The organism is Blastococcus sp. SYSU D00695 (assembly GCF_054050555.1).
The window spans coordinates 1-57,671 of sequence record NZ_JBJGZP010000019.1; the positions used below are offsets into that span (position 1 = coordinate 1).

The window sequence follows — 57,671 nt, forward strand, 5'->3', positions numbered from 1 at the left end:
CCCCCCCCCCCCCCCCCCCCCCCCCCCCCCCCCCCCCCCCCCCCCCCCCCCCCCCCCCCCCCCCCCCCCCCCCCCCCCCCCCCCCCCCCCCCCCGCGGCAGGTGTCACTCCTTGACGCGGATGAGCTTGCGGTTGAGGAACTCGGTCATGCCGTAGCGGCCGAGCTCACGACCGAAGCCGGAGGCCTTGACGCCGCCGAAGGGCAGCTCGGGGCTCTCGAGGTGCACGCCGTTGACGAAGACCATCCCGGCGTCGAGCCGGTCGGCCACGCGCAGCGCCTGCTCCCGGTCGGTGGAGAAGACGTAGGCCCCCAGCCCGAACGGGGTGTCGTTGGCCAGCTCCACGGCCTCGTCCTCCGAGCCGGCCCGGTAGACCAGGGCCACCGGCCCGAAGAACTCCTCGTGGTGCGCCCGGTTGGCCGGGGTCACGTCGGTGAGGACGGTCGGCGAGAAGAACGCGCCGTCGGGGGCGCCCCCGACGACGAGCCGGGCGCCGTCGGCGACCGCACCCTCGACCTGCTCGTAGAGGTCGCTGGCGGCGCGGGCGGACGACAGCGGGCCCAGGCCGGCGTCCGGGTCCGCGGGCGGCATCGGCTTGGTGACGGCGAAGATCTCGCTCATCTTGGTGAGGAAGTCCTCGTAGTACTCGTCGGCGACGATGAAGCGCTTGGCCGCGTTGCAGGCCTGCCCGCTGTTGGACAGCCGGGCCGAGGCGGCCGCCGCGACGGTGGCGTCCAGGTCGTCGGTGGACAGGACGACGAACGGGTCGGACCCGCCGAGCTCCAGCACGACCTTCTTCAGGTGCTGGCCGGCCAGGGCGCCCACGGTGCGGCCGGCGCCCTCGGACCCGGTGAGGGAGACGCCCTGCACGCGCGGGTCGGCGATGATCTGCGCCACCTGGTCGGTGCTGGCGTACAGGTTGCGGTAGACCCCGGCCGGGGCGCCGGCGTCGAGGAAGATCTGCTCGATCGCCGCGGCGGAGGTCGGGCACTGCGAGGCGTGCTTGAGCAGCACCGTGTTGCCCGCGACCACGTTCGGCCCCGCGAAGCGGGCGACCTGGTAGTAGGGGAAGTTCCACGGCATGATCCCGAGCAGCGGGCCCAGCGAGCTCTGCCGGACCAGGGCGGTGCCCGTCGACCACGACGGCAGCGTGATCGGCTCGTCGGCGAGGAACTGCGCGGCGTTCTCCGCGTAGTACCCGTAGATCATCGCGCTGAAGTCGACCTCGCCGAGGGCCTGGGCGAGGGGCTTGCCCATCTCCTTCACGATCAGCCCGGCGAGCTCCTCGCGGCGCTCGGAGTGCAGCTCGGCCACCCGGGCGAGGACGGCGACGCGCTCCTCCAGCGGTGTGGTCGACCACTGGTCGTGGGCGCGGTCCGCCGCGTCGATGGCGGCCGTGACCTCCTCGTCGGTGCACCGGGGGTAGGTCGCGATCTGCTCGCCGGTCGCCGGGTCGGTCACCGCGTAGACGGATGCCATCTCTCTCTCCTCTGTCCGGGGATGCGGGGCTCGGTGCGCGTGCTCGGTGCTCGTGGTGCTCGGTCGTGCTCGGTCGTGCTCGGTGGTGCTCGGTGCTCGGTGCTCGGTGCCCGGGGCGCGGTGCCGCCGGGCCACCCGGCCCGGGCGCCGGCCCCGGCACGTCGACGTGCTCGCGGTCCTGCGGCCCGTCCCGGCACCCTGCGGAGCCGGCTGCGGGCCCCCCGCGCGTCCGCCCGATGGTCGCGCCCGGTCCCGGTGCCGCATAGGTGATCAGCGCCAGGTGTTTGGCACCGCGTGCACTGTGACCTGGGGAACACGGGCGCCGCCTGCATCCCCCCGGAGGGTGGGACCGGGGCCCCGGTGGCTCTCCCGGCCCCATCGCGCGGCACGGGACGCCAATGCCGGCGGGCCCCGGCGGGGGAGTGTTGTGCCCGATGGAGGCGACCCCTCGCACGCCGGGAGGGTCGCCGCGACGGCCGGGAGAGGGGTGACCGCATGCGCGCGTGGCGGGCACGAGAGACGAACCCGAGGGCGCAGGAGGACCGCTGGGACGTCAGCGGCCTCGTGGTCCGGGGCGAGCAGCGCGGGCGGCTGCTGGGCTACCCGACCGCCAACCTCCAGCTGGTCCCTCCGGTGACGCTGCCCGGCGACGGCGTCTACGCCGGCGTCGCGGAGGCCCTCGACGGCCCGGTCCTCCGCCGTGTCGCCGCCATCTCGGTCGGCACCAACCCCACCTTCGACGGGCCCGAGCGCACTCTCGAGGCGCACCTGCTCGACTTCGAGGGCGACCTCTACGGCCGGCGCCTGCGGGTCCGGTCGGTGCGGCGGCTGCGCGGCATGGTGCGGTTCCCCGACGTCGAGGCGCTGGTGGCCGCGATCGAGCGGGACGTGCTCGACACCCGCGCCGTGTTCGGCGACGTGGCGCCCCTCGCCGGCGGGGCCCGCCCCGGGCCGGCCCTCACCACGGGCGTCGACCTGCCCTGAGCGCCGGCGTCCCCGGGCCCGCGGTCCGCGCTCGGTAGGCTGCGCCCCGGTCCTGCGCGTACCGGGGTCCCCCCGGAGGGGGCCGGCCGCGCCGGCGGAAGCGCCGGTCCGGCCCGGCGGGCGGCCGCGTCGCCCGGTCCCGAGACGGAGTCTGTGCCCCGATGGTCCCCCTGCTGCTGGCGGCGACGGTGGCCGTCGTCCTCCGCTCGCTGACGGTGCGGCTGCTGCAGCGGTGGAACATCGGCGCGCCGCTGGCCATGGTCGTCGCGGGCGCCGCGGTCGGCCTGACGGTCGAGGGCTCGGTCGCGGCGGTCCTCAACACCACCGCCGCCCAGCGGGCGGCCGAGCTGATCCTCGCGATCCTCCTGTTCGTGGACGCCACCGAGGTCCGCGGGGGCCGGCTGTGGGGCCGCTCGCCCGGCCTGGCCGCCCGGCTGCTGCTGGTCGCCCTGCCGCTGAGCCTGGTGGCCGCGGTCGGGGCGGGGGTCCTGCTGCTGCCGCAGCTGTCCCTGCCGGTCCTGCTGGTGCTCGCCTGCGTGGTGATGCCGATCGACTTCGCCACCAGCGAGTCGGTGGTGCGGGACTCGCGGCTGCCGGTGCGGCTGCGCATGGCCCTCAACGTCGAGGGCGGCTACAACGACGGGATCGTCTCGCCGCTGTTCGTGTTCGCGCTGGCGCTGGCCGGTGGCAGCCACGGGGAGGGGGAGACGGGCGCGTTCTCCGCGCTGGCGGCCGCGCTGCCCCAGGCCCTCATCGCGATCGTCGTCGGCCTGCTCGCCGGTGCCCTGCTCAGCGCGGCCATCGACATCGCCGAGGAGCGGAACTGGACCTCCGAGCAGGCCCACCGGATCGTCGTGGTCCTCGCCCCGCTGGTGTCCTACACCGCCGCGCTGGCCCTCGGTGGCAACGGCTTCGTCGCCACCTTCGTGTGCGGCATCGCCTTCCGCTTCGTGCACGGGGTGCTCGCCGCCGGTCGGCGCCGGCGGGGAGGTCCGGACGGGGCTCCCGCCGTCCCCGAGCCCCACCGGGACTACGCGCTGCTGGAGGACGTCACCTCCCTGCTGACGACGGCGATGTGGTTCGTCCTCGGCATCGCCGGGGTCTACCTCGTGACCTTCATCGACCTGCGGGTCGCGGTCTTCTGCGTCCTCGCCCTCACCGTGCTGCGCCAGGTGCCGGTGCAGCTGGCGCTGATCGGGTCGCGGCTGCGGCCCCGCGAACGGGTGCTGGCCGGGCTGCTCGGGCCCCGCGGGACCACCACGATCGTCTTCGGTCTGCTGGCCTTCAACGGCCTGCCCGACGGCGTCCCCTCCGAGACGATCCTCGTCACCACCGTGCTGTGCGTCCTGGGCAGCGTGCTGCTGCACGGGCTGGGGTCGGGGCCGCTGATCGCCCGGCTCGCCCCGGTCCGGTCCGCGGCGGAGCGGCCCGCCGCCGACGGGGGACCGGCCGCGGCCTGAGCGGCGGTCTCAGACCTGCCGCGCGGGCCGGCCCACCCGGGGCGGCGCGGCGGCCCGCCACGCCCGCGACCGGGACAGCACCACCAGCAGGGCGACGACGTTCAGCACGGCCGCGACGACGAAGGCGCTGCGGTGGGTGCCGGTCAGCGCGACCACCCCGCCCAGCAGGAGCGGCCCGAGCCCGCTGGAGGCGTCGAAGCCCATCGTCACGGTCGCGACCGCGCTGCCGTGCTCGGCGACCGGGGCCCGGTGCATCGCGAAGGTGAACAGCGCCGGGTAGAGCAGGGCCACGCCCAGCGACATCAGGCCGATCCCGCCGTAGACGCCGAGCGCGGTCGGCAGGGCCGCCACGACCCCCCAGCCGGCGGCCTGGATCACCAGGGACAGCGAGGCGCTGAGCACGGGGCCGAGCCGGTCCGGCAGCCGGCCGAACAGGATGCGGACGACGAGCACGATGGTCGCGCTCTCGGCGAGCGCGACGCCCGGCGCCACGTCCAGCAGGGACCGCACGTACAGCGGGACCGACGTCGCGAACGCGGCGTAGCCCGACAGCGACAGGAACAGCACCAGCGCGGGTCCGACCGACTCGCGCTGGAGGACCGTCCGCCGGCGCGGGGGATCCTCCTCGGCCGCCGTCCCGACCGCCGGGGGCGGGTCCTCCAGGAACAGGCCGACGAGGAGGGCGACCAGCCCCGTCGCGCCGGCCAGCAGCCAGGTCAGCCCGTAGCCGGCCCCGTCGACCAGCCGGTCGCCGACGACCGGGCCGACGGCGAACCCGCCGTACAGGGCGACGGAGAAGTAGGACGTCGCCTGCGTCTTGCGGTCGGCCGGTGCCAGGTCGTAGGCCAGCCGGGCCAGCGCCAGGTAGGCGGCGGCCTGGCCGACGCCGGTCAGCATGCGCAGCACCACGAGCACCGGCACGGAGTCGGTGAGGCCGTAGCCGATCCACGACGCGCTGACCAGCAGCAGCCCGCCCAGGGCGACCACCTTGCTGCCGTGTGCGGTGGTGAGCCGGCCCGCCGCCGGGCGCAGGAAGATGGCGGTGATCGTGACGGCGCCGACGACGAGCCCGACCGCGAAGGCGCTGCCGTGCAGCTCGTCGGTGACGTAGAGCGGCAGCGCGAGGCTGAGCACGCCCGAGGCCGTGAAGTACAGCAGGGCGGTCAGCAGGAGGACGAGGAAGGACCGCGAACCGAGCAGCCCGGGGGAGGTGCCGCCCCGCCGTCCGGTGGGGCCGGACGGGCCGTCCCCGGCGGGCGGCGGGGTGCCGGTCGGCGGCCGGGGGACCTCGCGCGCCGGGTCCGGACCCGGCCTCGCTCCGCTCGACATCCCGGCCATCGTCGACGACGCCGGAGCGGGACGCATTGCCCCTGGGTGCCGGGTGATGGCCTGCCAGCGTCGGATCCGGCGTCGCCGCGCGCCGCGTCGGCGACCATGACCAGCGTGCGCGGCCGGCCGGCCCCGCCCGTGGCGCGACCGCGGGTGGTCCCGGCCCTCGGCGAACGGGTCCGGACGGGGCCGTACCCTCCGGGGGCGCGTCCTCGCCGTCGAGTCCGTCGTCGACGCCACCGGGCCCGCGGCCGTCCCCTGAGCCGCAGCCCCCGACGAGAGGAGAGTGCGGTGCACTCGGTCACCGACCTGCACGACCGGACCGACGCCGGAGAGCTGCGCCGGGTCTTCGGCTGCTTCCCCAGCGGCATCGCCGCGATCTGCAGCCTGGACGCCGACGGGCGGCCCAACGGCATGGCCGTCAGCTCGTTCACCTCGGTCTCCATGGACCCGCCGCTGGTCTCCATCTGCGTGCAGGACACGTCCACGACGTGGCCCGTGCTGAGCCAGGCCCCGCGGCTGGGCGTCAGCGTGCTCGCCGAGGGGCAGGAGGCCGCCGCCCGCGCGCTCGCCGCCAAGGGCGTCGACCGCTTCGCCGACCTGGCCTGGACGGCGACCGACGAGGGCGCCGTGCTGCTCGACGAGGCGGCCGCCTGGCTGGACTGCGACATCGACGCGCAGCACCAGGCCGGCGACCACGTCCTGGTGCTGCTCCGCGTGCGCGCCATGGTCGGCGACCCCGGGCACCCGCCGCTGGTCTTCCACGCCAGCCGCTTCCGCGGGCTGTCGGTCGAGCCGGGAGAGCTCGAGCAGACGCGCTGAGAACACGGCTCCCAGGCGGGACTCGCTGGCGCGCCACGCCAATGGGACCCGCGGGGGAGGGGCGGATGGTGGGAGGACGCCTACCGGTGAGGAGCCCCTCCCATGAGCAACCTCCACGGACCCGCTGACCCGGTCCACCCGGACGAGCGGACCGTCGCCGCCCTGCCCTCGACGGCGGCCGTCCAGCGGGCCGTCGCCGCCCTGGCCGCCGGCCGGATGGTCGTGGTGGTCGACGACGCCGACCGCGAGGACGAGGGCGACCTCGTCCTCGGGGCGGCGACGGCGACCCCGGAGCAGGTGGCCTTCGTGGTCCGGCACAGCACCGGCATCCTCTGCGCCCCGATGACCGCCGACCGGGTCGAGCGGCTGCGGTTGCCGCAGATGGTCGCCGACAACACCGACGCCCACGGCACCGCCTTCACGGTGACGGTCGACGCCGCCGGCTGCGGCACGGGCGTGTCGGCCGCGGACCGGGCGCGGACATTCCGCGCACTCGCCGACCCGGCGACGCGCCCGGAGTCCCTGCGCCGTCCCGGGCACGTGTTCCCCCTCCGCGCCCGGGACGGCGGCGTCCTGGTCCGGGCGGGCCACACGGAGGCGGCGGTGGACCTGCTGGTGCTGGCCGGGCAGGAGCCGGTCGGTCTCATCGGGGAGATCGTGGGCGAGGACGGCGCGATGATGCGGGGCGAGGCCCTGCACCGCTTCGCGGCCGAGCACGACCTGCCCGTCCTGGCGATCGCCGACCTCGTCCGCTACCGGCGCGGCACCGAGCGGCTGGTGGAACTGGCCGCGACCTCGGCCATGCCCACGGCGTTCGGCGAGTTCCGCGCCGTGGCCTTCCGGTCGACCCTGGACGGCACCGAGCACCTGGCCCTGGTCATGGGTGACGTGGCCGCCGCGGGCGCCTCGGCGGAGGGTGCGCTCGTGCGCGTGCACAGCGAGTGCCTCACCGGCGACATCCTCGGGTCGCTGCGCTGCGACTGCGGGGCCCAGCTGGAGCAGGCGCTGCGCACGGTCGCCGAGGAGGGCTGCGGCGCCGTCGTCTACCTGCGCGGGCACGAGGGCCGGGGGATCGGCCTGGCGCACAAGATCCGCGCGTACGCCCTGCAGGAGGAGGGTCTGGACACCCTCGACGCGAACACCGCGCAGGGGCTGCCCGTGGACTCCCGCCACTACGGGGTGGGCGCGCAGATCCTCGGCGAGCTCGGCATCCGGCGGCTGCGCCTGATCACCAACAACCCGGCGAAGTACGGCGGGCTGGACGGCTACGGGCTGGAGGTCGTCGGCCGCGTGGCCTCCCCGGTGGCGGTGACCCGGCACAACTGGCGGTACCTGCAGACCAAGCGCGACCGCATGGGCCACGACCTGTCCGTCGTGGTCTGACCGCAGGCGCTCGGACGGGGGCCGTTGTCCGCGGCCGGGCCGGCATGGTCTGATCGCGGTGGTGAGGATCTCGCGCCCCGGCCCGGGCACGGGACCGACCCCGGCGCGGCTGGCGCCTGATCCCAAGCGTCTGGCACCCCGCCTCGATGCAGCGTGCCCGCAGTCTGCTTGGCTGGGGGACGACGCGGCACGGCCCGCCGGCGGCACACCAGCTGTCCCACCCCTCTCCGAGTTCCTGGAGGTCCGATGGATATCGGTCTGTTCTACGCCCACCAGCTGCCTGACACCCCGCCCGCCGAGGGCTTCGAGTGGGACCTCCAGGTCGCGCGCTGGGCCGAGGAGTACGGCCTCAGCGAGGCCTGGTTCTCCGAGCACTTCACCGAGGGCTACGAGCGCTGGAACTCGCCCGAGCTGCACATCGCCGCCGTCTCCCGTGAGACCAAGCGCCTCAAGCTCGGCACGGCCGCGAACCTGCTGCCCTACCACAACCCGGTGGCGCTGGCCTACCGCCTCATGGCGCTGGACCACATCACCCGCGGTCGCCTGATGGTCGGCTTCGGCGCCGGTGCCTACCCGACCGACGCCCAGCTGTTCCGCACCGAGCTGCCGGCGCAGAACCACGAGATGCTGGAGGAGGCGTCGGACCTCATCCGTCGCATCTGGGCCAACACCGGCGAGGCCGAGGTCATCGAGGGCAAGTACTTCGGTGCCGACATCCCCTCGGTGGACAACCCGCTGCTGCTGGGCAACCACTGGCGTCCCTACCAGGAGGGCGGGCCGCGCGTGGCGATGGCCGCGTTCTCCCCGCGTTCGTCGACGGTGAAGAAGGCCGGCACCCGCGGTGACATCCCGCTGAGCATCGCCTTCAACGACGAGTACCTGGCCGGTCACTGGGAGGTCTACGAGGAGGGCGCCGCGAGCACCGGCGTCACCCCCGACCGCCGCGACTGGCGCGTGGTGCGCGACGTGATCGTCGCCGACACCGACGAGGAGGCCATGGAGCTGGCCCTCTCCACCCCGCTGCGCCGCCAGCAGGACGAGTGGGTCATCCCGCAGAACCTCAAGGCCATCGCCGCCAGCCTGCCCGAGGGCATCGAGGCCTCGGACATCAACGGCGAGTTCATGGCCCGCTACAGCTGGATCGTCGGGTCGGTCGACACCGTCGTCGAGCGGCTCGCGGGCGAGTACGAGCGGGCCGGCGGCTTCGGCACGCTGCTCGTCTACAACTACGACTTCCACTCCGAGCCCGACGGTTTCCGCCGGCACCTGGAGCTGCTCGGCACCGAGGTCGCTCCGCGCCTCACCGAGCGCGTGGGAGAGCTCAAGCCCGGCTCCTGATCCAGGAGAGTCGGTCGATCGACGCCGCTGCGGTGCCGGGTCCCTGGGGCCCGGCACCGCAGCGGCGTCTGTGTGGAGGGAGCAGCGTGACGTCGACGTCCGTCGATGAGTTCGTCCTGCCGTGGCGGGCCCGGTACTACGAGGTGGACCAGCAGGGCGTGGTCTTCAACGCCTGGTACCTCGCCTGGTTCGACGAGGCCATGTCGGCCTTCCTCGCCGACCGCGGCCTGGACGCCGCGGCCATGGCCGCCACCGGCATCGAGTTCCAGCTGGTCCACGCCGAGCTCGACTGGAAGTCGGGCGCCCGCTGGGGTGAGGACGTCGAGCTCGTCGTCCGTCCGGGCCGGATCGGGAACACCAGCTTCGAGGTGACCTACGCCGCGCGTCGCGCCGGCGTGGAGATCGTGACCGCGCGGATCGTCTACGTCGCGATCGGCCGCGACGGGTCCGGGAAGACGCCGGTGCCCGCCCTCATGCGGGCCGTCCTGGGGCAGCCCGTGGCCGACGACGCCCTGGAGCGCGCCACCTCCCCGGCGGGCTGACCGCCGGCGCGCGGGACGCGGCGGGGAACCGTCGGCGTGCCCGCTGCCCAGATCCCGGACCGCGGGAGGCCTGCGGCGCCGTCCGGTGGCCGTCGCGCCGGGCGGACGCCGCCGGGCCGCCGGCCGTGCGTCCGTCGAGCCCACGTCGAGAGGGACCAGCATGCGACTCCTGCTCATCCGGCACGGCCTCCCGTTGCGGGTCACCAGCAGCGACGGCCCCGCCGATCCCGACCTGGACCCGCGCGGGTGGGCCCAGGCGGAGGTGCTGGCCGAGTACCTGCGCCAGGAGCCGATCACGGCGATCTACGCCAGCTCGATGCGCCGGGCCCAGCAGACGGCCGAGCCGCTGGCCACGCTGCTCGGGCTGGCGCCGGTGATCGAGCCCGCGGTGGCCGAGAGCGACGTGCGGGCCAGCCACTACGTGCCCGCCGAGGAGCTCAAGGCGGCCGGCGACCCCGGCTGGCACATGGGGTCCTCGGCCAGCACGTGGCCCGACTACTACGAGCCGTTCGAGCAGTTCCACGAGCGCGTGATCACCGGGATCGACGGGATCATCGCGCGCCACCCGGGGGACGACGAGGTCGTGGCGGTCTTCTGCCACGGCGGGGTCATCGGGCGTTACACCGCCACCAAGCTCGGTCTGCCCTGGGAGCAGGTGTACTTCTTCTACCCCCTGTACACCTCGATCACCCGGCTGGTCGGCTGGCCGACCGGCACCATGATCGAGACCCTCAACGAGACGCCCCACCTGCGGGGGACCGGGCTGCCGACCGGCGCCATCCTCTGACCCGGCGCGGCGGGACGCCCCTGCCGCACGACCGCCCCGGCGGCACGTCCGGGCACCGGTCGAGCGATGCCGGGCGGCCGGCCGCCCGGGGCGCCGTCCCACCGCCCGCACGCGGCCGTCGCCGTCTCACCGGGCGGCTTCGCGGTCGGACCGACGGCTGCGGGCCGCGTGCCGCGTGCCGCTCATCCGTCACGCGCTGACCCTGCCGGCCACCAGCAGCGAGGGTCTCGTCGGGCCCGACCGGGCCCCTGCGGGTGGGACCAGGCGGAGGCCCTCGGGGAGCGGTGGCGCCCGGCGTGCCGATCACGACGACCCACGCCAGCGCGATGCGGCGGGCCCACCGGACGGCCGAGCCGACCGTCGCGCTGCTCGGGCTGGCGCCCGTGGTCGAGCGGCTGTGACGGATCGACGCGCGGGCGGGACACGACGCACCCGCCGAGGCCTTCGAGGGGGCCGGCGAGCCCGCCGGCGCGACGGGTCCTCGGCCGGCACGCACGACCGACCGCCACGAGCCGCTGGAGGCGGTCCTCGGGCGCGTGGTCTGTCGCATCGACGGGATCGTCCAGCGTCACCCGGGGCTCGGCCTGGCCCCTGGCGGGGATCGACCGGGCCCTCCGGGTCGACGGCCCCCCTGCCGTGCGCCGTCCGTCACCGGGCCGCCGGCAGCTCGGGGCACGCGCGACGGCGCCATCGGTCCTGGCCGGTGCCGCAAAAGTGATACGCCTGATCCAGTCACATGACCAAGTTGGCACGGTGACCCAATGCACAGGCCGGCTCGGGACGGCACCCTGTATCGACTTCGATCCCAGCACCTCCCGAGCGGAAGGCGGTCCCCGTGAAGCACAGCCGGTCGTCCCATCTCGCCACGCGACCGGGACCCCGGCCGTGACCCGCCCCGAGGGGTCCGTGCGGCCCGACGAGCTGATCGGTCTGCCCGCGCTCGACGAGGTGGAGGCGGTCGTCCGCCGGGCCATCGACGAGCGTCGCAACGACCTCGTGGACGTGGTCGGCAACGGCGAGTTCAGCCTCGCGATGCGGTGGGCGGTCCCTGGCGGACAGATCGTCGTGAAGCGGATCCCGCCCTTCTTCACCGTGGAGGGCGCCGAGCAGTACCGCCGGGTCACCCGCGAGTACATCGCCGTCATCGAGGCCTCCGGGGTCGCGTGCCTGAAGACCGAGGTCGTGCAGTACGAGCGTCCCGAGGGCGGCGCGGTGGTCTACCACTGCCAGCCGCTGCTGTCGCCGGACCAGCTGGTGAGCAACGTGCTGCGGTCGGCCACGCCGTCGGCCGACCACCCCGTGGTGACCGCCGTCGTGGAGGCCGTCGGCAAGGTCGTCCGTCCCCATGTCGCGTTCGACGCGCAGGTCTCGAACTGGGCGTGGCACGAGGGGCAGGTCTGGTACCTGGACCTGTCGACGCCGTTCCTCCTCGACGAGTCCGACGACCTGCAGTTCCCCTTCGACGGCTTCGAGCTGGAGTACCCCTGGTTCGTGCGGCCGGTGCTGGCGCGGGAGACGAAGAAGTGGCTGCCGCACTACACCGAGCTCGAGTTCGTCCTGTACGACCTGGTCGCCCTGCTCCACCGGGAGGGGCTGCAGGCCTGGTGCCGGCCCTTCGCCGAGGTGATCGCACGACTGCACGGCATCGACATCGACCTGGAGCGGGCCGCGAAGAACTTCGCCAGCGACGCCCGGTTCTACCCGGTCACCCACGCCCTCCGTAAGCTGCAGCGGTTCTGGCTGCAGCGGACCGGCCGCCGCTACGAATCCCTCCTGACCCCGACGTCGAGCTACGCGGCCGACCGGCGGTCGTGAGGGTCGAGGAAGAGGACACATGGAACTGCTCCTGATCCGTCACGCCATGCCCCTGGCGGTCACCGTGACCGAGGGGTTCGCCGACCCGGACCTCGACCCGCGGGGGGTGGCCCAGGCGGAGGCCGTGGGCGCGTACCTGCGCTCGGAGCCGATCACGGCCATCTACGCCAGCTCGATGCGCCGCGCCCAGCAGACCGCGGAGCCGCTCGCGAAGGCGCTCGGCATCGAGCCGGTCATCGAGCCGGCGGTCACCGAGAACGACACGCGCGCGCGGCACTACGTCCCGGCGGAGGAGCTCAAGGCCGCCGGCGACCCGCGGTGGCGGGACGGCCTGTCCTCGACGGACTGGCCGGACTACTACGAGCCGCTGGACACGTTCCACGAGCGCGTGGTCACCGGCATCGACGGGATCATCCAACGCCATCAGGGCGACGAGGTCGTCGCCGTCTTCTGCCACAGCGGCGTCATCGCCCGGTACACCGCCGCGGTGCTGCGGCTGCCCTGGGAGCAGACGGGCTTCTTCTACCCGCTGTACACCTCGATCAGCCGCATCCAGGGCTGGCAGGCCGGTCCGAAGACGCACCGCATGATCGTCACCGTCAACGAGACGCCCCACCTGCGGGGGACCGGGCTCCCGACGGGGGCGCTCTTCTGAGAGACCCGACCGGCGCTGTCCGGTCGCAGCCAGGGGCCCGTCCCCGGTCGGCACCGCCTCGTGGTGCCGACCGGGGACGGGCCCCTCGTCGTCCGGCCGGCGAACGGACGAGACCCGGGTCGCGCGTCGCGGGGATCACGACGCGCAACCCGGGTCTCGACGGGTGTGCCGGTGCCGGCCGGGATCAGACCTCCGACCGGGCCCGGCGGCGGGCGGCGAGGGCGAAGCTGACCGCGATGACCGCGATGGCGATCGGGATGAGCCAGCTCATCTGGTCCGCCGGCGTCGCCGGCGGGGAGATCCACCCGTTCACGTACAGGAACGCCATCCCCGAGAAGCCGACGACCGAGCCCACGAGGGGCACGATCCGCAGCTCGCGGTTGCGCACCATCAGGACGACGGCGCCGACGGTGACGAGCATGTACATCGGCGCCCAGCAGATGACGACGGCGCTGACCAGGGCCGTGTAGGCGCTCGTCAGGTCACCGGAGTAGTAGATCATCCCGACCATGAACGAGTAGGCCAGCACGAGCAGCGCCACGATCGCCACGACCGGGGTGTTGCGTCGCCGGTGGACGGACGTGATCGGCCTGGGCAGCAGGGACAACTCCCCGAGCGTCACCAGGTAGCGGGACCCGAAGTTGACGAACCCGAGCAGGCTGGCGAAGACGGTGAGGCCGATCAGCAGGTCGCCGATGCTGCCCGCCCACTCGGGCAGGCCGGCGACCCCGGCGAGCGCCGCAACCGGTGACGCCCCCTCGGCGAGCTCCGACATCGAGCTCGCGAGCCCGGGCACCTGGAGCACGGTCGTGACCAGGTAGATGAGCCCGATGACGACGGGGACCGACATGATGGCCAGCGGCACGGTCCGCTTCGGCGCGCTCGTCTCCGAGGCCAGGGCGCTGCAGCTCTCGAAGGCGACCAGGAACGAGACGCCCCCGGCCATGCCCTGGAAGACGGCGTCCGGGCTGAAACCGGTCAGGTCGAACTGCTCGGACAGGTGCAGGCCGGTCTCCACGGCGCTGCCGATGCTGACGTACAGCATGACGGGCACGGTCACCAGCGCGCTGACGACGATGACCCGCCACGAGGTGTCCAGCCCGCGCGAGGCGATGATGCCGACGACGCCCATGGCCACGGCCATGACGACGGCCTGGACCTCGAGGTCGAGGGCGTTGTCCACGCCGGACTCGATCAGGACGCTGCCGACGTAGATCCCGACGAGGTTGCCCATGGCGCCGAGCTGCATCACGAAGCCCAGGAGCAGCGCGGCCGCGGTGATGTGCCGCGCCCACGGCCCGAAGACCTCGGAGATGTAGGAGAACAGCGAGCCGGTCACCACGAACCGGCGGGCGAAGACGATCACCGACAGGCCCACGGAGATCGTGATGATCATGGCCAGCAGGGCCGAGGTCCAGGCCTGCGCCCCGGCGGACTGGAAGAACAGCAGGGGCGCGAACGACATCCCGACGGCCGGGACGAACGACGCGACGGCCAGCGACACGAGCTGAGGCGCCGTGAGGTGCCCTGGCTCGAGGCCGAGTTCCTCCGCGACCGACTGCTCGTCCGGCTCCAGCTCCACTGCTCTCTGGACGTTCTCCAACGCTGACCTCTCTCTGGCAGCACGGTCGCTGCGACTCGGTGTTGCTGTGGTTCTGGTCGGCGCGCGTCGTCCGCGCGCCGCCCCCCGGGTGTGGGAACCGGACCGGGGGAGTGGGGGTCACCGGCACGGCAGCCGGGGACCCGCTGGGGCGACTCAGCCGCCGGCGTCGACGTGGGGCCATCTCACGGGCCCGGCGGTCGTGGGTGCCGCGCAGCCGTCGGCAGGCGCGGACCCGGGATGCCGGGCACGCACGCGTGGCTCCGGCGGCCGCACGGGCCCGGGGTACCGCGGTCTGCCCGGGGGCGCCCCACGGCCCTCGGCGGGGGACCCGCTCCCGACGGGCGGACGCCGTGGGCGGCCGGTGTCCCGCGGCCAGTGGGTGCGCAGCACGGTCACGGAGGGAGAACCCGAGCGGGAACTCCCCCCGTGACCGGTGGGCGGCTGCGAGGTCAGCCGATGGTGCCGAGCTTGACGTGCCCCTTGAGCAGGTTGCGCGCGATCGTGCGGCGCTGGATCTCGTCGGTGCCCTCGTAGATGCGCAGCAGGCGCAGCTCGCGGTACCACCGCTCGATCGGCAGCTCCTTGGTGTAGCCCATGCCGCCGTGGATCTGCAGCACCCGGTCGACGACCTGGTTGGCCATGACGGCGCCGGAGAGCTTGGCCAGCGACGAGCTGTGCCGGTTGTCCCGGCCCTGCTCCGCCTGCCAGGCAGCGCGCAGCGTCAGCAGCTTCACCGACTCGATCTCCAGGTGGGAGTCGGCGATCTGCCACTGGATCGCCTGGTAGTCGGCGATCGGGTGGCCCATGGACACCCGCGACTTGGCGTGCTCGATGGCCATCCCCAGCAGACGCTCGGCCGCGCCGATCGCGCCGGCGGGGATGAGGTAGCGGCCGCTGCCGATCCACTGCATGGCCAGGGCGAAGCCGTGGCCCTCCTCGCCGAGGATGTTGCGGTGCGGGACGCGGACGTTCTCGAACACCAGCGACGCCGGCGCCCACTGGCCCATCGTCGGGATGGGCTGGGACTTCCAGCCCATGTCCCGGTCGACCAGGAAGCAGGTGACGCCGCCGTCGGCGCCCTTCTCCGGGTCGGTCACCGCGAAGACCATCACGAAGTCGGCCTCGTTGCCGCCGGTGATGAAGATCTTCTCGCCGTTGATGACCCAGTCGTCGCCGTCGCGGACGGCGCGGGTGCGGATGTTGCGGGCGTCGGAGCCCGCACCCGGCTCGGTGATGGCGAAGCAGCTCCGGCGGTCCCCGTTGATGGTGGGGACGAGGTACTCCTGCTTCTGGGCGTCGTTGCCCGCGTACAGGATGTTGTCGGCGCTGCCGCCGAAGCGGAACGGGACGAAGGTCCGCCCGGACTCGATCTCGGTGATCACCGCCATGATCGGGCCCAGGGCGGCGCCGCCGTACTCCTCGGGGGTGTCGATGCCCCACAGGCCGGACGCCTTGGCCTTGGCCTGGAGCTCCGCGTGCGTGGCCGGGTCCAGGCCGGGGAGGCCGGCACGCTCGTTGCGCAGCACCTCCTCCTCGAGCGGGATGACCTCGCGCTCGATGAAGCTGCGGACGGTGTCCCGGATGGCGATCTGGTCGTCGGAGAGCGAGAAGTCGATCATGATGTGTTCCTCTGTCGGTGCTGGTTGTGCGGACCGGCTCAGGCGTTCGGTCCGCCGGAGACGTAGACGATCTGGCCGGTGACGTAGGACGTGTCGTCGCTGCAGAGGACGGACACGAGCCCGGCGACGTCCTCGGGGCGGCCGACGCGGCGCAGCGGGATCTCCTTCTCCGAGGCCGCGATCATGGCGTCGAAGTCGACGCCGATGCGCTCGGCGGTGGCCCGGGTCATGTCCGTGGCGATGAACCCCGGGGCGATCGCGTTGACGTTGATGTTGAACGGGCCCAGCTCGATGGCGAGGGTCTTCGTCAGGCCCTGCAGGCCGGCCTTGGCCGCCGAGTAGTTGGCCTGGCCGCGGCTGCCCAGGGCCGAGGTGCTGGAGAGGTTGACGATCTTGCCCCAGCGGCGCTCGACCATCGACGTCTGCGCGGCGCGGGCCCACAGGAAGCTGCCCCGCAGGTGGACGCCCATGACGGTGTCCCAGTCCGACAGCGACATCTTGAACAGCAGGTTGTCCCGCAGCACGCCGGCGTTGTTGACCAGCACGTCGATCGAGCCGGCCTCGGAGACGACCTGCTGCGCCGCGGCCGTCACGGCGGCCTCGTCGGCGACGTCGCACGCGACGGCGAGGGCCTTCCCGCCGGCGGCGGTGATGGCGTCGACGGTCTCCTGGATCTGGGCGCGGTCCAGGTCGACCACGGCGACGGTCGCGCCGTCCGCCGCCAGACGGTGTGCCGTGGCGGCGCCGATCCCGCGGGCGGCGCCGGTGACGACGGCGACCCTGCCGGTCAGGTCGGTCATGTTTCCTCCGTTCACGGGCCCTCCCGTGAGGGCGGGCACAGCGGGGTGTCGACGGCCGCGGGTGCGGTCCGGCGGGGGAGCCGATGCCGTGGGCGGCAGCGTGGGGACCGAGGGCGCAGTGGGAGGAGAGTCCACGGGGCGACCGATCCGCGGGGACGGTGGCCGTCCCGCGAGCCGGGTGCTCCCCGTGAGCCCACACGGCCGCGCCGGCGGACCACCGGCTGGACGCACGGCAATGACCGGAATCGTTCTAGAACGAGTTCCAAGATGGAAGCCGGGAACCCCTGTGACCCTCGTCACGGGGGATGTCGCTGCCTAGCTGGCGAGCTTGTGCAGGAACCCCAGGGTCGCCTCGATGATCTCCGTCGCGTCCTCGGCCGTGTCGGCTCGCGCGACCTCCCACGCCCCGTCGGCCACGACGGAGGACAGCACGGACACGAACACGCGCCCGGCCGGCTGGTCCGGCGCACGCAGCAGCTGGCTGTTCTGCCGGATCCAGGTGTGCGCTCGCCTGCGGCGGACCGAGTCGAACCCGGGCGGGTTGTCGCCGGCCGAGAACAGCCGGGCCATCTCGTGGCTCCGCCACACCTGCTCCAGGTAGGCCCGTGCGCCGACGAGGAACAGCGGTCCCGAGCCGTCCTCGCCTCCGGCGCGCGCCGCCTGCACCGCGTGCCGGGCCGCGCTGCGCAGCCCGGAGTCGTGCTCGTCCCAGAGGGCGATGTAGAGCTCCGCCTTGCCGCCGAAGTGGTGGTAGATGCTGCCGGTGCTGGACCCGGACAGGGCGACGACGTCGGCCATGTTCGCGTCCGTGTAGCCGTGCTCCAGGAACACCGCCCGGGCGGCGTCGAGGATCGCGGCCCGCGTGTGCGTCGTCCGCGACCAGCGGCGGACCGGGCGGGCCGGCAGGTCGTGGGGACTGTCCTGCGTCGCCATGCGGGCCCTCCGGATCTGCGGCCGCCGCGGCTCGCCGGTCGCCCAGCCTACGTCCGGGCCCCGGGGACGGGCCCCCGCGTCGTCGGCGGGAGGCGGGACCCCGCGTCCGCACCGCCGTTGACACCCGTGGGCGGCGGTGCGACCGTCGCCCGGTCGGATGACCAGGACGCCTGGTCCACACGGGGCGGACCGGCGCGTCAGCGAGTGCTGGAGGAGTGCGTCATGGCGTGGGAGTTCTCGACCGAGCCGGAGTTCCAGGCGAAGCTGGACTGGGTCCGGGAGTTCTGCGAGAACGAGATCGCGCCGTTCGACGCCGTCTTCCCGTACGCGGTCTGGTCCAAGGAGCCCGCCGTCCGGGCCGAGGTGGCGAAGCTCCAGTCGCAGATCAAGGCGCAGGGCCTGTGGGCGGTGTTCCTCGACGAGGAGCTCGGCGGCCCCGGGTACGGCCAGCTGAAGCTGGCCCTGCTCAACGAGATCCTCGGCCGCTACCCCAGCGCGCCGGCGTTCTTCGGCTGCCAGGCGCCCGACACCGGCAACATGGAACTGCTGGCCGCCTACGGGACGCCCGACCAGAAGCAGCGCTGGCTCGAGCCGATGCTGGCCCAGGAGCTGTTCTCCGGGTTCTCGATGACGGAGCCGGCGGGCGGCTCGGACCCGGACCAGTTCACGACGTCGGCGGTCCGCGACGGCGACGAGTGGGTCATCAACGGTGAGAAGTGGTTCACCAGCGCGGGGCGCTCGGCCGACCTGCTGTTCGTCATGTGCACCAACGGCATCTTCGTGGTCCCGACCGACACCCCGGGGATCTCGTTCCTGGAGACGGGCCCGGCCGACCACCCGCACATCCGCTACACCGACGTCCGGGTGCCGCTGGACCACCTGCTCGGGCCCGAGAACAGCGGGAAGGTGCTGGCGCAGCGGCGCCTCGGCGGCGGCCGCATCCACCACGCGATGCGGGCGATCGCCGAGTGCCAGCTGGCCTTCGACATGATGTGCGAGCGCGCGCTGTCGCGGCAGTCGCACGGGAAGGTCATCGCCCGGCACCAGATGGTGCAGGAGGCGATCGCCGACTCCTACGCCGAGATCCAGATGCTGCGGCTGCTGGTGCTGTGGACCGCGTGGTCGATCGACAACTCCTCCACGCAGGAGACCCGCACCCAGATCTCGGCCTGCAAGTTCACCTGCGCACGGGTGCTCCGCGACGTCACCTACCGCGCGCTGCACGTCTTCGGCTCGCTCGGCATGACCGACCTGACGCCGCTGCTGGACCAGTGGACGAACGCCCCGGCGATGTCGGTCATGGACGGCGTGGACGAGGTCCACAAGATGGTGGTCACCCGCGGGGTGCTCAAGGACTACGAGCCCCACGAGGGCCTCTGGCCGACCGAGTTCCTGCCGCACAAGCGGGCGGCCGCGCGTGAGCGGTTCGCGCCGCTGCTGGCCGCCGAGCCCGCCCTCGCCCGGTACGCCGACGAGATGGAGCGACGCTGGGCGGCCTCGCGGCACTGAGGGGGGCGCCGGTGGCGTCCGCCTCGGGGGGACGCCACCGGGTCGTGCTGCACCGGGTCGCCACCGCGCACGGGAACGCCGGGAACGGCACGACGACGCCGGCCCGGCAGCTGCCGGGCCGGCGTCGTCGTGCCGGTGGTGGGGCCGGTCAGCCGCCGACGGTGACCCCGTCGCCCGGCTGCGCCGGCGTCGCGGACCCGCCGGCCATCTCCTCGCGGAGGTTGCGCTTCAGGAACTTGCCCGAGGCGCTGCGGGGGAGGGGCTCGCTGCGGACCTGCAGGTGCGAGGGGACCTTGAACGCGGCGAGTCGCTCCTTGAGGAAGGACTGCAGCTCCTCCGACGTGAGGGCGTGCCCCTCGCGGAGGACGACGACGGCGGCCACCTCCTCGCCCAGCCGCTCGTGCGGCACGCCGAAGACGGCGGCCTCGTGCACGCTCGGGTGCTCGTAGATCGCGGCCTCGACCTCGGCGCAGTACACGTTCTCGCCGCCCCGCAGCACCATGTCCTTCAGCCGGTCGTCGACGTAGATGTAGCCGTCCTCGTCGACGTGGCCGATGTCCCCGGTCCGCAGCCAGCCGTCGACGAACGTCGCCGCCGTCGCCGACTCGTCGCCCCAGTAGCCGCGGACGAGGCTCGGCCCCCGCACCCAGATCTCACCGCGGGCGCCGGTCGGGCACTCCTGCAGGCTCGACGGGTCGTGGATCTCGACCTGCATGCCCGGGGGGACGCGCCCGATCGACTTCGGCCGGCCGAGCACGTCCGGTCCCGAGATGCTCGGGCCGACCGCGTTCGTCTCGGTCATCCCGTAGGTGAAGCCCGGGGCGGCCGACGCGAACTCCGAGTCGATCTGCTTGATCAGGGTCGGCGGCGGCGCGGCACCGCCCCCGCCGACGCTGGCGAGGCTGGAGGTGTCGTACTTGCCGAAGTCCGGGTGCTGCAGCAGGTCGTAGCTCTGGCTGGGCACACCGACGAACGCGACGATCCGCTCCCGCTCGATCAGCTGCAGCGCGACCTCCGGGTCCCACTTCTGCATGATCACGATGCGGTAGCCGCCGATCATGCAGGACAGCAGGACGCCGATGCAGCCGGTGACGTGGAACAGCGGGACGACCAGCAGCACGGCCGGGTCCGGCGCCTGATCCGGGTCGGCCGGCTCCACCGGCTCGCGGGTCAGGGTCTTGACGCGGTCGATGGCGCTGAAGGCGATGAGCGCGTTGGTGACGGCCCGGTGGGTCGACACCGCGCCCTTGGCCCGGCCGGTCGTCCCGGAGGTGTAGAGGATCGTGGCGTCGTCGTCGGGCTCGATCGGCACGTCGGGACGCGGCGTGCCCGGGACGACGAGGTCCTCCCAGCGCGTGGCGCCCTCCACCGGCCCGCTCGCGCGGACGACGATCGTCCGGCAACCGAGGCGCTCGGCGGCCTCGCGCGCCCGGGCGAACCGCTCCACGTCGGCGACGAGCACCGTCGCGCCGGAGTTCTCCAGCGCGTAGGCGGTCTCCTGCTCCTGCCACCAGGCGTTCATCGACACGCTGATCGCCCCGATGGAGGTGATGGCGATGAACGCCACGACCCACTCCGGGTAGTTGCGCATCGCGATCGCGACCCGGTCGCCGCGGCGGACCCCGAGCTCGACGAGGGCCGCCGCGAAGGCGTCGGCCTCGGCCAGCGTCTCGGCGTAGGTGCGACGCTCGTCCTGGTAGACGAGGAAGGTCCGGTCGCCGTAGGCACGGGTGGCGTCGAACAGGTCCCGCAGGGTGGCGGGTGCGTGTCGGAACACGGTGTAGGTGGCGCCGTCGCTGCGGGTCCAGGGGACCAGTTCCAGGTCCTGCCCGGGCGCGGTGATCTCCGCGACGGCGTCCTCGTACGTCATCGGCATGATGCGGCCACCATCAGGATCGTGTACTCCTCGTGATCGTCGGTGCGGGGCGAGGTCGCCGGTGACGGTGACGACCCTGCTTCCAGGGGAGTGGATCACACCCAGCTCCCGGTGTCGCCCCCTGTGGGTCAGGCGACCTGATCGAACGTCCGGAGGACCCACCGGAGAGCGCCCACGTCGTCCCCGCCGGCGGCGGCGGGGACGACGTGGGCGCGGGGTCCCACGCGGGTCAGGTCAGGCGAACCCGACCGGGGTGAAGTCGAAGAACGACAGCGGGTAGGACGACTCGTCCTCGACGATGCCGGCGACGTTGGACGCGGCCGCGTCGATGTTCTCGTTGAACGCCCAGATGATGTGGGTGCCGTCCTCGTGGAACATCCGCTGGATCTCGGCCATCTTCTCGTCGCGGCTGGCCTTGTCGAGGTCGGTCTTCGCCGACTCCCACAGCGGGAGGAAGTCCGGGTTGTCCCAGTTGCCCTCCGGGTAGAACCCGCCCGGCGCGATCGCGTACGCGATCTGCGTGGCCAGGTCGGTGTTCGGCCACAGCGTGACGTAGAACGGGTCCTGGCCGTAGTGCTGGCTGAAGAAGGTCGTCGGGTCGGTCGTCTTGACGTTGATGGTGACGCCGGCGGCCCGGGCCTGCTGCGCGAAGGCCACCTCGAGGTTGGGCACCGCGCCGGAGGCGTACATGTCGAACGTCAGCCCCTCCTTGCCGGCGGCCTTGAGCAGCGACTTGGCCTGGTCGATGTCCTGCTCCCGCTGGGGCAGGTCCCCGCCGACGTAGGCATCGTCGTAGGGGGAGAACACGTCGTTGCCCACGCGGCCGGCACCACCGAGGACCTGCTCGATCAGCGCCTCGCGGTCCACCATGAGCCGGAAGGCCTGGCGGACCCGGGGGTCGCGGAAGATCTCGGACTGCGCGTCCATGACAAGACCCGGGAAGCCGCCGGTCTCGGCGCGGTAGACGCTGAACCCGCTGCCCAGGGTCGGGGCGAGGGTGGGGGAGATCTTGCCGACGATGTCGATGGCGCCCGAGCGGAGGGCGTTGAGCTTGGCGGTGTCGTCGGCGAAGTTCTGCATGACCAGCTCGTCGGCGAGGGGAGGGTTCGGGAAGCCGTCGAAGCGCGTGAACTCCACGGCCTGTCCGGGCTGGAAGCTCTTCACCCGCCACGGACCGGACCCGTTGTTCTGGTCGTACTGGCCGCCCGGGTAGACCGCCGCGAGGTTGCTGGTGAACCCGTCCACGAGGAACGCGTTGGGAGCGCTGAGCGCGAAGCGCACCGTGCGTGCGTCGACGACCGCGCTGTTGGCGATGTCGATCTCGCGCAGCGAGGCGGCCGGGGCACCCGGGTTGTTGGGGTCCAGGAAGCGCGCGAAGCTGGCCAGGACGTCCTCGGCGGTGATGGGCTGGCCCGAGTGGAAGGTGAGGTCGGGCTTGAGCCGGACCACCAGGGACGTCAGGCCCTCGGCCTCGATCGACTCCGCGAGGGCGGCGGGGGAGTCGTCCGTCGTGACGGTGCCCTCGGTCTTCGCGCCCCCGGTCAGGAGGGAGGCGGAGATCTGCACGCTGGTGGCGACCGCGAAGTCGGTCACGGCGTAGGCCGCGTCGAGGGTGTCGGACGACGTCCCGCCGTAGTACCCGAAGCGGATGGTGCCGCCGCTCTGCGGCGTCGCCGTGGAGCTGGCCGAGCTGCTCGCGGACGAGCCGCCGTTCCCCGTGCAGGCCGCCAGGGTTGCGAGCCCGACGGCGGCGCCACCGCCGAGGACGAACTGACGACGGGAGACGCCCGGGAACCGGTTCAGTCGTGACATGGAAGGCCTTTCCTGTGAGCGGTACTGCGATGGTGCGGGGGCTGGGGTGTCGGTGGGTCCGGCCCCGTGAGACACGGGACCGGCCCACCGTGGGGCTGGCCTGGCGCGGCCGGTCCGCCGGGCCGGCCGCGCGAGGGGGTCAGCGGACAGGCGTCACGCGAAGCCGACCTTCGTGAAGTCGAAGAACGACAGCGGGTAGGACGACTCGTCCTCGACGACGCCGGCGACGTTGGCGGCGGCCGCGTCGTTGAGCTCGCTGAACGCCCAGATGATGTGGGTGCCGTCCTCGTGGAACATCCGCTGGAGCTCGGACAGCTTGTCGTTCCGGCTGTCCTGGTCCTGGTCGGCCTGGGCCGACTCCCACAGCGGGAGGAAGTCCGGGTTGTCCCAGTGCCCCTCGGGATAGAAGGCGCCCGGCGCGATCGACAGGCCGAGCTGCGAGGCGATCGGCGCGTTCGGCCACTGCGAGACGAAGAACGGGTCCTGGCCGTAGTGCTGGCTGAAGAAGGTCGTCGGGTCGACCGTCTGGACGTTGATGGTGACGCCGGCGGCCCGGGCCTGCTGGGCGAAGGCCACCTCGAGGTTGGGCACCGCGCCGGAGGCGTACATGTCGAACGTCAGCCCCTCCATGCCGGCGGCCTTGAGCAGCGACTTGGCCTGGTCGATGTCCTGCTCCCGCTGCGGGAGGTCGTCGCCGACGTAGGCGACGTCGTAGGGGGAGAACACGTCGTTGCCCACGCGGCCGGCACCACCGAGGACCTGCTCGATCAGTGCCTCGCGGTCCACCATGAGCCGGAAGGCCTGGCGCACCCGGGGGTCGCGGAAGATCTCGGACTGCGCGTCCATGACCAGACCGGGGTAGCCGCCGGTGTCGGCGCGGTACACGTTGAAGCCGCTGCCCAGGGTCGGGGCGAGGGTGGGGGAGATCTTGCCGGCGAAGTCGATGGCGCCCGAGCGGAGGGCGTTGAGCTTGGCGGTGTCGTCGGCGAAGTTCTGCATGACCAGCTCGTCGCAGAGCGGGGCGTTCAGGAAGTCGTCGAAGCGGGTGAACTCCGCCGCCTGTCCGGGCTGGAAGTTCTTGAGCTTCCACGGGCCGGACCCGTTGGTGGGGTCGAACTGCCCACCGGGGTAGATGGCGGCCAGGTTGCTGGCGAAGCCGTCGACGGTGAACGCGTTCGGCGCGTAGAGGGCGAACCGCACGGTGCGCGGGTCGACCACCGCGCTGTTGGCGATGTCGATGTTGATCAGCTGCGCCGAGGCGGCACCCGGGTTGTTCGGGTCCAGCATCCGCGCGAGGCTGGCCAGGACGTCGTCGGCGGTGATCGGGGCGCCCTTGTGGAAGGTGATGCCCTCCTTCAGCCGGACGACCAGCGAGGTGGGGCTCTCGGCCTCGATCGTCTCCGCCAGCGCAGCAGGCGAGTCGTCGGTGGTGACGTTGCCCTCGGACTTGGCCGAGCCGGTCAGCAGGGGAGCCCACAGCTGCACGCTCGTGGCGACGGCGAAGTCGGTCACCGCGTACTGCGCGTCGAGGCTGTCGGACGAGGACCCGCCGTAGTACCCGAAACGGAACGTGCCCCCGCTCTGCGGCGTCGCCGTGGGGCTGGACGAGCCGCTCGACGACGAACCGCCGTCCCCCGTGCAGGCCGCCAGTGTCGCGAGCCCGACAGCTGCGCCGCCGCCGAGGACGAACTGGCGACGTGTGACACCCGGGAACCTGTGCAGACGCGACATGGAGGGCCTCTCGTGTGGTCTCGGACGGGGGACGTGCGGGTGTGGCGGTACTGCCGCGGGCCGCAGGCGGGTGCAGAGCCGCCGACCTGACCCGACGGGTCGGTCGGACGGTCCGCACGCAGGCGTCCTCGTGTCGCCGGCGCGCCCCTCGGGGACTGGCTCCGGCGGGCACGAGACGGCGGCTCGCGCCGGGAGCCCGGGGCGAGCCGCCGCCTGCGAGAGGCGATCGGGCGGAGGGGTCAGACGAAGCCGACCTGCGTGAAGTTGAAGAACGACAGCGGGTAGGACGACTCGTCCTCGACGACGCCGGCCACGTTGGTCGCAGTCGCGTCGACGTTCTCGTTGAAGCCCCAGATGATGTACGTGCCCTCCTCGTAGAAGAGCCGCTGGATCTCGCCGAGCTTGTCGTTGCGGCTGTCCTCGTCCTGGTCGGCCAGCGCGGCCTCCCACAGCGAGAGGAACTCGGGGTTGTCCCAGCCGCCCTCGGGGTAGTAGGCGCCCGGTGCGATGGAGAGCGCCAGCTGCGTGGCCAGCGTGGTGTTCGGCCACAGCGAGACGTAGAACGGGTCGACGCCGTAGTGCTGGCTGAAGAACGTCGTCGAGTCCACCTGCTGGACGTTGATCGTCACGCCGGCGGCCCGCGCCTGCTGGGCGAAGGCGACCTCGAGGTTGGGAACCAGCCCGGAGGTGGCCATGTCGAAGGTCAGGCCCTCGGCGCCGGCCGCTCGGAGCAGCGACCTGGCCTGGTCGATGTCCTGCTCGCGCTGCGGGAAGGTGTCGCCGATGTAGGCCGGGTCGAAGGGCGCGAAGACGTCGTTGCCGACCTTGCCCGTACCACCCTGCACCTGTTCGATCAGCGCGGGGCGGTCCACCATCAGCCGGAACGCCTGGCGCACCCGCGGGTCACGGAAGATGTCCGACTGCGAGTCCATGACGAACGCGCCGAAGCCGCCGGTGTCCTCGCGGTAGACGTTGAACCCGCTGCCCAGCGTCGGAGCGAGGGTGGGCGAGATCTTGCCGGCGAAGTCGATCGCACCGCTGCGCAGCGCGTTGAGCTTCGAGGTGTCATCGGTGAAGTTCTGGATGACCAGACCCTCGATCAGCGCGGGCGAGTGGTAGTTGTCGAAGCGGGCGAACTCGGCCGAGTTGCCCGGCCGGAAGGCCTGCGACGTGAAGGGCCCCGAGCCGTTGCTGGGATCGAACTGCCCACCCGGGTAGATGGCGGCCAGGTTGCTGCTGAGGCCGCCGACGATGAACGAGTTCGGGGAGGACAGCGCGAACCGCACCGTGCGCGGGTCGAGGACCTGGCTCGAGGCGATGTCGATCTGCGAGAGCGAGGGGGCGGGCGCGCCCGGGTTGTTGGGGTCCAGGAACCGGGCGTAGCTGGCCAGGACGTCGTCCGCGGTGATGGGCTGCCCCTGGTGGAAGGTGAGACCCTCCTTCAGCCGGACCACCACCGACGTCGGGCTCTCCACCTCGACGGACTCGGCCAGCGCGGTCGTCGCGTCATCGGTGGTGACGTTACCGTCGGTGGTGGCCGAGCCGGTCATGAGCGAGGACCACAGCTGGACCCCGGCGGCGTTGGCGAAGTCGGAGACCGCGTAGTGCACGTCCAGGCTGTCGGTGCCCGAGCCGCCGTAGTACCCGAAACGCATGGTGCCACCGGCCTGCGGCGTCGCCGTCGGGCTCGGGTTGCTGCCCGAGGACGAGTCACCGTTCCCCGTACACGCTGCGAGCGCCGCCAGCCCGAAGGCGGCTCCGCCGCCGAGGACGAACTGACGCCGCGTGACACCCGGGTACCTACTCAGACGCGACATGGAATGCCTCTCGTGTGGTCTCGGATCGGGGGGAAGCGGGGACGGGGGTGCTGACTCGGAGCGGTCCGGCGTGGCCCGGCACGGCGGACAGGAGCTGCTGGGTGTACTCGGTCCGCGGGGCGTGCAGGACCTGCTCCGTCGGGCCCTCCTCCACGATCCGGCCGTACTGCATGACGACGACGCGGTCGGCGAGTGCCGACACGAGCGGGAGGTTGTGCGTCACGAAGACGATCCCGATCCCGGTCTCCTGCTGGAGGTCCTGGAGCAGGTTGATCACCGACGCCTGGATGGAGACGTCCAAGGCGGAGGTGATCTCGTCGCAGACCAGGAAGTCCGGTTCGGTCATGAGGGCACGGGCGATCGCGACCCGCTGACGCTCACCGCCGGACAGCTGGCGCGGCCGCTGCCGCAGCACGTGCGACCCGAGCCGGACGCGCTCCAGCCACTTGGTCGGGTCGGTGTCGCGGAGGCGGAAGGCACGGGCGGGCTGCTCCAGCAGGGCCCGGATCGTCTTGCGCGGGTTCAGCGAGCCGTGCGGGTTCTGGAAGACGTACTGGATCGCCCGGCGGTCGGCGGCCGAGCGGTCGCGCGCCCGGCCGGCGAGCTCGCGGCCGTCGAAGGTGATCGAGCCACCGCTGGGCGCGTGCAGCCCACTCATGACCTGCGAGAGCGTGGTCTTGCCGCTGCCGGACTCGCCGACGATCGCGAGGCACTCGCCGCGCTGCACCTCGAGGTCGATGCCGTGCAGGACGGTGTTGCTGCCGTAGGCGGCCCGCACGCCCCGGGCGGCGAGGCTCGACGTCGACGTCGACGAGGTCACCCGGGCATGCGGCTCCTCGATGCGCAGCGTGGGCTGCTCCAGCACGGGGTGGTGGCACAGCACCGTGTGCGTCGGCGACACCGCGGTCGGCGCGGGCATGGTGTCGCACGCGGCCGTCGCGTGGGCGCAGCGCGGGGAGAAGCGGCAGCCGCTGGTCCGGTCGCTCAGGCGCGGGGCCTGACCGGGGATGCCGACGAGCCGGCGCCGTTCCTCCAGCGCCGGCGCGGACGCCAGGAGGGCCGCCGTGTAGCGGTGCCGGGGGTGGGCGAACAGCTCCTGGCTGCGCCCGTGCTCGGCCACGCGTCCGCCGTAGAGCACCAGCATCTGCGAGGCGAGGTCGGCCACGACGTCGAGGTCGTGGGAGATGTAGACCGCCGCCGACTTCCGGTGGTGACACATCTCGCGCACCGTCTCGAGCACGCGGGCCTGCGTCGTCACGTCCAGACCCGTGGTCGGCTCGTCGAGGACGACGACCCGCGGGTCCCGGAGGAAGGCCAGGGCGAGCAGCACGCGCTGCTGCTGACCACCGGAGAGCTCGTGCGGGTAGCGCTTGAGGAAGTCCGGGTTCGTCGGCAGGTGGACCTCGTCCATCGCCGAGGCGATCCGCTGCGGGATCGAGTCGACGCGCTCGGCCTTGAGCTCGAGCACCTCGCGGAGCTGGGCCCCGATGCGTCGCGCGGGGTTGAGCGAGGACCCCGGGTCCTGCGGCATGTACGAGACCATGTCGCCGCGGAGCCGGCGGAGGTCCTCCGCCTTGCTGTGCACGATCGAGCGGTCGTTGATCCGGATGTCGCCCCCGGTGATCACGGCGCCGTCGCGGCCGTATCCGAGGACCGCGAGGCCGAGAGTGGTCTTGCCGCTCCCGGACTCGCCGACCACGCCGAGGATCTCACCCGCTTCGACGGTGAAGCTGACGTCCTCGACGATCGCTGGTCCGTCCTGTCCGGCGCGGACGGTGAGGTTCTCGACGACGAGTGCCGACGTCACAGTGCGTTCCCTCCAGTTGCAGAAGCTTCCGCCACGCCCTCGGTCACCAGGTTGGTCCCGACGGTGAGGATGGCGATGCAGATGACCGGAGCCAGCGCGGCGAACGGCGCCAGCGGCAGCCCGACCTGGTTCTCGGCGATCATGAGTCCCCAGTCGGGCGTCGGGGCCTGGGCGCCGAACCCGAGGAAGCTCAGCCCGGCGACCAACGAGATCGACCAGGTGAGGCGGAGACCGAACTCGACGCTCAGCGGCGCCGTGACGTTGCCGAGGATGTCGTCGTTGAGGATCCGCCAGCGGCCCGCACCCAGGGAGCGGGAGTAGCGGACGAAGTCCTGGCTGGTGATGCCGAGGGCGGCGCCCCGCATCACCTTGGCCACGGGCGTGACCCAGACGAGGGCCACCAGCAGGATCGTCAGCCACGTGCTGGAGCCGACCATCGAGACGACGACGAGGAACATCACGTACTGCGGGAAGGCGAGCAGCACGTCGAGGATGCGCATGATCGTCTCGTCGCCCCACGACTTGGCCAGCGCGGCGAGGAACCCGAGCACGCTGCCCACCAGGACCCCCAGCACCGTGGCGGCCAGGGCGGTCAGCAGTGCCGTCTGTCCACCGGCGAGCAGCCGGCTCAGGACGTCGCGGCCGAGGACGTCGGTGCCGAGCAGGTGCCCGTCACCCGAGGGGGTGAAGGGGGCGCCGACCGGCTCCAGCGGGTCCTCCGGCGCCAGCCACGGCCCGATCAGCACGAGGAGGACGACGGGGACGAGGATCGACAGGCCGATGATCGTGCGCTTGTTGCGCAGCGAGTTGCGCAGCAGCTCGCGACCCGAGCTCGGGGAGGGAGCGGCCGTGGGCGTGGCCGCACCCTCCGAGCCGGGGGAGGCGAGGTCGTCGACGGTGGTGATGGTCATCGGCGGCTGCTCCTCAGTCGGGGGGTGAGCGCGATGGTCAGCAGGTCCGCCACCGTCGTCAGCACGAGGTAGAAGGCGGCGATGAGCAGGGCCAGCGACTGGATGATCGGCAGGTCGCGCCCACGCACGGCTTCCACGAGCTGGAGGCCGATGCCCGGGAAGGCGAAGACGGTCTCGACGATGACCGAGCCGCCGAGCAGGTAGACGAGCACCAGCACGGTGGCCTGCACGGTGGGGGGCGCCGCGTTCGGCAGCACGTGACGCCACAGCAGTCGACGTCCCCCGACACCGCGGAGGCGGGCGGCGCGGATGTACTCCGCGTCGTACACCTCGCCGGCCGACGCGCGAGCGAGGCGGACGAGGTAGGGCATGACGAGGATCGCCAGCGTGACCGCCGGCAGGACGAGCACCTCCGGCGAGGACAGTGCCGACCCGCCGCCGCTGACGATCGACACCGCGGGGAACCAGTTGAAGACGCTGGTGGCGAAGAGCGCGATGAGGGCGATCGCCACGACGAACTCGGGCAGGGCGGCGACGACGAGCGACAGACCGTCCACCGCCCGGTCGAACGCACCACCGCGACGGGCGGCGGCGACCAGGGCGATGAGCACCGACAGGGGGACGGCGATGAGCGCGGCCGTTCCGAGCAGCGCGAAGCTGTTGAGGATCCGCGGTTCGATGAGGGACCACACGGATGCGCCGTTGACCGCGGTACCGAAGTCGCCGTGCAGCACGCCGCTCAGCCAGGAGAAGTACTGGTCGGAGAGCGGCTCGTTGAGGCCCAGCTGCTCGCGCAGTGCGGCGAGCCGCTGGCCGTTGCCCGCCCGGCCGACGATCGCCTCGGCCGGGTCACCCGGCAGGGCGTGCGTGGCGAGGAAGATCAGGACGGAGATCCCCCACAGCGTGACGACCAGCCAGAAGAGGCGTTGCAGGACGAGCTTGCCCGTCCCGTTCCCACCCCGACGGCGACGGGGTGGGGAATCCACCTCGGGTGCCTGGGCTGGCGCCTTCTGATCCGGGATTTCTTGTGTTGCATCCACCAGCGGCCCTCCGGCGACTGTGCAGGTTCTGAGGCCACGAACCGTCATGTGTTTCGGCGCGGCGTGAGGTTCAAGTGACTCAGTCGCTTGACCTGACGGCGGCCAGTGAAGCGTGTCGCAGGACACGGTGTCAAAGGTTCGTGTGAATCGCGTCAAGTCCGTGACCGGCGTAACACGAACGTAACCAGCGGCTCTTCCCCCTGACCACGTCGCCCGTCCGACAGTGGGCCGGATCACGTCGCGCCTCGCCCATCGGAGGGACGCCGACGACGAGCCGGCGCGGACGTGGGACTCGGGGAGATCACGGAACCTGGCGTCCGTGCCCGCGAGTGCCTAGTCTCGCTGTGGGGCGCGGCTGCTCCGGGATGCACGACTGCTCGGCAGACCGCGCTGGAGCCGCCGCACACACCCCGGGCACGGAGACCCGCTCCCGTGCCGTCCGGAGAGCGGCGTGTCAGAGCGCCGAGAGGTGAGTGCCGTGCCGCGTATGCCAGCCGAGGAGCGGCGAGCCGACTTCATCGCGGCCGCCGCCCGTGCCATCGCGCGACACGGCGTGGCCGGTGCGACGACGCGGGTGATCGCGGCGGAGGCCGATGCGCCGCTCGCGGCGCTGCACTACTGCTTCCGGTCCAAGGAGGAGCTCTTCATGGAGCTCGTGGACCACGCCTCCACGAGCATGATGCAGATGTCGGTCGTCGAGCCGGGTCTCGGCCTGGGTCCGACCGCGGCCGCCGTCCTGGAGCAGCACGCTCAGTGGCTGCTCCGTGAGCCGGAGCTGGGTCTGTCGACCTACGACCTGTACCTGTGGGCGCTGCCCCGCAGCAGGGAGCTCGCCGACCGCGCCGTGGAGCGGACCCACACCCGGCTCGTGACGACGCTGCAGCGCGGACTGCTCCCGGTGGATGACCCGTCCCTGGTCCGTCCCCTGGCGCGGATGACCGTCGTCCTCATGGACGGGCTCGCGCTGCAGTGGTTCCTGCATCGGGACGAGGAGCGGCTCGCGGCGGAACTCGACGACGCGTCGCGCGCGCTCGACCTCCTGGCGATGTCGCGGATGCCGTCGGCGACGGTGGACTCCCAGCCCGCGTGAGTCGGCGCCTGCGCGTCGCGCGCAGGCCCCGGACGCGGCCGGCCCGTCTCCGGGCCGGCCGCGTGACGGTGGGTCAGGACCCCGAGGACGTCCCGGCGGCGACGGCGGCGGGCTCGGCGAGCCGCAGGGTGACGCCGAGCCGCGCGGCGGCCGCGTCGATCGCGGCGCGCTCGGCGGGGGAGAAGGGGGTCCGCGTCCGCGCGAACTCCAGGTGGCGCAGGGACCCGGCGGGGTGTCCCGTGCCCGTACCGGTGCTCGCGACGAGGCGGATGCGCCCCTGGTCCGGCCAGGTCACCACGACCGAGTCCGGCCGGTCGTCGGCGGCCGGGTCGATCCGGCCACGCAGCGGACCGGTGAACAGCCGCAGCGCGCCGTCGAGGTCGGCGACGTGGTGCTCCACGTCGGTGACGTGGGCCAGGTCGGCTTCGAGCGCCTCCTCAGACGCGGCGTGCACGTGGCGCTCGGCGTGCTGGACGATCTGGATGACGACGCCATGGGCGTCCCCGGGGCGCAGGAACGCCTCCTTGTAGTGGTCCTCCTCGAGGCGGACCTGGACCGGCGTGATGCCCATCGCCTCGACCTCCGCCAGGGTCGCGGCCAGGTCGGGGACGTCGAAGTTGTAGTGGTGGAACCCCGGTCCGGTCCGGTCGAGGAAGCGCTCGAGGAATGCCCCGTTGACCGGGTCGGTCGGCGTCAGCACCTCCACCCGCGGGCCGCTGGGGAAGAAGGTCTGCCGCCAGTAGAAGCCCAGCGAGTCGCCGCCCTGGGAGACGAGGCCCTGGAGGAGGCCGCCGAAGAGCGCTCGGCCGTCGTCGAGGCGCCGCGTCGCGATCGCCACGTGGTCGAGCAGCACGGGGCGCTGGTCGGGCTGCACGTCGGTTGTCGTCACTGGGGAACTCCTGATTCCACGTCGTTGCTGCTCACACGTACGTGCCGGCGGGCGTACGCCCAGCTCGCGCCGGCGGCGAGGGTCCCGAGCACCGCGAGCACGGACAGCAGGGTGAGTGCCGAGTCGTAGGCGCCGTACAGGCGGGGGAGGGCGTCCTCGCCGAGCTCGGACACCTCGCCCGCGAAGAAGCCGCCCCTCAGGGAGGGGTCCAGCGAGCCCGTGATGAGGGCTAGGCAGACGGCGGTGCACAACAGGCCGCCCACGCTCTGCAGCGTCAGCCGGACCGCGTTGGTCACCCCGACGCGGTCGCTCGGGACGTCGGTCATCACGACGTTGGCGTTGGCCGGCAGGAAGATGCCCACGCCCGCACCCGTGAGGACGAGTGCGATGGCGGTGAGCGTGTAGGACTCCTGGATGCCGAACCGCAGCAGGACGATGCCCGCGGCCGCGACGGCGGACCCGACGAGCGCGAGGCTGCGCGGCTTGCCGAAGCGCGCCAGCATCCCGGCGGCCAGCGCGATGAGCCCGTCGATCGCGGACAGCGGCGTGATCTTCAGGCCGGCCAGGAAGGCGGAGTCGCCCAGGGCCGCCTGGAAGAACAGGGCCACGATCAGCGGCACGGTGTAGAGCGCCATCGCGTTGACGAAGGCCGAGAACATCGCGAGGGCGAAGGGCCGGTCGCCGAACAACGAGAAGTCGATGATGGGGTCGGCCGCCCGGCGCTCGGCGACCACGAAGACCACCAGGACCAGCACGACGCCGGCCACGCCCGCGAGCACGCCGGGGCTGCGCCAGTCCCACTGACCCGACTGGGTCAGGATGAAGACCAGGCCCAGGAGTGCGACCGGCACGAGGACCAGTCCGGGGACGTCCAGCCGTCCGGAGCGGGCGCCGGCGTCGCGCGGGAGTGCGCGGGAGCCCCAGAGGAGGCAGGCCACGCCGACGGGCACGCCGAACCAGAACAGCCACTGCCAGCCGATGGTGTCCGCGACCAGACCCCCGGCGGCCGGTCCGAGGAGCGCCGCCAGCGAGAAGGACGCGACGTAGACACCGAGGGCGTGGTTGAGCCGCGCGGCCGGGAAGGTGTCCACCAGGATGGCGGCACCGTTGGCCACGATCGCGCCGCACGCCATGGCCACCAGCACCTGGGAGCCGACGAGGAACCACGCGTCGGTGGCGAGCGCGCACAGCACGCTGGCGACCGTGAAGACGGCGACGCCCCAGAGGAACAGGGTCCGCCTGCCGAAGATGTCCGCGAGCCGGCCGAAACTGATCATGAAGGCCGTCGCGGCGAGTTGGGGCGCGAGGACGAGCCACGTCGCCGCGGTCGACGTGGCGTCGAGGTCGCGGACCACGACGGGTACCGCCACGGCGAGGCCTGCCCAGCCGATCTCCGAGAAGAAACAGGCCAGGCAGACGAAGGCGAGGGTGCGCCAGGCTCCTGGCGCACCCCCGCCCTCGCCGGACGGTCCCGCACGGCGGGCGTCGTCCGTCGACGCGGTCGAGGTCTCCCGACCGGTCGTCATGGGAACTCCGTCCGTGGGACTCAGTTGTTGAGCAGCGGGTCCCGCGGCATGCCCAGGATGCGCTCGGCGATCTGGTTCCGCTTGATCTCCGAGGTGCCGCCGTAGATCGACATGGCCCGGCTCATCAGGACGACCGGCGCGGTCCACGCGCCGGGCCCGTCGGCGTACACCGCAGAGGGACCGCCCAGGTCCACGAGGAGCTCGGCGGCCTCGTGCATCAGCTCCGACAGGACGAGCTTGGTCACGTTGCCCTCGGGGCCGGGGCCCGTGCCGGCGACCGCGCGGTGGGCGCTGCGCAGGTTGAGGGTGCTCGACGCGTGCTGCACCGCCACGTACCGGCCGATGCGCTCCGCTCCGCCGCCCAGACGCTCCGGGTGGGCGTCGTAGGCGTCGATGATGCGCTCCACCGGCAGGACCATCGCTCCGGTGCCGTCACCGATGCTGACGCTCTCGTTGCCGAGCGTGGCGCGGGCGACGGTCCAGCCGGAGTTGATCGGCCCGACGACGTCCTCGTCGGGCACGAACACGTCGTCGAAGAAGACCTCGTTGAACTCGGCGCTCCCGGTGGTCTGGCGCAGCGGCCGGACCTCGACGCCCTTGGCCGACATGTCGACGGCCATGGTGGTGATCCCCTGGTGCTTGGGCGCGTCCGGGTCGGTGCGCACCGTCGCGAAGCCCATCTTCGACTCGTGCGCGTCGCTGGTCCAGATCTTCTGACCGTTGAGCAGCCAGCCACCCTCGACGCGGGTCGCGCGGGTCTTGACCGCGGCCGCGTCGGAGCCGGCCTCGGGCTCGCTGAACAGCTGGCACCAGATGAGGTCCTGGCGCAGGGCCGGCGGCACCCAGCGCTGGACCTGGTCCTCGTTGCCGTGCTGGACCAGGGTCAGCAGGATCCACGCGGTGATGCCGTAGGACGGCCGCTTGAGGCCGGCCGCCGCGAACTCCTGCTCGATGACGAGCTGCTCGACGGCGCCCGCGTCGCGGCCCCAGGGCTTCGGCCAGTGCGGCATGGCGTAGCCGGCCGCGACCATCTCGGTGCGCTGCTGGTCGCGGTCGAGCCCCGCGACGCGCTGGGCGAACTCGCGGACCTCGCCGCGCATGGCCTCCGCCTCGGGCGGCAGCTCGATCGTGCGGGAGGGCCGCACCCCGCGCCGGTAGAGGGCGGTGGCGTCGGCGGCCGCCGCGTCCGGGGTCAGCAGCGTGCGCAGAGCGGTCGCCCGGCGCAGGTACAGGTGCGCGTCGTGCTCCCACGTGATACCGATGCCGCCGTGCACCTGGATGCACAGGTTGGCGCAGTCGTAGGCGGCGTCACCGGCGAGGGTCGCCGCCACGGCGGCGGTCAGCGCGCGCTGGTCGGCGTCGTCGGCCGCGGCCGCCCGGGCCGCGTCCCACACCGCCGCGGTGGCCAGCTCGGTGGCCACGAGCATGTTCGCGCAGTGGTGCTTCACGGCCTGGAAGGTGGCGATGGTGCGGCCGAACTGCTTGCGGACCTTGGCGTACTCGGACGCCAGGTGGGTGGTCTGCCGGGCCACGCCGACCGCCTCGGCGGCGAAGACGAGACGGGAGAGGTCGCGCAGGGCGGCGCGGGCCCCGGTGACCACGGTGGCCGGTGCGCCGGCCAGGGTCACCCGAGCGGAGCGGCGCGTGGCGTCCAGGTTCGGCGGGACCACGACGGTCACGCCCTCGCCCGTGAGGTCGACGACGACGACGTCGTCACCGGCCGGGAGGAGGAGGACGTCGGCGACCCCGCCACCGAGCGCGGCGGCGACCTTGCCGGACACCGTGCCGCCCGCGACCTCGACCCGCGCGTCGAGCGCGATCGCGGCCGTGCGGTTGCCCTCGGCGAGGTCGGGGAGCAGGCTCCGGCGCACCTCGTCGTCGCCCGCCGCGGCCAGGACGGCGCTCGCGATCACGGTCGGGACGAAGGCGCCGGGGGTCACGGACGCGCCCAGCTCCTCCACGACGATCACGAGGTCCTCGAGGGTGCCGTCGGCGCCGCCGAGGTCCTCCGGTACGTGCAGCCCGGGCAGCCCGAGGCCGACCAGGTCCTTCCACAGGGCCGACGACTCCTCGGTCTCGGCCTCGAGCAACCCCCGGGCCGAGCCCAGGACGTCGCGGTTGGTCACCAGCTTGCGGACGGAGTCGCCCAGCGCGCGGTGGTCATCGGTGATGGCGATCGGCACGAGGCCCCCTTGTCGTCACGGTCGGCGAGAAAATATCATTCGCCCAAGTCATCTGACCAGGTCATCAGACCGAGAAGACGTGAGTGTCCGAACGCGAGGAGTCCTCCATGCCCGAAGCCGTCGTCGTCTCCGTGGCCCGATCGCCCATCGGCCGGGCCTTCAAGGGGTCGCTGAGGGGCATGCGCCCCGACGACCTGACCGTCCAGATGGTGCAGGCCGCCCTCGCCAAGGTCCCCGAGCTCGACCCCCGTGAGATCGACGACCTCATCCTGGGCTGCGGCAGCCCGGCCGGCGAGCACGGGAACAACCTCGGGCGCTCGGTCGCCGTCCTCGCCGGGCTCGACGAGGTCGCCGGCGTCACGGTCAACCGCTACTGCTCCAGCAGCCTGCAGACCACGCGCATGGCCTTCCACGCCATCAAGGCGGGGGAGGGGAACGTGTTCCTCTCCGCCGGCGTCGAGGCGGTCAGCCGCTACGCCAAGGGGTCCGCCGACGGCCTGCCCGGCACCGACAACCCGCTGTTCGACGAGGCGAAGGCCCGGACCGAGGAGTTCGCCGCCGGTGGCCGCACCTGGTCCGACCCGCGCGAGCAGGGTCTGCTCCCCGACGTCTACATCTCGATGGGCCAGACCGCCGAGAACGTCGCGCAGCTCAAGGGCGTGACCCGCGCCGAGCAGGACGCCTTCGGCGTCCGCAGCCAGAACCTCGCCGAGAAGGCCATCGCCAACGGCTTCTGGGCCCGCGAGATCACCCCGGTCACGCTGCCCGACGGCACCGTGGTCAGCACCGACGACGGCCCGCGGGCGGGCGTGACCCTGGAGGCGGTGTCCTCGCTGCAGCCGGTGTTCCGCCCCGACGGCACCGTCACGGCCGGCAACTGCTGCGCGCTCAACGACGGCGCGGCCGTGGCCGTGATCATGTCCGACGTCAAGGCCCGCGAGCTGGGGCTGACGCCGCTGGCCCGCATCGTCAGCACCGGCGTGTCCGGCCTGTCGCCGGAGATCATGGGCCTCGGCCCGGTCGAGGCGTCCCGGCGGGCGCTGGCCAACGCCGGCCTGACGATCGACGACATCGACCTGGTCGAGATCAACGAGGCCTTCGCCGCGCAGGTGATCCCGTCGGCCCGCGAGCTGGGCATCGACGAGGAGAAGCTGAACGTCAACGGTGGCGCCATCGCCGTCGGGCACCCCTTCGGCATGACCGGCGCCCGGATCACCGGCACGCTGATCAACTCGCTGCAGTGGCACGACAAGCAGTTCGGTCTCGAGACCATGTGCGTCGGTGGCGGTCAGGGCATGGCCCTGGTGCTGGAGCGCCTGTCGTGAGGGTCTTCCAGGGCATCCCGGACATGGAGGCGGCGGTCGGGGAGCACCTGGGCTGGTCCGACTGGCACACCGTCACCCAGAAGCAGATCGACCTCTTCGCCGAGGCCACGGGTGACCACCAGTGGATCCACGTCGACCCCGAGGCCGCGGCCAAGGGCCCGTTCGGCACGACGATCGCCCACGGGTACCTCACCCTGAGCCTGCTGCCGCTGCTCGTGGTGCAGGTCTACTCGATCAAGGGCATCTCGATGGGCGTGAATTACGGGGCGAACAAGGTCCGCTTCCCGGCGCCGGTGCCGGTGGACTCGCGGCTGCGGGCCGGCGTCGAGCTGCTCTCGGTCACGCCGGGGGCCGGCGGCTACCAGGTCGTCGAGCGGGTCACCGTCGAGGTGGACGGCGGCGGCAAGCCCGCCTGCGTCGCCGACTCGGTGAGCGTCCTCGTCCCCTGATTCCCCCTGGGCCGTCGCGGTAGGCGCGGCCCTCTCCCGACCGGGTCCGGTCGGCGTCCCACCGGGGCGCCGGCCGGACCCGTCGCACGTCCGGGGCCGGACGGGCCCGCGACGCCCGCCGGGCCGGCGAGCGCCGGGTCACGCCGTCCGGGTGCCCAGTGCTCCAGCGGTGGGGGAGCAGGCGGACGGCACCAGGCGGCCCTCGGCCAGTGCGGCCGTCGCCTCCACGAGGTCCGCGAGCGCGCGCAGGTCCGCCTCGTCGTCCTGGCGGGCCAGTCGCTGCAGGATGAGACCGTCGAGGCCTGCGGCGAAGACCCGTGACACGTCGGCGATGGGCCGGGCCGGCACCGTCCCCGCCCGCGACGCCGCGCGACGCAGCCAGTGCGTGAACGCGTCGTCGAGCTCGCGCTGGTACTCGGTGATCGTCGGGTGCAGGGACCTCGACCTCAGGCCGAGGATGACCAGCTCGGTGAGCAGCTGGTAGATCTCCGGGCGGGTCAGCACGCTGTCCCAGAGCCGCTCGGCCAGCATCTCGACCGCCGAGCGGAACGAGACGCCCGGCGGCAGGTCGCCGTCGCGGACGTGGTCGGTGACCTCGGTGGTCAGCTGCTCGATCACGGCGCGGTACAACTCGTCCTTGCTGCCGTACACGTAGTGCACCATCGCCTGGGCGATGCCGAGCTCGGACGCGATCGCCCGCGTGCTCGCGGCGGCGACCCCGTCGCGCATCATGACGTCGATGGCAGCGCGGATCAGCTGCTGTCGGCGTTCTGCTGCGCTCACGTGGGCCACGGGAGGATCGTAGGAGAACGCGACGGGTTCGTGACAAGTGAATGGCCGTTCGACCTTGTCAGGTGAACAACTCGGACGTAGCGTTGCCCGCGACACGCGACGACCGGGCGCCCGGCCAGGTTCCGGGCCGTCCCCGATCATGCTTCTGGGAGGTCCCCCGGGATGACGGCGGTGCTGGCTCGCAGCGGCTTCGAGGTGAGCGGCCTGAGCGGGCCCGAGCGCGTACGCGCGTGGAGCAGGGCCTGGGCGGCCAGCGGCATCGCCGATGCCGCATCGGTGCCCGAGCAGGCGACGGACTTCCACGGCCGGATCCGGCGGCGGAGCCTCCACGACCTCGTGGTCGTCGACGTCGAGGCCGATCCGTTCACCAGTCTGTGGGACAGCACCTCCGTGGCCGCGGGCTACGTGGGCATCTCCGTGAACACCCGCCGCTTCCGCGAGCGCGTGGTCTACGGGGACCGCCGCGAGTTCGTCGCGACCTCCTCGGTCGACGTGTGGGACCCGACCATCCTCGTGGAGTCCGAGGTGCTCGGGCCGATGGCCCAGAAGGTCCTGCTCGTCCCCAAGACCGCCCTGCACATGGGCAAGAACTGCTCGTTGCTGCTGCGGGACGCCCACACGGAGCACGACCAGGCGCTGCTCCGACTGCTGCGCAGCGTGGTGCTCAGCGTCGCCGCGGACGCCGACCGGTTCGGCGCGTCGGCCGCGGTCGCCGCGCGCAACGCCGTCGTGGACCTGCTGCTCAGCGTCGTGCAGGAGCGCCGGCAGCCGTCGGGGGTCGCGGTCAGCGAGAGCATGCGCCTGGCTGTCAGTCGCTGGGTCGACGAGAACCTGCACCTGGGGCAGCTGTCCCCGGCGCAGGCCGCCGAGAAGCACGGCATCTCGGTCCGGTCGCTGCACCGGCTGTTCAGCGACTCCGGGGACAGCTTCGGCTCCCTGGTCCGCCGTCGCCGTCTCGACCGCGCCGGGCGCGACCTGCTGCAGACCGACGACATGGTGCAGTCGATCGCGATGCGCTGGGGCTACGCCGACGCCAGTCAGTTCATCAACGAGTTCAAGCGGGCCCACGGCAGCACCCCGGCCGCCCATCGCAAGGCCCGCCGCGCCACCGGCTGACGGCTGTGACGTGGCGCCACCATCACCTGGCGCGCTGACCCAATGTCCCCGGCGCCGTCCTGGGTGACGGTGGAGGACACCGGACCGCACGGGTCGGTGGAAAGGGGACTGGTCATGCAGGCGCGGTGGAGCAACTCGAAGGCTCTCTGGGACAGGGCTGTCCAGAGCATCGGCGGCGGCGTGCCCTCGGGCGTCCGGGCCGGGGCCAAGCCACACCAGATCTACTTCGAGTCGGCCAAGGGCGCTCGAATGACCGACATCGACGGCAACAGCTACATCGACTACGTGGCCGGCTGGGGGCCCCTGCTGCTCGGGCACGCGCACCCGGCGGTCACCGCCGCGGCCCACGCCCAGCTCGACCGGGGCATCATGTTCGGCGGTGGCAGCCGCGAGGAGGTCCTGGCGGCCGAGAGCTTCCTCGAGGCCCTGGGCTGGGCCGGGCGCATGCTCTGGACCAACACCGGCACCGAGGCCGTGCAGATCGCCCTGCGCCTGGCGCGGGCCCACACGAGCCGCGACGTCGTCGTCAAGCTCGGCGGCGGCTACCACGGCTGGCACGACACCGTCATGGCGAGCTACTACAACTACGGGCGCGGCGGTCAGCCGATCCCGCAGTCGCTCGGCCAGCCGGCGTCCTCGATCCAGGACCTGCGCATCGGCCTGTACGGCGACCTCGAGCAGCTCGCGGGCCTGTTCGCGGCCGAGCCTGGCAAGATCGCCGCTGTCCTGGTCGACCCGACCTCGTCGAACACCGGTGCCGTCACCCCGCCGCCCGGCTACCTCGAGGGCCTGCGTCGCATGTGCGACGAGAACGGCACGGTGCTCATCTTCGACGAGGTCGTCTCCGGTCTCCGGCTCGGGCTCTCCGGCGCCTCCGGCCGCTTCGGGGTGACCCCGGACCTGGCCACCTTCGGCAAGGCGATCGGCAGCGGCTTCCCCGTGTCCGCGGTCGCCGGCCGGGCGGACATCATCGACCTGGTCACCAAGGGCGCCATGCACGGCGGCACGTTCAACGGCAACCCGCTCTCCATGAGCGCGGTCATCGCCACCCTGGAGACCCTCTCCCAGCCCGGCGTGTACGAGCGCATCGAGCAGAACGCCTCCGCGCTGGCCGACGGGATCCAGGCCGCCGCGAACTCCGCCGGTCGCGACGTGCACGTCCACCACCTCGGGGCGGTCGCCCTCGTCGGACCCGGGCTCACCCAGCTCAACGGTCCGGACGACTGGATGGTCGCCGACTGGGACTACTGGAGCGCGCAGGTCATCCCGGCGATGCTGGCGCACGGCATCTACCTGCTCCCGGGTGGGCGTCTGTTCCTGTCCACCGAGCACGGCGAGGCCGAGACGGCCGAGACGGTCGCGGCCTTCGAGAAGGTCTTCGCCGAGCTCCCGGCGCCGAAGATGCGCACCGCCGCCTGACCCCACGGGTCCGCTCGACCTGGAGGGCGGCAGGGAGCGCCTCGACGCCCCTGTCGCCCTCCTTCACCAACCACTCAGAGAGAACAGGATCGACATGGGTCTGCTGGACGGCAAGGTCGTGCTCATCACGGGCGGCGCGCGGGGACAGGGGCGGGCTCACGCCCTGCTGTCCGCGCAGGAGGGTGCCGACGTCGTCGTCGTCGACATCGGCACCGACATCGCGACGGTGCCCTACGGGCTCGGGCAGGAGAGCGACCTGCAGGAGACCGTCCGGCTCGTCGAGCAGCTGGACCGCCGCGCGCTCGCCGTGGTGGCCGACGTCCGGTCCCAGACGGCGCTCGAGGAGGCCGTCCAGCGGGCCATCGCCGAGTTCGGCAAGGTGGACGCGCTCATCGCGAACGCGGGCATCCTCAGCGTCGGGCCGGTGTGGGAGCTGACCGACGAGCAGTGGCAGGACATGATCGACGTCAACCTGACCGGGGTGTGGCGGTCGGTCAAGGCCGTGCTGCCCCACATGATCGAGCAGGGCAGCGGCTCGATCGTCCTCACGTCCTCGCAGAACGGCGAGGAGCCCGAGGAGGGCGTCGGGCACTACACGGCCGCCAAGCACGGCGTGCTGGGCCTGATGAAGTCGGTCGCGCAGGAGGCTGCCCGGCACGGCATCCGCTGCAACGCGGTGAAGCCGGGCTTCGTCAACTCCCCGATGACCACGTGGCCCGGGATGCTGGACCGCTACGCGGGCCAGGAGGGCGCCGGCACCGTCGAGCACGCCGTGCAGGCGGGCTACCAGTACAACGCCCTGCCCCGTCCGGCCATGGCGCCCGAGGCGATCGCCCGGGCCGCCCTGTTCCTCAACTCCGAGCTGGCCGCGGACGTCACCGGCGTCGCGCTCGACGTGGACGGCGGGCACCGGGTGCTCCCGCACATGAACCTCGAGGTCCTCTTCGCGGGCTGAGGCACGACGACCGATCGTTCGACCGACGACGAAGGGAACGAGATGGGACTGCTCGACGGCAAGGTCGCCCTGATCACCGGGGCCGGACGGGGGCAGGGCCGCGCCCACGCCCTCATCTCGGCCCGCGAGGGCGCCGACGTGATCGTGCTGGACACCGACGACACCCAGTTCGACTCGGTGCCCTACGAGCTGTCGTCGAAGGAGGACCTCGACGAGACCGTCCGCCAGGTTGAGCAGTTGGACCGGCGCGCGATCGCGGTGACCGGTGACGTCCGCCGGCAGGAGGACCTGGACGACGCCGTCCGGCAGGGCATCGAGGCGTTCGGGAAGATCGACATCCTGATCGCCAACGCCGGCATCGTCAGCATGGCCCCGATCTGGGACATCACCGACGAGATGTGGCAGGACATGATCGACGTCAACCTCACCGGGGTGTGGCGGTCGGTCAAGGCGGTGCTGCCGCACATGCGCGAGCAGCGCGGCGGCTCGATCGTCCTGACCTCCTCGACCAACGGTCGTGAGCCCGGTGAGGAGCTGACGCACTACACCGCGGCGAAGCACGGTGTGCTGGGCCTGATGAAGAGCGTCGCGCTCGAGGGCGCCGAGTGCGGGATCCGCTGCAACGCGATCATGCCCGGGTCGATCAACACCGCGATGATCCAGTTCCCCTACATCCTCGACAAGATGGCCGGCCAGCCCGGCGCGGGGACGCTCGAGCACGCGCTCGTCGCGGGGTACCACTACCACGCGCTGCCCGAGCCGTCGATGCCGCCGGAGGTCACGGCGAAGACGGCGCTCTACCTGAACTCGGACCTCGCGTCCGTCGTCACCGGCGTGGCGATCCCGGTCGACGCCGGCCACGCGCTGCTGCCCGGCGTCAACATGAACCCGGCCGCACTGCGCTGACCCCGGAGCCGGGGAGGACTACCGGGCGCGCAGCATCTGCGAGACCAACGCCCAGCAGTCCTCCTCGGCCCGGCGCGCGGCCGTCGCCCGGTCCGGGTACCACCCGGGGGCACGGTCGCACAGGGCGATGACCGCCTGCACCAGCACCGGCGTGGCCGGGAGAGTGCCGGGGGTCGTCGCCCTGACGCGTTCCAGGACCTCGCCGAGCAGCCGGCGGTAGTCGTCGAGGTACGCCTGGACGACCGCCCGCTCTGCCGGGTCGGTGAGCAGCTGTCCGGCGCGCATCGCGTCCAGCAGACGGTCGACCGCGTCTGCGATCCCGGAGTGCAGCTGCTGGCGGACGTGCCGGCGCACGAGCGTCTCGAGCCGGTCCCAGGGGGCCGCCGACGGATCGTCGAGCGCCACCACCTCCGCCCGGAAGCTCGCCAGTCCGGCGGTGAGCGCCGCGACGAGCACGGCCTCCTTCGACGGGAAGTGGTTGTACACCGCGGGAGCGCCGATGCCGGCCCGGGCCGCGACGTCCTTCATGCTCACGGACTCGAAGCTGCGCGCGCCGAACAGGTCGGTCGCCGCCTCGAGGATGAGCGCGCGGGTGCGCTCGCCGCGCAGGATCCGCCCGTCCCGGGACACCGGCGGAGGCGGCTCGGCGGTCCGGGCCCGCGGCGGACCGGCGGCCACTCCGGCGACGTCCCTCGCTCGGGCCACCGCGACCCCGCGGCCGGCGGCTGTGGACCCGGAAACGAGGTGCGGCCCGCGGGCGGTGTCTCCGCCCGCGGGCCGCACGCCCGTCCCCCGCGGATCACGCGGGGGAGTCGTCACGCGAGAGCCGCGGCCGCGTGCCCCGTGTAGGCGGCCGGGTCGAACTCCGCGCACTCGTCGCGGAACCGGTGGGCGAAGTCGGGCCAGGACAGCGTGGCCTTCCCGCTGCGCGGGTCGATGTACCAGCTGGTGCAGCCACCGCGCATGATGACGGTCCCGGCCGACAGCTCGTCGAGCCGCGCGGCGTAGCGGTCCTCGAGCTCCCGGCTCACCTCGAGGACGGGGCGGCCGTTCGCGGCCCGCCACTCGATGGCGGACACGACGTGGTCGACCTGCGCCTCGATCATGTAGATCAGGGAGTTGTGGCCCAGGCTGGTGCCCGGCCCGTTGACCACGAAGAAGTTCGGGTACCCGGCCACGGCGGTCGAGTTGTACGCCTGCATGCCGTGCGCCCAGTGGGCGCCGAGGTCGATGCCCAGCCGGCCCGTGATGCGGTGCGAGGACGGCAGGTCGAAGGTCTCGAAGCCGGTGGCGAAGACGAGGACGTCGAGGTCGTAGGCGTTCCCCGCGGCGCTCACGACCCGCTCGCCCTCGATGCGGCCCAGGGCGCTGGGCTCCAGGCGCACGTTGGGCTTCTGCAGCGCCGGGTAGTAGTCGTCGGACGCCAGGACGCGCTTGCAGCCGATCTCGTAGTCCGGCGTGAGCAGCGCGCGCAGCTCGGGGTCGGTCACCTGCGCGTTCAGGTGGTCGAGGGCCTGGCTGCGGGCCTCGGCCAGGAACTCCGGCACCTGGCGGCGGGCGGCGAAGCGCGAGTCGTTGTACCAGAACAGCATCTCGCGCATCTCGTCCATCGACTGCTGGTCACGACGGAAGAGACGCTTCTCGGCGTCGCTGAAGGCACGGTCGTAGCGCGGCCGCACGTAGGGGGCCGACCGCTGGAAGACGACGAGCTCGGAGGCGATGTCGGCGATCTCGGGCACGATCTGCAGCGCAGAGGCACCCGTGCCGATGACGCCGACGCGGCGACCGGCCAGCGACGTGTTGTGGTCCCAGCGGGCCGAGTGGAACAGGTCCCCGGTGAAGGACTCGAGGCCGGGCACGTCCGGGTACTTGACGTCGGTGAGGTGCCCGGTCGCGGAGACGAGGATCTCGGCGCGGTAGACGCCGCGGGGCGTGGTCACGACCCAGCGCTCGGCATCCGCGTCCCAGCGGGCGTCCAGCATGTCCGCGCCGAAGCGCATGTGCGGGACGAGGCCCTCCTCGCGGGCCGTCTCGCGCAGGTACTCCCAGATCTCGGCGCCGGGGGAGTACATCCGCGACCACTCGGGGTTGGTCCGGTAGGAGAAGGAGTAGAGCGGGGACGGGACGTCGCAGGCCACACCCGGGTAGGTGTTGTCGCGCCAGGCCCCGCCGACGTCCTCGGCGCGCTCCAGGATCACGAAGGACTCGATCCCGCGGCGGCGCAGCTGGATGCCGGTGCCCAGGCCGGAGAAGCCTGCGCCGACGACGATGACCTCGACGTCGGCCAGGGGGTCAGTGCTGTCGACTGACGTGGTGGACATGGTCACTCCTCGGTCGGGGGGATCAGGGACGACGGGGCGGCAGGACGCTGCCGGCCGGGTACCGGTGGGGGTGGGCGCTGAAGGTGTTGATGAGGTGCACGATCTCGGCGCCACGCTCGGCGATCATCGCGTGCCCGGCGGTGACCTCGGTGTAACGGGCGTCCTCGATGGCGCCGAAGAGGCGCTTGCCCTGCCGCTTCGGGGTCATGATGTCGTCGGTGCCCGCCACGACCAGCGTGGGGCTGGTGATGTGCGGGACGACGCGGGAGAGGTCGACGGCCCGGTTGATCTTCATCTGCTGCGCCACGTCGTCGTCGTTGCGGGCGCTGGCGAACATGTACCCCAGCTCGTCGGGGCCGAGCAGGCCCAGGAACGAGGGGCTGAACGCGCAGAAGACGTGGTAGCGCGCGAAGGCGTCCTGGTCGGAGCGCAGGGCGTGCCAGACGTCGTTGCGGAGGGTCTGCTGCGTGTCGGTCTTCAGCCAGCCGGCGCACAGCACGAGCGCGCCGATCGACTCGGGCCTGCGGGCCGCCGCCGTGGCCGCGACGACCGCACCCAGGGAGTACCCGACGAGCGTGACCTGCCGCCCGGGCAGCACCTCGTCCAGCACGGCCAGCACCTGGGCCGCCAGCTGCTCCGGGCCCTGCGCCGGGTCGCCCTCGGGCGTGGCGAGGTCGAGGGAGACGACCCGCTGCTCGGTGGTGAGCATGGGGAAGAGGAAGGAGAAGTGGCGGCGGGTGCTCCCACCGGTGCCGTGCACCAGCACCACGGGCGCCTTGTCCGTGGGCTCCTCGACCGAGTCGTACCACCGGACGTCCAGGCCACCGACGGTGAGGGTGCCCTCCTTGACCGGTACGCCGAGCTCGGACGGGGCGGTCGTGGCTGTCGACATCAGGGGCGTGCCTTCCGGATTGGATAAACGGTCGTTCATAAAGTCGGTCCTCGCGGGCCTCCCGTCAACGCCCCTCCGGGGTGAGGAGCCGCGGGCGACGCGGGGGCCCGACCGCGTGGCACCGAGAGCCAATCAGTCCGCCGGTTCCGGTCGCACGATTCGGCGACCGACACGGCCGGCGCCGGGCATCGGGCGATGCGTGGCGCCGGCTCATCACCACCCATCCGGAGGGGCACTCGTGGCAGACCGCCACTCATCGACAGCACGACCCGCACCTGCCCACCCCGGCACCGACGCCCGACCGCAGGACCGTCTCGAGGGCAACCTCGGCACCGTCGGCCTGATGTTCACCGCACTGGCCTTCAACGCGCCGCTGGGCGTCATGGCCGCGACCGTCCCGATCGTCATCGGCGGCGGCATCGGCGGCGGCACCCCGCTCGTCTACCTCGGGGTGCTGGTCCTCTTCCTCGTCTTCGCCGTCGCCCTGGTGACGATGGCGCGGCACATGAAGAAGCCCGGCGCCTTCTACACGTACCTGACCGCGGGGCTCGGCCGCAGTGCCGGACTGGGCGGCGGGCTGGTCGCCCTCGTCGTCTACTTCGGCTTGGGCGCCTCGACCTACATCGTCCTCGGGTTCAGCAACCAGAGGCTCATCCACGACGTGCTCGGCGGACCCGACATCCCGTGGTGGGCCATCTCGCTGGCCGCCTGGGTGGTCATCTCGACGCTCAGCCTGTTCAACATCGACGTCTCCGTGCGGGTGCTCGGCATCGCCCTGGCCCTCGAACTGGTCATCGTCGCGGTGTGGAGCGTCTTCGTCGTGGTCGACGGCGGCCCCGAGGGCCGCGGCGTCGACCTGACCGACCAGATCGCCATCGGCCCGCTGGCCTTCGCGCTGCTGTGGGGCGCGTCCTGCATGGGTGGCTTCGAGTCCATCCAGGTGTTCCGCGACGAGACCCGGGACCCGGGCCGGACGATCCCGCGGGCCACCTACCTGACCGTCGGGTTCCTTGCCGTCTTCTACTGCCTCGGCTCCTACGTCTACCTCGTCGCGTACGGGACCGAGGGTGCGATGGCGACCGCGGCCGACCCGACGACGTCGTTCATGGCCAGCCTCGGCCTGTACGTCGGCACCTTCCTCAAGGCCCTCGGGTACGTGCTGGCCTTCACCAGCGCGATCGCCGCACTGCTGGCCATCCACGGCATCGCCGCCCGGTACACCTTCGCCCTCGCCCGGGACGGGGTCTTCCCGCGCCGGCTGGGCACCGTGCACCCGCGCTTCCGCTCGCCGCTCGTCGCGGCGGTGGCCGTCGCCGGGGTGGTGCTCGTGCTCGCTCTCGGGCCGGCCGTGCTGGGCATGGACTCGGTGCTCGCCTACAAGATCGAGTACGGCCTGTCGAGCTTCGCCATGGTCGCCCTCTTCGCGGGGACCGCGCTGGCCACGCTGGTGTTCTTCGCCCGCGCCGAGAACCGGGGCCTGCGGATCTCCCCGTGGAAGCGCCTGGGGGCACCCGGGGTGTCCCTGGCGGGCATGCTGGTCATCCTCTTCCTGGCGGTCAGCCACCGGGACTCGCTGTTCAGCACCGCCGAGCGCGGGACGATCGGCATCGGCGTCATCGTGCTCGTGGCCGTCGCCGGGATCGGGTACGCCCGCTGGCTCAAGGTCCGCCGGCCCGACGTGTACGAGCGGATCGGTGACCAGGACGAGAACGGCGTCCTCGTGCCCCTCACCGAGGCCGAGGCGCGCGCCGAGGCGGGCGACCGGGAGTCCGGCCGCCTGGTCTGAGAACGACCGCCGCGCCGCCGGGGACCCCGGTGGCGCGGCGCCCGGGGGGGGGGGGGGGGGGGGGCGCGGCCCGCCCCCCCCCCCCCCCCCCCCCCCCCCCCCCCCCCCCCCCCCCCCCCCCCCCCCCCCCCCCCCCCCCCCCCCCCCCCCCCCCCCCCCCCCCCCCCCCCCCCCGACCCCATCCAGCAGGCCGCACCGCAGGAGGAACGGGATGAGCACGCCGCAGGAACCCGCCACCGCGCCGGGACGCCTCGGCGACCCCGGGCTGGGGCCCGGCACCGACCCGCGGACCGACGGCCTGCTCAGGCCGCTTCTGCTCGCCTTCGGCGTGGGAGAGGCGACGCGGTCGGAGGCCCCGGACGGGCCCGTCCTCCCCGAGCAGGTCGCCGACGTGGCCCGCACCCTCCACGAGCAGTACGAGCAGCTGGCCGCGCAGATCCCGCTGGAGCTGCCCGGCGACGAGCGGGTGCGGGTCGTCCGCAGCCGGCGGTGCGTGATCACCCCGGACGGCCGCGAGCTCGAGCTCGGCATCACGCGCCCCGAGGGCGTCGACGGCGTCCTCCCGTGCGTGGTCTACCTGCACGGCGGCGAGCTGGTGTTCGCCTGGACCTGGAACCGGATCCACCAGCAGTGGTGCACCGACCTGGCCGCGGCCGGCGCGGTCGTCGTCCAGGTGGACTTCCGCAACGCCTGGACCCCCGAGGGCTTCCACCCCTTCCCGGCCGCGCTCGACGACTGCATCGCCGCGCTGAGCTGGGTGCACGACCACCGGGCGGAGCTCGGCATCGGCTCGGTCGTGCTGCAGGGGGAGTCCGGCGGCGGCAACCTCGCGATCGCGACGGCGCTGCGGGCCAAGCGCGAGGGGCTGCTGGACGCCATCGACGGCGTGCACGCCCACGCCCCCCTGATCATGCGCGAGAAGGGGTGGGACGAGGAGCGGGTGCGGCGAGAGCTGCCCTCCCGCCGGGAGAACGAGGGCTACCTCATCAGCGACGCGGCGGAGTTCGAGGTCCAGGCGGAGGCCTACGACCCGGGTGGCCGGCACGCCCAGGAGCCGCTGGCGTGGCCGCTGAACGCGACGGTGGAGGACCTGGCCGGCCTGCCGCCGCACGTCGTCGTGGTCGACGAGCTGGACCCGCTGCGCGACGAGGGCATCGCCTACCAGCGGCGCCTCACGGCCGCGGGCGTGCCGGCGCTCGGGCGCGTCGAGCTGGGCATGGTGCACTGCGGGGCGTTCACCTTCCGCCAGGCGCTGGCCCCGTACTACATGGCGCAGGTCCGTGACGTCGTGTCCTTCGCCCGCTCCCTGCTGCCGGCCGACGCCTGAGCAGCGGCGGGCCGGCACTCCCAACCCGTGCACACTGCGCCGCAGGAGGAACCGTGATGAGCACGCCGAAGGACCTCGCCACCGCGCCCGGACGGCTGGGCGACCCCGGGCTCGGGCCGGGTACCGACCCACGGACCGACGGCGTGCTGCGGCCGGTGCTGCTGCAGTTCGGGCTGGGGGAGGCGAACCGGGGCCCGGCGGTGTCCGGTCCTGCGACCGCCGACACCGTCGCCGAGGTGGCGGCCCGGCTGCACGAGCAGTACGAGCAGCTGGCCGCGCAGATCCCGCTCGAACTGCCCGGCGACGAGCACGTGCGCGTCTCCCGGACCCGGCGCACCGTGCCCACGTCCGACGGCCGCGAGGTGGAGCTCGGCATCACGCGCCCCGAGGGCGTCGACGGCGTCCTCCCGTGCGTGGTCTACCTGCACGGTGGGGCGATGGTCTTCGCCTCGACCTGGAACCGGATCCACGAACAGTGGTGCACCGACCTGGCTGCGGCCGGCGCGGTCGTCGTCCAGGTGGACTTCCGCAACGCCTGGACCCCCGAGGGGGCCCACCCCTTCCCGGCCACGCTCGACGACTGCATCGCGGCGCTGTCGTGGGTGCACGACCACCGGGACGAGCTCGGCATCGGTGCCGTCGTGCTGCAGGGGGAGTCCGGCGGTGGGAACCTCGCCCTCGCGACGGCGCTGCGGGCCAAGCGGGACGGCCTGCTGCACGCCGTCGACGGCGTCCACGTCCACGCCCCCCTGATCGCCCGGGAGGCGGGCCGGGACGAGGAGCGGCTGCCTCGTGAGCTGCCCTCCCGCCGGGAGAACGAGGGCTACCTGATCGGCGACGCCGCGGAGTTCGAGATGCTGGCCGAGGCGTACGACCCGGGTGGCCGGCACGCGGGGGAGCCGCTGGCCTGGCCGCTGAACGCGACGGTGGAGGAGCTGACCGGTCTGCCCCCGCACGTCGTCGTGGTCGACGAGCTCGACCCCCTGCGCGACGAGGGCGTCGCCTACCAGCGACGGCTCACGGCCGCCGGTGTCCCCGCGGTGGGCCTGCTCAACCTCGGCATGGTGCACTGCGCGGCTTTCACCTTCCGCCAGGGGCTGGCCCCGTACTACATGGCGGAGGTCGGGCACGTCGTGACCTTCGCCCGCTCCTTCCTCCCGACTGCCACCTGAGAGGCGCGGGTCCGGACCTCGGGGCCCGCCGTCGGCCGGGCCCGCGCCGTCAGGACGACGGCAGCGGGCCCGTGCCGCGGGTGAGCGACAGCAGCAGCTCCCGCGTGCGGCCCAGCTGTGCCGCGTCGACGCCGCCCTCGTAGAGGTGCGCGACGGAGGCCCCGTCCGCGGCCCGGGTGATGACGACGACCCGGTCGGGGTGCAGGCCGTCGTCGGCGAAGAGCCGGTCCCACCGCTGCCGGTCCTCGGCGAGGAGCGCCTGCACCCACGGGACCGGCGCGAGCACCGCGGTCAGGACGACGTAGTCCGAGGCCGGGCTCTGGTCCGCGAGCGCGTCGAAGGTGGCGTTGACGTACGCGCGCACGATCCGTCCCGCGGCGTGGTCGCGGGGGTCCGCGGCGGCCTCGACGGCGGCCCGGAAGTGCTCGACGAGGTCCGTCGCCACCGCCAGCAGCAACTGGTTGCGGGTGGGGAAGTGGTGCAGCAGGCCGGCCTTGGACACCCCGGCCTGCCGGGCGACGACGTCCAGGCTCACCCCGGCTCCCTGGGCGGCGACCGCGGCCGCCGCCGCGTCGAGCACCGCGCGGCGCGTCCGCGCCGGATCCCGCACCTGACCCTGCACGCTGGACCTCCTCTTCCCCCCGCCGGGTGGCGGGTGACTGCTGTCACCGACCAAATGGTAGGCACAACCGACCAACTGGTAGGTACAGTACTCCTGTGAGCACTTCCTCCCCTCAGCGCACCCCGGTCGACGGGACGGCGGAGGTCCCGGCACGGGCGGGTCGCCGCGCCTGGGCGGCCCTCGCGGCCCTGACCCTGGCGGTCACCCTCCTCGCCGTCGACGGGACGGTCCTGGCCCTGGCCGTCCCCTCCCTCACCGCCGATCTCGGCGCCACCAGCAGCCAGGTCCTGTGGATCGGCGACGCCTACTCCTTCGCCCTCGCCGGCCTGCTCATCACGATGGGCACGCTCGCCGACCGGATCGGCCGCAAGCGCCTGCTCCTGATCGGCGTCGCCGCCTTCGGTGCCGCCTCGCTGCTGGCCGCGCTCGCCCCCACCGCGGGCTGGCTGATCGCCGCCCGGGTCGCGCTGGGCGTGGCCGGGGCGACGCTCATGCCCTCGACGCTGTCGATCGTGCGGTCGCTGTTCCCGGACGACTCCCAGCGCACCCGCGCGATCGCGATCTGGTCGGCCGGCACCGCCGGCGGTGCGGCGCTCGGGCCGCTGGTCGGCGGCCTGCTGCTCGAGCACTTCTGGTGGGGCTCGGTCTTCGTCATCAACCTGCCGGTGATGGCCGTCGTCCTGGTGGCCGTGGCCTGGCTGGTGCCCGAGTCGCGCAACCCCGCCCCGGGGCGCTTCGACCTGCTCAGCGCGCTGCTGTCGGTCGCGACCATCGTGCCGCTGGTGTGGGCGGTCAAGCACTCCGCCGCCGACGGGGTCGACCTCGCCGCCCTCGTCTCCGCCCTGCTGGGCGTCGTCGCCGGCGTCGTCTTCGTGCGGCGGCAGCGCCGGCTCCCGGACCCGCTGGTCGACGTGACGCTCTTCGCGCGGCCGGCCTTCAGCGGCACGGTCGCGGTCAGCCTCATCGCGATCTTCGCGTTCAGCGGACTGCTGTTCTTCTTCTCCCAGTACCTGCAGCTCGTGCGCGGCTTCTCCCCGCTGCAGTCCGGGCTGCGCGAGCTCCCGGTCACGCTGGCGGCCATGGTGGTCGCGGCCATCGCCGTCTGGGTGATCACGCGCCTGGGTGTCGGGCGGGCCCTGGGCTCCTCGCTGCTGGTCGCGGCCGCGGGCCTCGGCCTGCTGGCGGTCGCCGAGGGGGCCGAGGGCTACCTGTGGCTCGGCGTCGCCCTGGCGCTGGTCGGTCTCGGTCTGGGGATCGCCTTCACCGCGTCGACCGACGCGATCCTCAGCACGGTGCCCCGCGAGCGGGCGGGGGCGGCCTCGGCGATCTCGGAGATGTCCTACGAGCTCGGTGTCGCCCTGGGCATCGCCCTGCTGGGTAGCCTGCACGCCGTCCTCTACCGGTCCGCGCTGCCGGACCTGTCCGGCGTCCCGGAGGGCGCCCGGGAGGCGGTCGAGGAGTCGCTCGCCACGGGGAGCCACGTCCTGGGCGCCGACGCCGGCGCCGCGGGGCTCCTGGACCAGGCGCGCGAGGCCTTCACCGAGGCCATGCAGTCGACGTCGGTGATCGCCGCGGTCCTCCTGGTGCTCGCCGGGCTGCTGGCCGTGCGGATCGTGCCGTCGGTCCGCAGGCGGGGCTGACGGCAGGGACCGCGGGAGCGGCAGTCACGGCGGCAGGGCCCGGCGCGCGCGGCAGCGCGGCCGGGCCCTGTCCGCGGTGGGGCAGCGGGGGAGCGGGATGTCGCCGGCCACCAACCCGTTGGCACGGGCGCACGATGCCGGGGAGGCTGCTGTTGCGAGGGTCGTTCCACGACGACGGGGTGCCACCCGTCCCGCGGCGGGTCGCCCCGGCGCCGCCGCCCCTCCTGACGAGTCCCCGGAGGTCTCGATGGACATCGGTCTCTTCTACGCCCACACGCTGCCCGAGACAGCGCCCGCCGACGGCTTCGAGTGGGACGTGCAGGTCGCGCGCTGGGCCGAGGAGTACGGCATCGCCGAGGCCTGGTTCTCCGAGCACTTCACCGAGGGCTACGAGCGCTGGAGCTCCCCCGAGCTGCACATCGCGGCGCTGGCGCGCGAGACGACGAGGCTGAAGCTGGGCACGGCCGCGAACCTGTTGCCCTACCACAACCCGGTGGCGCTGGCCTACCGGCTGATGGCGCTGGACCACATCACCCGCGGCCGCCTGATCGTCGGGTTCGGCGCCGGTGCCTACCCGACCGACGCCCAGCTGTTCCGCACCGAGCTGCCGGCGCAGAACCACGAGATGCTGGAGGAGGCCCAGGACCTCATCCGTCGCATCTGGGCCAACACCGGCGAGGCCGAGGTCATCGAGGGCAAGTACTTCGGTGCCGACATCCCCTCGGTGGACAACCCGCTGCTGCTGGGCAACCACTGGCGTCCCTACCAGGAGGGCGGGCCGCGCGTGGCGCTGGCGGCGTTCTCCCCGCGTTCGTCGACGGTGAAGAAGGCCGGCACCCGCGGGGACATCCCGCTGAGCATCGCGATGACCGACGAGTACCTCGCCGGCCACTGGGAGGTCTACGAGGAGGGCGCCGCGAGCACCGGCGTCACCCCCGACCGCCGCGACTGGCGCGTGGTGCGCGACGTGATCGTCGCCGACACGGACGAGGAGGCCTTCGAGCTGGCCACGTCGCCCCAGCTGCGCCGTCACCAGGAGGACTGGGTGATCCCGCACAACCTGGAGCTGATCAAGATGCGGCTGCCCGAGGGCACCCGCGCCGAGGACATCGACCTCGAGTACGTCGCCCGCAACCGGTGGATCGTCGGCTCGGTGGACACGGTCGTGGAGAAGCTGGCGGTGGAGTACGAGCGCTGCGGCGGGTTCGGCACGCTGCTGGCCTACAACTACGACTTCCACACCGAGCCGACCGCCTTCCGCCGGCACCTGGAGCTGCTGGGCACGGAGGTCGCCCCCCGCCTGACCGAGCGGGTGGGGGAGCTGGAGCCCGCCTCCTGAGACCGCGGCGGCCGCGGCCGCCACCGGTCCCCACAGCGGGCGACCGGACCAACCTGGGACGAAGGAGACGAGATGGGACTGCTCGACGGCAAGGTCGCTCTGATCACCGGCGCCGGACGGGGCCAGGGCCGCGCGCACGCCCTGGTCTCGGCCCGCGAGGGCGCCGACGTGATCGTCCTGGACACCGACAGCACCTCGATCGCGTCGGTGCCCTACGAGCTGTCCTCGGCGGAGGACCTCGCCGAGACCGTCCGCCAGGTCGAGCAGCTGGACCGACGCGCGATCGGGGTCACGGGCGACGTGCGCCGCCAGGAGGACCTCGACGGCGCCGTGCGGCAGGGGCTCGAGGCGTTCGGGAAGATCGACATCCTCATCGCCAACGCCGGCATCGTCAGCATGGCCCCCATCTGGGACATCACCGACGACATGTGGCAGGACTCCCTGGACGTCAACCTGACCGGGGTGTGGCGCTCGGTCAAGGCGGTGCTCCCGCACATGCGCGAGCAGCGCAGCGGGTCCATCGTGATGACGTCGTCGACCAACGGGCGGGAACCCGCCGCCGAGTACGCGCACTACACCGCGGCCAAGCACGGCGTGCTGGGCCTCATGAAGAGCGTCGCGCTGGAAGGTGCCGAGTACGGCATCCGCTGCAACGCGATCATGCCCGGCGCCATCGACACCCACCAGGTGCGGTTCCCCTACATCCTGGACAAGATGGCCGGCCGCACGGGCGCGGGCACCCCGGAGCACCTGCCGGCCGCCGGCTACCGCTACCACGCGCTGGCCCAGCCCATGATGGCTCCCGAGGTCACGGCGAAGACGGCGCTGTACCTGAACTCCGACCTCGCCTCGGTCGTCACCGGCGCCGCCATCCCGGTCGACGCCGGCCACTCCCTGCTGCCCGGCGTCAACATCGACCCCGCCGCGCTGCGCTGACCCGGCGGCGGACCGGAGACGGTCCCTCCCGCCGCCCGTGGCAGTCCCGACAGCGCACGACGCCCGGCCAGCGGGCAGGACGGAGCAGACAGTGCAGAACGGTCAGCAGGAGGGACCCGTCGCGGTCCTGGGGTGCGGCCTGATGGGCAGCGCCGTCATCCGGGCCCTGGTGGGCGCCGGGCACGACCTGGTCATCTGGAACCGGACCCCCGCCAAGGCCGACGCGCTCGTCGGGGACCGCGTGCGCGCCGTCCCCACCGCGCGCGAGGCGGTCGAGGCCGCGCCGGTCGTGATCAGCGTCCTCACCGACGACGACGCCGTCCGGCAGGCCCTGACCGACACGCCGCTGTCCGGCCGGACACTGGTCAACCTGACGCAGGGCAGCCCCGCGCAGGTGGTCGAGGCACAGGAGTGGGTCACCGCCCGCGGGGCCCGCTACCTCGACGGCGTGATCATGGCGTACCCGGCCGACATCGGCGGCGAGGACACCGTCGTCAACTACTCCGGGCCTGCCGACGTCCACCGCGCGCTGGAGCCGGTGCTCCGCGCACTGGGCGGGGCGTCCCGGTACCTCGGCGAGGACGTCCGCGCCGCCGCGGTCCTCGACGTGGCCGCGGTCGGCCTGTTCACCATCCCCGCGCTCACCAGCTACGCCGAGTCGACGTCCTTCGCCCTCGCCCACGCGGTCCCGGTGGAGGTCCTCGAGGAGCGGGTCGACCGCAGCCTGCGCTCGCTGCGCCGGCAGATGCTGGGCATCCTGCGCGCCGTGGCCAGCGGCGACCACGCGACCGACCAGGCGACCGCGGACACCTACGGCACCGCCGCCCACCACTTCCTGGAGGCGGTCGCCGAGGCCGGGCACCGCAGCCGCCAGCTGGAGGCCGCGGTGGCGTCGCTGGACGACGTCCGCCACGCCGGCGAGGGGGACCTGGGCATCTCCGCGGTGGCGGCCCACCGGCCCGGCGGGAGCTGATCCACCGGTTCTGATCCGCCGGGTACGAGAACGGGGGCCCGACACGCACCGCGTGACGGGCCCCCGTCGTCGTGCCAGGGCCGGCCGGAGGTCAGACGGCGACCCGCGGGTCCGCCTCGGCCGCCTCGGTCACCGAGGGGTCGGCCGGGACGAGCGTGCCCGCCTCCGGGTGCCACCGCAGGCGGACCGGCTCGCCCGGGGCGCATGACTGGCGGGGCGCCATCTCGTCGACGAAGAAGGTGCGCCCCTGGCTGGCCACGACCAGCCGGCGGCGGCCGCCCAGGTAGACGACGTCCTCGATGACGCCGTCGACGCCGTTCTCCCCGGCTCCGAGCTGCTCGCCGGGCGCCAGCGCGCTCACCCGCTCCGGCCGCAGCACGAGCGCGGCGCGGCTGCCCTCGCGGGCGTCGCCGGCCGCCACGACCCGGCTGTCGCCGCAGTCGAGCTCGACGCGCCCGCCGCTGCTGTGCACGACCGTGCCCTGCAGGACGTTCGAGTCGCCGAGGAACTCCGCGACGAACAGCGACCGGGGCCGCTCGTAGAGGTCCTGGGCGGTGCCGACCTGCTCGATCCGCCCGGTGTTGAACACCGCGATGTGGTCGGAGAGCGCGAGGGCCTCCTCCTGGTCGTGCGTGACGAACACGAACGTCACGCCCAGCTCCCGGTGGATGCGCTTGATCTCCAGCTGCAGGCTCTCGCGCAGCCGCTTGTCGAGCGCGCCCAGCGGCTCGTCGAGCAGCAGCAGCCGGGGCTTGAAGACCAGCGCCCGGGCCAGCGCCACGCGCTGCTGCTGACCACCCGACAGCTCCCGCGGGTAGCGGCGGGACAGGTGGCCCAGGCCGACGACGTCGAGCATCTCGCCGACGGCGCGGGCGGTCTCGGCCTTGGACACCCCGCGCTGGCGCAGGGGGAAGGCGACGTTGGCGTCGACCCGCATGTGCGGGAAGAGGGCGTACTGCTGGAACACCACGCCGATGTCGCGCTTGTGCGGCGGCACGCCGACGAGCGGCTTGCCGCCCATCAGGATCTGGCCGGCGTCCGGCTCGACGAAGCCCGCGACCATGTTCAGGGTCGTGGTCTTGCCCGAGCCGCTCGGGCCCAGCAGCGTCATGAACTCGCCCGCCGCGATCGACAGGTCGATCCCGTCGAGTGCGACCGAGTCCTTGTAGGTCTTGCGGAGGCCGGTCAGTTCCAGGGCGACGCCGTGGAAGGCCGAGCTGTCGAGGCCGCTGTGGGCAACGGGTTCGGTCATCGGGCTCGTCGGCTCCTCAGGGTCGCGGTGAGAGCGGCCACCACGAGCAGGGTCGTCGTGATGGCGACCAGCAGGGTGGAGGCGGCCGCGATCGTCGGGTCGATCTCGGCGGTGACGCTCTGGTAGATCTGCACGGGCAGGGTCCGGGCGAAGGGGCCGGACAGGAACAGGGACACGATCGCCTCGTCGAACGACGTCAGGAAGGCGAACAGGGCGCCGGTGAGCACGCCCGGCGCGATCAGCGGGAGCGTCACCTGGCGGAACGTCGCCAGCGGCCCCGCACCCAGGCTGTGGGCGGCCCGGAGCAGTTGCTGGTCGAACGTCGACAGCGAGGCCGAGACCGCGATGACGACCATCGGGATGGCGAGCGCGGTGTGCGCGAGGACGTACCCGGTGGAGGTCTGGGTCAGCCCCCACTTGAGGAACACGGAGAAGATGCCGATCGCGACGATGATCCCGGGGAGGATCGTCGGTGCGGCGACCAGGCCCCGGGTGGGGACCCGCCACCGCCCGCGGCCCATGACCAGGGCGAGGGCCGCGGCCGTGCCCAGCACCGTGGCGATCAGCGTGACGATCGCGCCGACCTGCAGGGAGAGCAGCGCGGCGTCCACCCATCCCTGGTCGGTGAACAGGTTCTCGTACCACCGCGTGGACCAGCCCGTCGGCGGGAAGACGAAGCTCGGCTTGTCCGTGAAGCTCAGCGGGATGAC

47 protein-coding genes (1 of these 47 running past the window's edge) are annotated in these 57,671 nt (G+C 72.9%); 24 read left to right on the plus strand and 23 right to left on the minus strand.

Features of this window, described 5'->3' with window-relative positions:
• Window positions 1-104 precede the first annotated feature (104 nt).
• The gene (locus ACI781_RS13340; RefSeq protein WP_456566593.1) at window positions 105-1,478 is read right to left on the minus strand and encodes an NAD-dependent succinate-semialdehyde dehydrogenase; all 1,374 of its coding nucleotides are present in this window, start codon (window positions 1,476-1,478) and stop codon (window positions 105-107) included.
• Window positions 1,479-1,973: 495 nt separating this feature from the next.
• Here ACI781_RS13340 and ACI781_RS13345 point away from each other — a divergent pair, with 495 nt between their 5' ends.
• Window positions 1,974-2,462 (plus strand): riboflavin kinase, encoded by a 489-nt coding sequence (locus ACI781_RS13345; protein ID WP_456566594.1) that lies wholly within the window; start codon window positions 1,974-1,976, stop codon window positions 2,460-2,462.
• A 161-nt stretch (window positions 2,463-2,623) separates the two neighbouring features.
• A complete protein-coding gene (locus ACI781_RS13350; RefSeq protein WP_456566595.1) occupies window positions 2,624-3,922 on the plus strand; it encodes a cation:proton antiporter domain-containing protein in 1,299 nt (432 codons plus the stop codon).
• A gap of 9 nt (window positions 3,923-3,931) precedes the next feature.
• Here the strand turns inward: ACI781_RS13350 and ACI781_RS13355 are convergent, their stop codons facing one another.
• The gene (locus ACI781_RS13355; protein WP_456566596.1) at window positions 3,932-5,251 is read right to left on the minus strand and encodes an MFS transporter; all 1,320 of its coding nucleotides are present in this window, start codon (window positions 5,249-5,251) and stop codon (window positions 3,932-3,934) included.
• Window positions 5,252-5,542: 291 nt separating this feature from the next.
• Between ACI781_RS13355 and ACI781_RS13360 the strand changes: the two genes are divergently transcribed.
• From ACI781_RS13360 to ACI781_RS13390, 7 genes are all read left to right on the plus strand, one after another.
• On the plus strand, window positions 5,543-6,073 hold the full coding sequence (locus ACI781_RS13360; protein WP_456566597.1) for a flavin reductase family protein: 531 nt from the start codon (window positions 5,543-5,545) through the stop codon (window positions 6,071-6,073).
• 102 nt (window positions 6,074-6,175) lie between these two features.
• Entirely contained in the window at window positions 6,176-7,456 is a 1,281-nt protein-coding gene (locus tag ACI781_RS13365; RefSeq protein WP_456566598.1) for a bifunctional 3,4-dihydroxy-2-butanone-4-phosphate synthase/GTP cyclohydrolase II, read from the plus strand.
• Between the two features lie 246 nt (window positions 7,457-7,702).
• Entirely contained in the window at window positions 7,703-8,794 is a 1,092-nt protein-coding gene (locus ACI781_RS13370; RefSeq protein WP_456566599.1) for an LLM class flavin-dependent oxidoreductase, read from the plus strand.
• An 86-nt stretch (window positions 8,795-8,880) separates the two neighbouring features.
• Complete coding sequence (locus ACI781_RS13375) at window positions 8,881-9,336, plus strand: acyl-CoA thioesterase (protein ID WP_456566600.1); 456 nt, start codon at window positions 8,881-8,883, stop codon at window positions 9,334-9,336.
• Between the two features lie 160 nt (window positions 9,337-9,496).
• Window positions 9,497-10,123 (plus strand): histidine phosphatase family protein, encoded by a 627-nt coding sequence (locus ACI781_RS13380; RefSeq protein ID WP_456566601.1) that lies wholly within the window; start codon window positions 9,497-9,499, stop codon window positions 10,121-10,123.
• A gap of 885 nt (window positions 10,124-11,008) precedes the next feature.
• Window positions 11,009-11,938: a DUF6206 family protein gene (locus tag ACI781_RS13385; protein ID WP_456566602.1), complete on the plus strand. Its 930-nt coding sequence runs from the start codon at window positions 11,009-11,011 to the stop codon at window positions 11,936-11,938.
• 19 nt (window positions 11,939-11,957) lie between these two features.
• Window positions 11,958-12,593 carry a histidine phosphatase family protein gene (locus tag ACI781_RS13390; RefSeq protein ID WP_456566603.1) on the plus strand — a complete coding sequence of 212 codons (636 nt, stop codon included), beginning with the start codon at window positions 11,958-11,960 and terminating at the stop codon, window positions 12,591-12,593.
• Window positions 12,594-12,777: 184 nt separating this feature from the next.
• Here the strand turns inward: ACI781_RS13390 and ACI781_RS13395 are convergent, their stop codons facing one another.
• The 4 genes from ACI781_RS13395 to ACI781_RS13410 all read right to left on the minus strand — a co-directional run bounded on the left by ACI781_RS13395 (window position 12,778) and on the right by ACI781_RS13410 (window position 17,548).
• Complete coding sequence (locus ACI781_RS13395) at window positions 12,778-14,196, minus strand: APC family permease (protein ID WP_456566604.1); 1,419 nt, start codon at window positions 14,194-14,196, stop codon at window positions 12,778-12,780.
• Window positions 14,197-14,645: 449 nt separating this feature from the next.
• The gene (locus ACI781_RS13400) at window positions 14,646-15,815 is read right to left on the minus strand and encodes an acyl-CoA dehydrogenase family protein (RefSeq protein WP_456566605.1); all 1,170 of its coding nucleotides are present in this window, start codon (window positions 15,813-15,815) and stop codon (window positions 14,646-14,648) included.
• Between the two features lie 38 nt (window positions 15,816-15,853).
• The gene (locus tag ACI781_RS13405) at window positions 15,854-16,615 is read right to left on the minus strand and encodes an SDR family NAD(P)-dependent oxidoreductase (protein ID WP_456566606.1); all 762 of its coding nucleotides are present in this window, start codon (window positions 16,613-16,615) and stop codon (window positions 15,854-15,856) included.
• A 315-nt stretch (window positions 16,616-16,930) separates the two neighbouring features.
• Window positions 16,931-17,548 carry a TetR/AcrR family transcriptional regulator gene (locus tag ACI781_RS13410; RefSeq protein ID WP_456566607.1) on the minus strand — a complete coding sequence of 206 codons (618 nt, stop codon included), beginning with the start codon at window positions 17,546-17,548 and terminating at the stop codon, window positions 16,931-16,933.
• Between the two features lie 222 nt (window positions 17,549-17,770).
• On the opposite strand from ACI781_RS13410, the gene ACI781_RS13415 reads away from it, so the two are divergent.
• A complete protein-coding gene (locus ACI781_RS13415) occupies window positions 17,771-19,057 on the plus strand; it encodes an acyl-CoA dehydrogenase family protein (protein WP_456566608.1) in 1,287 nt (428 codons plus the stop codon).
• Window positions 19,058-19,205: 148 nt separating this feature from the next.
• Here ACI781_RS13415 and ACI781_RS13420 read toward each other — a convergent pair whose 3' ends face one another.
• From ACI781_RS13420 to ACI781_RS13450, 7 genes are all read right to left on the minus strand, one after another.
• The gene (locus ACI781_RS13420) at window positions 19,206-20,927 is read right to left on the minus strand and encodes a class I adenylate-forming enzyme family protein (RefSeq protein WP_456566609.1); all 1,722 of its coding nucleotides are present in this window, start codon (window positions 20,925-20,927) and stop codon (window positions 19,206-19,208) included.
• A 240-nt stretch (window positions 20,928-21,167) separates the two neighbouring features.
• Window positions 21,168-22,745, minus strand: a complete 1,578-nt coding sequence (locus ACI781_RS13425) for an ABC transporter substrate-binding protein (RefSeq protein WP_456566610.1) — start codon at window positions 22,743-22,745, stop codon at window positions 21,168-21,170.
• A 153-nt stretch (window positions 22,746-22,898) separates the two neighbouring features.
• Complete coding sequence (locus ACI781_RS13430; protein WP_456566611.1) at window positions 22,899-24,476, minus strand: ABC transporter substrate-binding protein; 1,578 nt, start codon at window positions 24,474-24,476, stop codon at window positions 22,899-22,901.
• A gap of 239 nt (window positions 24,477-24,715) precedes the next feature.
• Window positions 24,716-26,131 carry an ABC transporter substrate-binding protein gene (locus ACI781_RS13435; protein ID WP_456566612.1) on the minus strand — a complete coding sequence of 472 codons (1,416 nt, stop codon included), beginning with the start codon at window positions 26,129-26,131 and terminating at the stop codon, window positions 24,716-24,718.
• 145 nt (window positions 26,132-26,276) lie between these two features.
• Complete coding sequence (locus ACI781_RS13440; protein WP_456566613.1) at window positions 26,277-28,100, minus strand: ABC transporter ATP-binding protein; 1,824 nt, start codon at window positions 28,098-28,100, stop codon at window positions 26,277-26,279.
• Window positions 28,097-29,011, minus strand: a complete 915-nt coding sequence (locus ACI781_RS13445; RefSeq protein ID WP_456566614.1) for an ABC transporter permease — start codon at window positions 29,009-29,011, stop codon at window positions 28,097-28,099. Before ACI781_RS13445 ends, ACI781_RS13440 begins: the two co-directional genes overlap by 4 nt.
• Window positions 29,008-29,997 carry an ABC transporter permease gene (locus ACI781_RS13450; protein ID WP_456566615.1) on the minus strand — a complete coding sequence of 330 codons (990 nt, stop codon included), beginning with the start codon at window positions 29,995-29,997 and terminating at the stop codon, window positions 29,008-29,010. The genes ACI781_RS13445 and ACI781_RS13450 overlap by 4 nt, the downstream gene beginning before the upstream one ends.
• A 541-nt stretch (window positions 29,998-30,538) precedes the next feature.
• Between ACI781_RS13450 and ACI781_RS13455 the strand changes: the two genes are divergently transcribed.
• Window positions 30,539-31,141: a TetR family transcriptional regulator gene (locus ACI781_RS13455; RefSeq protein WP_456566667.1), complete on the plus strand. Its 603-nt coding sequence runs from the start codon at window positions 30,539-30,541 to the stop codon at window positions 31,139-31,141.
• Between the two features lie 73 nt (window positions 31,142-31,214).
• Here the strand turns inward: ACI781_RS13455 and ACI781_RS13460 are convergent, their stop codons facing one another.
• Genes ACI781_RS13460 through ACI781_RS13470 form a run of 3 tightly spaced genes read right to left on the minus strand, consistent with a single transcriptional unit; the run spans window position 31,215 to window position 35,739 of the window.
• On the minus strand, window positions 31,215-32,030 hold the full coding sequence (locus ACI781_RS13460; protein ID WP_456566616.1) for a VOC family protein: 816 nt from the start codon (window positions 32,028-32,030) through the stop codon (window positions 31,215-31,217).
• Entirely contained in the window at window positions 32,027-33,556 is a 1,530-nt protein-coding gene (locus tag ACI781_RS13465) for an MFS transporter (RefSeq protein WP_456566617.1), read from the minus strand. Before ACI781_RS13465 ends, ACI781_RS13460 begins: the two co-directional genes overlap by 4 nt.
• 20 nt (window positions 33,557-33,576) lie before the next feature.
• Complete coding sequence (locus tag ACI781_RS13470) at window positions 33,577-35,739, minus strand: acyl-CoA dehydrogenase (protein ID WP_456566618.1); 2,163 nt, start codon at window positions 35,737-35,739, stop codon at window positions 33,577-33,579.
• 107 nt (window positions 35,740-35,846) lie between these two features.
• Here ACI781_RS13470 and ACI781_RS13475 point away from each other — a divergent pair, with 107 nt between their 5' ends.
• Together ACI781_RS13475 and ACI781_RS13480 are read left to right on the plus strand one after the other, a co-directional pair.
• Window positions 35,847-37,064, plus strand: coding sequence for an acetyl-CoA C-acetyltransferase (locus tag ACI781_RS13475; protein WP_456566619.1), 1,218 nt, complete (start codon window positions 35,847-35,849; stop codon window positions 37,062-37,064).
• Entirely contained in the window at window positions 37,061-37,513 is a 453-nt protein-coding gene (locus ACI781_RS13480) for a MaoC family dehydratase (protein WP_456566620.1), read from the plus strand. The genes ACI781_RS13475 and ACI781_RS13480 overlap by 4 nt, the downstream gene beginning before the upstream one ends.
• A gap of 138 nt (window positions 37,514-37,651) precedes the next feature.
• Here ACI781_RS13480 and ACI781_RS13485 read toward each other — a convergent pair whose 3' ends face one another.
• Complete coding sequence (locus ACI781_RS13485) at window positions 37,652-38,296, minus strand: TetR/AcrR family transcriptional regulator (protein WP_456566621.1); 645 nt, start codon at window positions 38,294-38,296, stop codon at window positions 37,652-37,654.
• A gap of 171 nt (window positions 38,297-38,467) precedes the next feature.
• On the opposite strand from ACI781_RS13485, the gene ACI781_RS13490 reads away from it, so the two are divergent.
• The 4 genes from ACI781_RS13490 (at window position 38,468) to ACI781_RS13505 (ending at window position 42,701) form a co-directional block, all read left to right on the plus strand.
• Window positions 38,468-39,421 (plus strand): helix-turn-helix transcriptional regulator, encoded by a 954-nt coding sequence (locus ACI781_RS13490; protein WP_456566622.1) that lies wholly within the window; start codon window positions 38,468-38,470, stop codon window positions 39,419-39,421.
• Window positions 39,422-39,601: 180 nt separating this feature from the next.
• Entirely contained in the window at window positions 39,602-40,840 is a 1,239-nt protein-coding gene (locus ACI781_RS13495; RefSeq protein WP_456566623.1) for an aspartate aminotransferase family protein, read from the plus strand.
• Between the two features lie 94 nt (window positions 40,841-40,934).
• A complete protein-coding gene (locus ACI781_RS13500) occupies window positions 40,935-41,795 on the plus strand; it encodes a mycofactocin-coupled SDR family oxidoreductase (RefSeq protein ID WP_456566624.1) in 861 nt (286 codons plus the stop codon).
• A 42-nt stretch (window positions 41,796-41,837) separates the two neighbouring features.
• Window positions 41,838-42,701: a mycofactocin-coupled SDR family oxidoreductase gene (locus tag ACI781_RS13505; RefSeq protein ID WP_456566625.1), complete on the plus strand. Its 864-nt coding sequence runs from the start codon at window positions 41,838-41,840 to the stop codon at window positions 42,699-42,701.
• Between the two features lie 18 nt (window positions 42,702-42,719).
• Here the strand turns inward: ACI781_RS13505 and ACI781_RS13510 are convergent, their stop codons facing one another.
• From ACI781_RS13510 to ACI781_RS13520, 3 genes are all read right to left on the minus strand, one after another.
• Window positions 42,720-43,331 carry a TetR/AcrR family transcriptional regulator gene (locus tag ACI781_RS13510; protein ID WP_456566626.1) on the minus strand — a complete coding sequence of 204 codons (612 nt, stop codon included), beginning with the start codon at window positions 43,329-43,331 and terminating at the stop codon, window positions 42,720-42,722.
• A 185-nt stretch (window positions 43,332-43,516) separates the two neighbouring features.
• Window positions 43,517-45,022, minus strand: coding sequence for a flavin-containing monooxygenase (locus ACI781_RS13515; protein ID WP_456566627.1), 1,506 nt, complete (start codon window positions 45,020-45,022; stop codon window positions 43,517-43,519).
• Window positions 45,023-45,044: 22 nt separating this feature from the next.
• Window positions 45,045-45,914 carry an alpha/beta fold hydrolase gene (locus ACI781_RS13520; protein WP_456566628.1) on the minus strand — a complete coding sequence of 290 codons (870 nt, stop codon included), beginning with the start codon at window positions 45,912-45,914 and terminating at the stop codon, window positions 45,045-45,047.
• Between the two features lie 343 nt (window positions 45,915-46,257).
• Between ACI781_RS13520 and ACI781_RS13525 the strand changes: the two genes are divergently transcribed.
• The 3 genes from ACI781_RS13525 to ACI781_RS13535 all read left to right on the plus strand — a co-directional run bounded on the left by ACI781_RS13525 (window position 46,258) and on the right by ACI781_RS13535 (window position 50,199).
• Window positions 46,258-47,700 carry an APC family permease gene (locus ACI781_RS13525; protein WP_456566629.1) on the plus strand — a complete coding sequence of 481 codons (1,443 nt, stop codon included), beginning with the start codon at window positions 46,258-46,260 and terminating at the stop codon, window positions 47,698-47,700.
• A 211-nt stretch (window positions 47,701-47,911) separates the two neighbouring features.
• Entirely contained in the window at window positions 47,912-49,027 is a 1,116-nt protein-coding gene (locus tag ACI781_RS13530) for an alpha/beta hydrolase fold domain-containing protein (protein WP_456566630.1), read from the plus strand.
• Between the two features lie 56 nt (window positions 49,028-49,083).
• Complete coding sequence (locus tag ACI781_RS13535) at window positions 49,084-50,199, plus strand: alpha/beta hydrolase fold domain-containing protein (protein WP_456566631.1); 1,116 nt, start codon at window positions 49,084-49,086, stop codon at window positions 50,197-50,199.
• A gap of 49 nt (window positions 50,200-50,248) precedes the next feature.
• Here the strand turns inward: ACI781_RS13535 and ACI781_RS13540 are convergent, their stop codons facing one another.
• Entirely contained in the window at window positions 50,249-50,821 is a 573-nt protein-coding gene (locus ACI781_RS13540) for a TetR/AcrR family transcriptional regulator (RefSeq protein ID WP_456566632.1), read from the minus strand.
• A gap of 95 nt (window positions 50,822-50,916) precedes the next feature.
• Between ACI781_RS13540 and ACI781_RS13545 the strand changes: the two genes are divergently transcribed.
• The 4 genes from ACI781_RS13545 (at window position 50,917) to ACI781_RS13560 (ending at window position 55,709) form a co-directional block, all read left to right on the plus strand.
• Window positions 50,917-52,461 carry an MFS transporter gene (locus ACI781_RS13545; RefSeq protein ID WP_456566633.1) on the plus strand — a complete coding sequence of 515 codons (1,545 nt, stop codon included), beginning with the start codon at window positions 50,917-50,919 and terminating at the stop codon, window positions 52,459-52,461.
• Between the two features lie 247 nt (window positions 52,462-52,708).
• Window positions 52,709-53,800 carry an LLM class flavin-dependent oxidoreductase gene (locus ACI781_RS13550; RefSeq protein ID WP_456566634.1) on the plus strand — a complete coding sequence of 364 codons (1,092 nt, stop codon included), beginning with the start codon at window positions 52,709-52,711 and terminating at the stop codon, window positions 53,798-53,800.
• Window positions 53,801-53,872: 72 nt separating this feature from the next.
• On the plus strand, window positions 53,873-54,736 hold the full coding sequence (locus tag ACI781_RS13555) for a mycofactocin-coupled SDR family oxidoreductase (RefSeq protein ID WP_456566635.1): 864 nt from the start codon (window positions 53,873-53,875) through the stop codon (window positions 54,734-54,736).
• A 91-nt stretch (window positions 54,737-54,827) separates the two neighbouring features.
• A complete protein-coding gene (locus tag ACI781_RS13560) occupies window positions 54,828-55,709 on the plus strand; it encodes an NAD(P)-dependent oxidoreductase (protein WP_456566636.1) in 882 nt (293 codons plus the stop codon).
• Window positions 55,710-55,800: 91 nt separating this feature from the next.
• On the opposite strand, the gene ACI781_RS13565 is transcribed toward ACI781_RS13560, so the two are convergent.
• Both ACI781_RS13565 and ACI781_RS13570 read right to left on the minus strand, forming a co-directional pair.
• Complete coding sequence (locus tag ACI781_RS13565; RefSeq protein ID WP_456566637.1) at window positions 55,801-56,961, minus strand: ABC transporter ATP-binding protein; 1,161 nt, start codon at window positions 56,959-56,961, stop codon at window positions 55,801-55,803.
• Window positions 56,958-57,671, minus strand: partial view of an ABC transporter permease gene (locus ACI781_RS13570; protein WP_456566638.1) — the 3' portion only. It continues 93 nt past the right edge of the window; the window shows 714 of its 807 coding nt (coding positions 94-807); its start codon lies off the right edge, out of view; its stop codon occupies window positions 56,958-56,960. Before ACI781_RS13570 ends, ACI781_RS13565 begins: the two co-directional genes overlap by 4 nt.

Bases quoted from the DNA above. Each gene is read 5' to 3' on its own strand.
- ACI781_RS13340 (WP_456566593.1), bottom strand. From the start codon at position 1,478: ATGGCATCCGTCTACGCGGTGACCGACCCGGCGACCGGCGAGCAGATC.
- ACI781_RS13550 (WP_456566634.1), top strand. From the start codon at position 52,709: ATGGACATCGGTCTCTTCTACGCCCACACGCTGCCCGAGACAGCGCCC.
- ACI781_RS13365 (WP_456566598.1), top strand. From the start codon at position 6,176: ATGAGCAACCTCCACGGACCCGCTGACCCGGTCCACCCGGACGAGCGG.
- ACI781_RS13380 (WP_456566601.1), top strand. From the start codon at position 9,497: ATGCGACTCCTGCTCATCCGGCACGGCCTCCCGTTGCGGGTCACCAGC.
- ACI781_RS13535 (WP_456566631.1), top strand. From the start codon at position 49,084: ATGAGCACGCCGAAGGACCTCGCCACCGCGCCCGGACGGCTGGGCGAC.
- ACI781_RS13490 (WP_456566622.1), top strand. From the start codon at position 38,468: ATGACGGCGGTGCTGGCTCGCAGCGGCTTCGAGGTGAGCGGCCTGAGC.
- ACI781_RS13390 (WP_456566603.1), top strand. From the start codon at position 11,958: ATGGAACTGCTCCTGATCCGTCACGCCATGCCCCTGGCGGTCACCGTG.
- ACI781_RS13455 (WP_456566667.1), top strand. From the start codon at position 30,539: ATGCCAGCCGAGGAGCGGCGAGCCGACTTCATCGCGGCCGCCGCCCGT.
- ACI781_RS13525 (WP_456566629.1), top strand. From the start codon at position 46,258: ATGTTCACCGCACTGGCCTTCAACGCGCCGCTGGGCGTCATGGCCGCG.
- ACI781_RS13475 (WP_456566619.1), top strand. From the start codon at position 35,847: ATGCCCGAAGCCGTCGTCGTCTCCGTGGCCCGATCGCCCATCGGCCGG.
- ACI781_RS13405 (WP_456566606.1), bottom strand. From the start codon at position 16,615: ATGACCGACCTGACCGGCAGGGTCGCCGTCGTCACCGGCGCCGCCCGC.
- ACI781_RS13565 (WP_456566637.1), bottom strand. From the start codon at position 56,961: ATGACCGAACCCGTTGCCCACAGCGGCCTCGACAGCTCGGCCTTCCAC.
- ACI781_RS13370 (WP_456566599.1), top strand. From the start codon at position 7,703: ATGGATATCGGTCTGTTCTACGCCCACCAGCTGCCTGACACCCCGCCC.
- ACI781_RS13445 (WP_456566614.1), bottom strand. From the start codon at position 29,011: ATGACCATCACCACCGTCGACGACCTCGCCTCCCCCGGCTCGGAGGGT.
- ACI781_RS13350 (WP_456566595.1), top strand. From the start codon at position 2,624: ATGGTCCCCCTGCTGCTGGCGGCGACGGTGGCCGTCGTCCTCCGCTCG.
- ACI781_RS13465 (WP_456566617.1), bottom strand. From the start codon at position 33,556: ATGACGACCGGTCGGGAGACCTCGACCGCGTCGACGGACGACGCCCGC.
- ACI781_RS13400 (WP_456566605.1), bottom strand. From the start codon at position 15,815: ATGATCGACTTCTCGCTCTCCGACGACCAGATCGCCATCCGGGACACC.
- ACI781_RS13530 (WP_456566630.1), top strand. From the start codon at position 47,912: ATGAGCACGCCGCAGGAACCCGCCACCGCGCCGGGACGCCTCGGCGAC.
- ACI781_RS13505 (WP_456566625.1), top strand. From the start codon at position 41,838: ATGGGACTGCTCGACGGCAAGGTCGCCCTGATCACCGGGGCCGGACGG.
- ACI781_RS13435 (WP_456566612.1), bottom strand. From the start codon at position 26,131: ATGCGTTTCGGGTACTACGGCGGCTCGGGCACCGACAGCCTGGACGTG.
- ACI781_RS13555 (WP_456566635.1), top strand. From the start codon at position 53,873: ATGGGACTGCTCGACGGCAAGGTCGCTCTGATCACCGGCGCCGGACGG.
- ACI781_RS13515 (WP_456566627.1), bottom strand. From the start codon at position 45,022: ATGTCCACCACGTCAGTCGACAGCACTGACCCCCTGGCCGACGTCGAG.
- ACI781_RS13415 (WP_456566608.1), top strand. From the start codon at position 17,771: ATGGCGTGGGAGTTCTCGACCGAGCCGGAGTTCCAGGCGAAGCTGGAC.
- ACI781_RS13345 (WP_456566594.1), top strand. From the start codon at position 1,974: ATGCGCGCGTGGCGGGCACGAGAGACGAACCCGAGGGCGCAGGAGGAC.
- ACI781_RS13410 (WP_456566607.1), bottom strand. From the start codon at position 17,548: ATGGCGACGCAGGACAGTCCCCACGACCTGCCGGCCCGCCCGGTCCGC.
- ACI781_RS13420 (WP_456566609.1), bottom strand. From the start codon at position 20,927: ATGACGTACGAGGACGCCGTCGCGGAGATCACCGCGCCCGGGCAGGAC.
- ACI781_RS13520 (WP_456566628.1), bottom strand. From the start codon at position 45,914: ATGTCGACAGCCACGACCGCCCCGTCCGAGCTCGGCGTACCGGTCAAG.
- ACI781_RS13430 (WP_456566611.1), bottom strand. From the start codon at position 24,476: ATGTCGCGTCTGCACAGGTTCCCGGGTGTCACACGTCGCCAGTTCGTC.
- ACI781_RS13500 (WP_456566624.1), top strand. From the start codon at position 40,935: ATGGGTCTGCTGGACGGCAAGGTCGTGCTCATCACGGGCGGCGCGCGG.
- ACI781_RS13355 (WP_456566596.1), bottom strand. From the start codon at position 5,251: ATGTCGAGCGGAGCGAGGCCGGGTCCGGACCCGGCGCGCGAGGTCCCC.
- ACI781_RS13425 (WP_456566610.1), bottom strand. From the start codon at position 22,745: ATGTCACGACTGAACCGGTTCCCGGGCGTCTCCCGTCGTCAGTTCGTC.